Source organism: Nonomuraea sediminis (genome assembly GCF_018531495.1).
Taxonomy (GTDB): domain Bacteria; phylum Actinomycetota; class Actinomycetes; order Streptosporangiales; family Streptosporangiaceae; genus Nonomuraea; species Nonomuraea sediminis.
On the sequence record NZ_JAHDTI010000001.1, the window covers coordinates 678,764 to 733,031 of the forward strand.

The 54,268-nt window shown below is 68.4% G+C and carries 69 protein-coding genes (1 of these 69 only partly in view); 14 read left to right on the top strand and 55 right to left on the bottom strand.

What is annotated here, in order from left to right; all coding sequences use genetic code 11:
• Positions 1-64 precede the first annotated feature (64 nt).
• The 23 genes from KIK09_RS03110 to KIK09_RS03220 form a co-directional block, all read right to left on the bottom strand.
• Positions 65-721 (bottom strand): hypothetical protein, encoded by a 657-nt coding sequence (locus tag KIK09_RS03110; protein ID WP_214317071.1) that lies wholly within the window; start codon positions 719-721, stop codon positions 65-67.
• A 57-nt stretch (positions 722-778) separates the two neighbouring features.
• The gene (locus KIK09_RS03115) at positions 779-1,030 is read right to left on the bottom strand and encodes a hypothetical protein (protein ID WP_214317072.1); all 252 of its coding nucleotides are present in this window, start codon (positions 1,028-1,030) and stop codon (positions 779-781) included.
• Between the two features lie 1,243 nt (positions 1,031-2,273).
• The gene (locus KIK09_RS03120) at positions 2,274-3,227 is read right to left on the bottom strand and encodes a hypothetical protein (RefSeq protein WP_214317073.1); all 954 of its coding nucleotides are present in this window, start codon (positions 3,225-3,227) and stop codon (positions 2,274-2,276) included.
• Between the two features lie 86 nt (positions 3,228-3,313).
• Positions 3,314-3,808 carry a DnaJ domain-containing protein gene (locus KIK09_RS60505; RefSeq protein ID WP_372455494.1) on the bottom strand — a complete coding sequence of 165 codons (495 nt, stop codon included), beginning with the start codon at positions 3,806-3,808 and terminating at the stop codon, positions 3,314-3,316.
• 66 nt (positions 3,809-3,874) lie between these two features.
• Positions 3,875-5,005, bottom strand: coding sequence for a hypothetical protein (locus KIK09_RS03130; protein ID WP_214317074.1), 1,131 nt, complete (start codon positions 5,003-5,005; stop codon positions 3,875-3,877).
• 46 nt (positions 5,006-5,051) lie between these two features.
• Complete coding sequence (locus KIK09_RS03135; protein ID WP_214317075.1) at positions 5,052-5,567, bottom strand: hypothetical protein; 516 nt, start codon at positions 5,565-5,567, stop codon at positions 5,052-5,054.
• Positions 5,560-5,925: a hypothetical protein gene (locus KIK09_RS03140; protein ID WP_214317076.1), complete on the bottom strand. Its 366-nt coding sequence runs from the start codon at positions 5,923-5,925 to the stop codon at positions 5,560-5,562. Before KIK09_RS03140 ends, KIK09_RS03135 begins: the two co-directional genes overlap by 8 nt.
• Entirely contained in the window at positions 5,915-6,178 is a 264-nt protein-coding gene (locus KIK09_RS03145; protein ID WP_214317077.1) for a hypothetical protein, read from the bottom strand. Before KIK09_RS03145 ends, KIK09_RS03140 begins: the two co-directional genes overlap by 11 nt.
• A complete protein-coding gene (locus tag KIK09_RS03150) occupies positions 6,175-6,468 on the bottom strand; it encodes a WhiB family transcriptional regulator (protein ID WP_214317078.1) in 294 nt (97 codons plus the stop codon). The genes KIK09_RS03145 and KIK09_RS03150 overlap by 4 nt, the downstream gene beginning before the upstream one ends.
• The gene (locus KIK09_RS03155; protein WP_214317079.1) at positions 6,468-6,788 is read right to left on the bottom strand and encodes a hypothetical protein; all 321 of its coding nucleotides are present in this window, start codon (positions 6,786-6,788) and stop codon (positions 6,468-6,470) included. The genes KIK09_RS03150 and KIK09_RS03155 overlap by 1 nt, the downstream gene beginning before the upstream one ends.
• Positions 6,785-7,711 carry a hypothetical protein gene (locus KIK09_RS03160; RefSeq protein ID WP_214317080.1) on the bottom strand — a complete coding sequence of 309 codons (927 nt, stop codon included), beginning with the start codon at positions 7,709-7,711 and terminating at the stop codon, positions 6,785-6,787. Before KIK09_RS03160 ends, KIK09_RS03155 begins: the two co-directional genes overlap by 4 nt.
• Positions 7,708-8,259, bottom strand: coding sequence for a hypothetical protein (locus tag KIK09_RS03165; RefSeq protein WP_214317081.1), 552 nt, complete (start codon positions 8,257-8,259; stop codon positions 7,708-7,710). The genes KIK09_RS03160 and KIK09_RS03165 overlap by 4 nt, the downstream gene beginning before the upstream one ends.
• Positions 8,256-8,498, bottom strand: a complete 243-nt coding sequence (locus KIK09_RS03170) for a hypothetical protein (protein WP_214317082.1) — start codon at positions 8,496-8,498, stop codon at positions 8,256-8,258. The genes KIK09_RS03165 and KIK09_RS03170 overlap by 4 nt, the downstream gene beginning before the upstream one ends.
• On the bottom strand, positions 8,495-8,890 hold the full coding sequence (locus tag KIK09_RS03175; protein ID WP_214317083.1) for a hypothetical protein: 396 nt from the start codon (positions 8,888-8,890) through the stop codon (positions 8,495-8,497). Before KIK09_RS03175 ends, KIK09_RS03170 begins: the two co-directional genes overlap by 4 nt.
• A complete protein-coding gene (locus KIK09_RS03180; RefSeq protein WP_214317084.1) occupies positions 8,887-9,276 on the bottom strand; it encodes a hypothetical protein in 390 nt (129 codons plus the stop codon). The genes KIK09_RS03175 and KIK09_RS03180 overlap by 4 nt, the downstream gene beginning before the upstream one ends.
• A gap of 13 nt (positions 9,277-9,289) precedes the next feature.
• A complete protein-coding gene (locus KIK09_RS03185; protein ID WP_214317085.1) occupies positions 9,290-9,562 on the bottom strand; it encodes a hypothetical protein in 273 nt (90 codons plus the stop codon).
• Positions 9,563-9,575: 13 nt separating this feature from the next.
• The gene (locus KIK09_RS03190) at positions 9,576-9,830 is read right to left on the bottom strand and encodes a hypothetical protein (protein WP_214317086.1); all 255 of its coding nucleotides are present in this window, start codon (positions 9,828-9,830) and stop codon (positions 9,576-9,578) included.
• A 60-nt stretch (positions 9,831-9,890) separates the two neighbouring features.
• Positions 9,891-10,310, bottom strand: coding sequence for a hypothetical protein (locus KIK09_RS03195; protein ID WP_214317087.1), 420 nt, complete (start codon positions 10,308-10,310; stop codon positions 9,891-9,893).
• On the bottom strand, positions 10,310-12,019 hold the full coding sequence (locus tag KIK09_RS03200) for a recombination directionality factor (RefSeq protein ID WP_214317088.1): 1,710 nt from the start codon (positions 12,017-12,019) through the stop codon (positions 10,310-10,312). The genes KIK09_RS03195 and KIK09_RS03200 overlap by 1 nt, the downstream gene beginning before the upstream one ends.
• Positions 12,019-12,993, bottom strand: coding sequence for a hypothetical protein (locus tag KIK09_RS03205; protein WP_214317089.1), 975 nt, complete (start codon positions 12,991-12,993; stop codon positions 12,019-12,021). The genes KIK09_RS03200 and KIK09_RS03205 overlap by 1 nt, the downstream gene beginning before the upstream one ends.
• On the bottom strand, positions 12,990-13,211 hold the full coding sequence (locus tag KIK09_RS03210; protein WP_214317090.1) for a hypothetical protein: 222 nt from the start codon (positions 13,209-13,211) through the stop codon (positions 12,990-12,992). Before KIK09_RS03210 ends, KIK09_RS03205 begins: the two co-directional genes overlap by 4 nt.
• Positions 13,208-13,411 (bottom strand): hypothetical protein, encoded by a 204-nt coding sequence (locus KIK09_RS03215; RefSeq protein ID WP_214317091.1) that lies wholly within the window; start codon positions 13,409-13,411, stop codon positions 13,208-13,210. The genes KIK09_RS03210 and KIK09_RS03215 overlap by 4 nt, the downstream gene beginning before the upstream one ends.
• A 16-nt stretch (positions 13,412-13,427) precedes the next feature.
• Positions 13,428-13,622 (bottom strand): hypothetical protein, encoded by a 195-nt coding sequence (locus tag KIK09_RS03220; RefSeq protein ID WP_214317092.1) that lies wholly within the window; start codon positions 13,620-13,622, stop codon positions 13,428-13,430.
• A 396-nt stretch (positions 13,623-14,018) separates the two neighbouring features.
• On the opposite strand from KIK09_RS03220, the gene KIK09_RS03225 reads away from it, so the two are divergent.
• Positions 14,019-14,543 (top strand): hypothetical protein, encoded by a 525-nt coding sequence (locus tag KIK09_RS03225; protein WP_214317093.1) that lies wholly within the window; start codon positions 14,019-14,021, stop codon positions 14,541-14,543.
• A 3-nt stretch (positions 14,544-14,546) separates the two neighbouring features.
• Here KIK09_RS03225 and KIK09_RS03230 read toward each other — a convergent pair whose 3' ends face one another.
• Entirely contained in the window at positions 14,547-15,497 is a 951-nt protein-coding gene (locus KIK09_RS03230) for a helix-turn-helix domain-containing protein (RefSeq protein WP_214317094.1), read from the bottom strand.
• 34 nt (positions 15,498-15,531) lie between these two features.
• The gene (locus KIK09_RS03235; RefSeq protein WP_214317095.1) at positions 15,532-15,822 is read right to left on the bottom strand and encodes a hypothetical protein; all 291 of its coding nucleotides are present in this window, start codon (positions 15,820-15,822) and stop codon (positions 15,532-15,534) included.
• 578 nt (positions 15,823-16,400) lie between these two features.
• Here KIK09_RS03235 and KIK09_RS03240 point away from each other — a divergent pair.
• From KIK09_RS03240 to KIK09_RS03260, 5 genes are all read left to right on the top strand, one after another.
• Positions 16,401-16,811, top strand: a complete 411-nt coding sequence (locus KIK09_RS03240) for a helix-turn-helix domain-containing protein (protein WP_214317096.1) — start codon at positions 16,401-16,403, stop codon at positions 16,809-16,811.
• A 63-nt stretch (positions 16,812-16,874) separates the two neighbouring features.
• Complete coding sequence (locus KIK09_RS03245) at positions 16,875-17,360, top strand: hypothetical protein (RefSeq protein WP_214317097.1); 486 nt, start codon at positions 16,875-16,877, stop codon at positions 17,358-17,360.
• Positions 17,357-18,445, top strand: coding sequence for an MAB_1171c family putative transporter (locus KIK09_RS03250; protein ID WP_214317098.1), 1,089 nt, complete (start codon positions 17,357-17,359; stop codon positions 18,443-18,445). Before KIK09_RS03245 ends, KIK09_RS03250 begins: the two co-directional genes overlap by 4 nt.
• A 17-nt stretch (positions 18,446-18,462) precedes the next feature.
• Positions 18,463-18,999, top strand: coding sequence for a hypothetical protein (locus KIK09_RS03255; RefSeq protein WP_250572497.1), 537 nt, complete (start codon positions 18,463-18,465; stop codon positions 18,997-18,999).
• A 399-nt stretch (positions 19,000-19,398) separates the two neighbouring features.
• Positions 19,399-19,644 carry a hypothetical protein gene (locus KIK09_RS03260; protein WP_214317100.1) on the top strand — a complete coding sequence of 82 codons (246 nt, stop codon included), beginning with the start codon at positions 19,399-19,401 and terminating at the stop codon, positions 19,642-19,644.
• A 78-nt stretch (positions 19,645-19,722) separates the two neighbouring features.
• Here KIK09_RS03260 and KIK09_RS03265 read toward each other — a convergent pair whose 3' ends face one another.
• From KIK09_RS03265 to KIK09_RS03285, 5 genes are all read right to left on the bottom strand, one after another.
• Positions 19,723-20,208, bottom strand: coding sequence for a GntR family transcriptional regulator (locus KIK09_RS03265; RefSeq protein ID WP_214317101.1), 486 nt, complete (start codon positions 20,206-20,208; stop codon positions 19,723-19,725).
• Between the two features lie 143 nt (positions 20,209-20,351).
• Positions 20,352-20,702 (bottom strand): hypothetical protein, encoded by a 351-nt coding sequence (locus KIK09_RS03270; RefSeq protein ID WP_214317102.1) that lies wholly within the window; start codon positions 20,700-20,702, stop codon positions 20,352-20,354.
• Positions 20,703-20,730: 28 nt separating this feature from the next.
• Positions 20,731-21,456: a 3'-5' exonuclease family protein gene (locus tag KIK09_RS03275; protein WP_214317103.1), complete on the bottom strand. Its 726-nt coding sequence runs from the start codon at positions 21,454-21,456 to the stop codon at positions 20,731-20,733.
• 72 nt (positions 21,457-21,528) lie between these two features.
• Positions 21,529-21,900, bottom strand: a complete 372-nt coding sequence (locus KIK09_RS03280; RefSeq protein WP_214317104.1) for a ParB/RepB/Spo0J family partition protein — start codon at positions 21,898-21,900, stop codon at positions 21,529-21,531.
• 20 nt (positions 21,901-21,920) lie between these two features.
• Positions 21,921-22,232 (bottom strand): hypothetical protein, encoded by a 312-nt coding sequence (locus tag KIK09_RS03285; protein ID WP_214317105.1) that lies wholly within the window; start codon positions 22,230-22,232, stop codon positions 21,921-21,923.
• 265 nt (positions 22,233-22,497) lie between these two features.
• Here KIK09_RS03285 and KIK09_RS03290 point away from each other — a divergent pair, with 265 nt between their 5' ends.
• Positions 22,498-22,953, top strand: coding sequence for a hypothetical protein (locus KIK09_RS03290; protein WP_214317106.1), 456 nt, complete (start codon positions 22,498-22,500; stop codon positions 22,951-22,953).
• An 84-nt stretch (positions 22,954-23,037) separates the two neighbouring features.
• A complete protein-coding gene (locus tag KIK09_RS03295) occupies positions 23,038-23,328 on the top strand; it encodes a hypothetical protein (protein WP_214317107.1) in 291 nt (96 codons plus the stop codon).
• An 18-nt stretch (positions 23,329-23,346) separates the two neighbouring features.
• On the opposite strand, the gene KIK09_RS03300 is transcribed toward KIK09_RS03295, so the two are convergent.
• A protein-coding gene (locus KIK09_RS03300) for an IS5 family transposase (RefSeq protein WP_214317108.1) occupies positions 23,347-24,221 on the bottom strand; the annotation gives its coding sequence in 2 pieces (ribosomal slippage) (positions 23,347-23,874 and positions 23,877-24,221; 873 coding nt in all).
• Positions 24,222-24,287: 66 nt separating this feature from the next.
• Here KIK09_RS03300 and KIK09_RS03305 point away from each other — a divergent pair.
• On the top strand, positions 24,288-24,836 hold the full coding sequence (locus KIK09_RS03305; protein ID WP_250572498.1) for a GNAT family N-acetyltransferase: 549 nt from the start codon (positions 24,288-24,290) through the stop codon (positions 24,834-24,836).
• On the opposite strand, the gene KIK09_RS03310 is transcribed toward KIK09_RS03305, so the two are convergent.
• From KIK09_RS03310 to KIK09_RS03410, 21 genes are all read right to left on the bottom strand, one after another.
• Complete coding sequence (locus KIK09_RS03310; RefSeq protein ID WP_308163901.1) at positions 24,787-25,233, bottom strand: transposase; 447 nt, start codon at positions 25,231-25,233, stop codon at positions 24,787-24,789. The genes KIK09_RS03305 and KIK09_RS03310 overlap by 50 nt on opposite strands.
• Before the next feature lie 127 nt (positions 25,234-25,360).
• On the bottom strand, positions 25,361-25,639 hold the full coding sequence (locus KIK09_RS03315; RefSeq protein WP_214317109.1) for an HU family DNA-binding protein: 279 nt from the start codon (positions 25,637-25,639) through the stop codon (positions 25,361-25,363).
• A 78-nt stretch (positions 25,640-25,717) separates the two neighbouring features.
• Entirely contained in the window at positions 25,718-26,305 is a 588-nt protein-coding gene (locus tag KIK09_RS03320) for a hypothetical protein (protein ID WP_214317110.1), read from the bottom strand.
• The gene (locus tag KIK09_RS03325) at positions 26,298-26,573 is read right to left on the bottom strand and encodes a hypothetical protein (RefSeq protein WP_214317111.1); all 276 of its coding nucleotides are present in this window, start codon (positions 26,571-26,573) and stop codon (positions 26,298-26,300) included. The genes KIK09_RS03320 and KIK09_RS03325 overlap by 8 nt, the downstream gene beginning before the upstream one ends.
• Before the next feature lie 11 nt (positions 26,574-26,584).
• Positions 26,585-27,352: a hypothetical protein gene (locus KIK09_RS03330; protein WP_214317112.1), complete on the bottom strand. Its 768-nt coding sequence runs from the start codon at positions 27,350-27,352 to the stop codon at positions 26,585-26,587.
• Positions 27,343-28,131, bottom strand: a complete 789-nt coding sequence (locus KIK09_RS03335) for a hypothetical protein (protein WP_214317113.1) — start codon at positions 28,129-28,131, stop codon at positions 27,343-27,345. The genes KIK09_RS03330 and KIK09_RS03335 overlap by 10 nt, the downstream gene beginning before the upstream one ends.
• 68 nt (positions 28,132-28,199) lie before the next feature.
• Positions 28,200-30,119, bottom strand: coding sequence for a DNA cytosine methyltransferase (locus tag KIK09_RS03340; protein ID WP_214317114.1), 1,920 nt, complete (start codon positions 30,117-30,119; stop codon positions 28,200-28,202).
• The gene (locus tag KIK09_RS03345; RefSeq protein ID WP_214317115.1) at positions 30,113-30,307 is read right to left on the bottom strand and encodes a hypothetical protein; all 195 of its coding nucleotides are present in this window, start codon (positions 30,305-30,307) and stop codon (positions 30,113-30,115) included. The genes KIK09_RS03340 and KIK09_RS03345 overlap by 7 nt, the downstream gene beginning before the upstream one ends.
• A 112-nt stretch (positions 30,308-30,419) precedes the next feature.
• Entirely contained in the window at positions 30,420-31,592 is a 1,173-nt protein-coding gene (locus KIK09_RS03350; protein ID WP_214317116.1) for a hypothetical protein, read from the bottom strand.
• 61 nt (positions 31,593-31,653) lie between these two features.
• Entirely contained in the window at positions 31,654-33,261 is a 1,608-nt protein-coding gene (locus tag KIK09_RS03355) for a DUF3560 domain-containing protein (protein ID WP_214317117.1), read from the bottom strand.
• A gap of 57 nt (positions 33,262-33,318) precedes the next feature.
• Entirely contained in the window at positions 33,319-33,972 is a 654-nt protein-coding gene (locus KIK09_RS03360) for a hypothetical protein (RefSeq protein ID WP_214317118.1), read from the bottom strand.
• 50 nt (positions 33,973-34,022) lie between these two features.
• Entirely contained in the window at positions 34,023-34,391 is a 369-nt protein-coding gene (locus tag KIK09_RS03365) for a hypothetical protein (RefSeq protein WP_214317119.1), read from the bottom strand.
• Positions 34,388-34,837, bottom strand: coding sequence for a hypothetical protein (locus KIK09_RS03370; protein WP_214317120.1), 450 nt, complete (start codon positions 34,835-34,837; stop codon positions 34,388-34,390). Before KIK09_RS03370 ends, KIK09_RS03365 begins: the two co-directional genes overlap by 4 nt.
• A complete protein-coding gene (locus KIK09_RS03375) occupies positions 34,834-35,244 on the bottom strand; it encodes a hypothetical protein (protein ID WP_214317121.1) in 411 nt (136 codons plus the stop codon). Before KIK09_RS03375 ends, KIK09_RS03370 begins: the two co-directional genes overlap by 4 nt.
• Positions 35,241-35,969 (bottom strand): protein phosphatase 2C domain-containing protein, encoded by a 729-nt coding sequence (locus KIK09_RS03380; RefSeq protein WP_214317122.1) that lies wholly within the window; start codon positions 35,967-35,969, stop codon positions 35,241-35,243. The genes KIK09_RS03375 and KIK09_RS03380 overlap by 4 nt, the downstream gene beginning before the upstream one ends.
• 11 nt (positions 35,970-35,980) lie before the next feature.
• Entirely contained in the window at positions 35,981-36,259 is a 279-nt protein-coding gene (locus KIK09_RS03385; protein ID WP_214317123.1) for a hypothetical protein, read from the bottom strand.
• Positions 36,260-36,333: 74 nt separating this feature from the next.
• Positions 36,334-36,501, bottom strand: coding sequence for a hypothetical protein (locus KIK09_RS03390; RefSeq protein WP_214317124.1), 168 nt, complete (start codon positions 36,499-36,501; stop codon positions 36,334-36,336).
• Between the two features lie 148 nt (positions 36,502-36,649).
• The gene (locus tag KIK09_RS03395; protein WP_214317125.1) at positions 36,650-37,216 is read right to left on the bottom strand and encodes a hypothetical protein; all 567 of its coding nucleotides are present in this window, start codon (positions 37,214-37,216) and stop codon (positions 36,650-36,652) included.
• Between the two features lie 19 nt (positions 37,217-37,235).
• On the bottom strand, positions 37,236-38,291 hold the full coding sequence (locus tag KIK09_RS03400) for a hypothetical protein (RefSeq protein WP_214317126.1): 1,056 nt from the start codon (positions 38,289-38,291) through the stop codon (positions 37,236-37,238).
• A gap of 410 nt (positions 38,292-38,701) precedes the next feature.
• Positions 38,702-39,022, bottom strand: coding sequence for a hypothetical protein (locus tag KIK09_RS03405; protein WP_214317127.1), 321 nt, complete (start codon positions 39,020-39,022; stop codon positions 38,702-38,704).
• Positions 39,019-39,990 carry a hypothetical protein gene (locus KIK09_RS03410; RefSeq protein ID WP_214317128.1) on the bottom strand — a complete coding sequence of 324 codons (972 nt, stop codon included), beginning with the start codon at positions 39,988-39,990 and terminating at the stop codon, positions 39,019-39,021. The genes KIK09_RS03405 and KIK09_RS03410 overlap by 4 nt, the downstream gene beginning before the upstream one ends.
• A gap of 706 nt (positions 39,991-40,696) precedes the next feature.
• Here KIK09_RS03410 and KIK09_RS03415 point away from each other — a divergent pair.
• Complete coding sequence (locus KIK09_RS03415; RefSeq protein ID WP_214317129.1) at positions 40,697-41,947, top strand: tyrosine-type recombinase/integrase; 1,251 nt, start codon at positions 40,697-40,699, stop codon at positions 41,945-41,947.
• 119 nt (positions 41,948-42,066) lie between these two features.
• Here the strand turns inward: KIK09_RS03415 and KIK09_RS03420 are convergent, their stop codons facing one another.
• Positions 42,067-43,275: an acyl-CoA dehydrogenase family protein gene (locus KIK09_RS03420; RefSeq protein WP_214317130.1), complete on the bottom strand. Its 1,209-nt coding sequence runs from the start codon at positions 43,273-43,275 to the stop codon at positions 42,067-42,069.
• Between the two features lie 146 nt (positions 43,276-43,421).
• Here KIK09_RS03420 and KIK09_RS03425 point away from each other — a divergent pair, with 146 nt between their 5' ends.
• Entirely contained in the window at positions 43,422-44,540 is a 1,119-nt protein-coding gene (locus KIK09_RS03425) for an MCE family protein (RefSeq protein ID WP_214317131.1), read from the top strand.
• Positions 44,541-45,307: 767 nt separating this feature from the next.
• Here the strand turns inward: KIK09_RS03425 and KIK09_RS03430 are convergent.
• A complete protein-coding gene (locus KIK09_RS03430) occupies positions 45,308-46,432 on the bottom strand; it encodes an MFS transporter (protein WP_214317132.1) in 1,125 nt (374 codons plus the stop codon).
• Positions 46,433-46,831: 399 nt separating this feature from the next.
• Between KIK09_RS03430 and KIK09_RS03435 the strand changes: the two genes are divergently transcribed.
• Positions 46,832-47,428 carry a TetR/AcrR family transcriptional regulator gene (locus KIK09_RS03435; protein WP_214317133.1) on the top strand — a complete coding sequence of 199 codons (597 nt, stop codon included), beginning with the start codon at positions 46,832-46,834 and terminating at the stop codon, positions 47,426-47,428.
• Between the two features lie 640 nt (positions 47,429-48,068).
• On the opposite strand, the gene KIK09_RS58950 is transcribed toward KIK09_RS03435, so the two are convergent.
• Positions 48,069-51,779 (bottom strand): BTAD domain-containing putative transcriptional regulator, encoded by a 3,711-nt coding sequence (locus KIK09_RS58950; RefSeq protein WP_214317134.1) that lies wholly within the window; start codon positions 51,777-51,779, stop codon positions 48,069-48,071.
• Positions 51,780-52,509: 730 nt separating this feature from the next.
• On the opposite strand from KIK09_RS58950, the gene KIK09_RS03445 reads away from it, so the two are divergent.
• Both KIK09_RS03445 and KIK09_RS03450 read left to right on the top strand, forming a co-directional pair.
• Positions 52,510-53,868, top strand: coding sequence for an FAD-binding oxidoreductase (locus tag KIK09_RS03445; RefSeq protein WP_214318011.1), 1,359 nt, complete (start codon positions 52,510-52,512; stop codon positions 53,866-53,868).
• Positions 53,865-54,268, top strand: the 5' portion of a protein-coding gene (locus KIK09_RS03450) for a hypothetical protein (RefSeq protein ID WP_214317135.1). Its footprint extends 16 nt past the window's final position; 404 of the gene's 420 nt are visible here — the first part of the coding sequence; its start codon is at positions 53,865-53,867; its stop codon lies beyond the right edge, outside the window. Before KIK09_RS03445 ends, KIK09_RS03450 begins: the two co-directional genes overlap by 4 nt.

The window sequence follows — 54,268 nt, forward strand, 5'->3', positions numbered from 1 at the left end:
TGTTGGTCGGTGCGGGGGTGGGGCGGGCGCGCCCGTGGTGGCGTCACGGGCGCGCCCGGTGCTGCTAGGCGTCGGCCTTGGCCTCGTCGGCGGCCTGCTCGGCGGCCTTCACGTCCGACTCGGTGGTGAGGGCGGCGATGATCTCCGAGACCTGCTCGAAGCTGAGCCCGCGCTCCTCCATCACCTCGGCATAGGTGTCCTCGGTGTGCGGGGCCTTGAACTTCTCGGCGAACCGCCACACCAGGCGGACGGCGGCGACGTCGGCGGCGCGCTTGGCGGCGGCCTTGCGGCGGGCCTCGATCTCCTTGCGGTACTCCGCCATGCTCGGCAGCTCGGCCAAGAGCTTCTGAACCTGCGTGGCAGACGTGCCGGGGACCTTCCCAAGCTCCTTTAGGGTCGCGTCACCGAAACCCACCTGAGCGGCCACATGCATACCGATCAGCGCGAACGTCGAGAACTTGATCGCGTTCTTGCCGGTGCCACGGGTGGCGATGCACTCGGCGGGCAGGTCGCCCAGCTCGTCACCGATCAGGAAGCGGTCAGCGGTGCTCCCCTCGTTCTCGCTGGCGGCCAGCTCGTCAAGGCGGCCGGTTGCGGCCAGCCCGAGGACAACGAACCCGATCGGGCGAGAGATGCCGAGTCGGGCGAAGGTCTTGGAGTGAACGACGGTCACGGACTCGATCGCGTCGAACAGAGCGGCCGGGTTGGTGTTGACCTGCATTGAACTTGCCTTTCGTGGTGGTGGGTGCCCGCCCGGACAGTCCGGGCGGGCGAGTGGTTAGAGCTGCTGCGTGTCGCCGATAGCGGTAGAGCTATCTGCTTCGCTGACAGCGGTTCCGCTATCGGCTTGCGCGACTCGGCGGCGGCGTCGCTTGATCGCGATGCCGACCGCTACGGCTACGGCGACTGCTGCGGCTGTCCAGGCGAGCCACCACACCAGGGCGGGGGCGTCGCTGGACACGTTGGCCGCGTCGATCTGGCCGGGCTCTGGGCTGTCGGACGGTCCGGGCTCGCCCTTGTCGCCCTTCACTCCTGGCTGTCCGGTCGCTCCGGGCTTGCCGGACGGTCCGGCGTTGCCCTGAGGTCCGGGGGGTCCGGCGGGTCCGGTAGGGCCGGGTTCGCTTGTACCGGCGGGGCCGGTTGGTCCGGGACTCCCATCGGTGCCGGGCTTGCCTGACGGTCCGGGCTCGCCCTTCTCGCCCTTCTCACCTTGAGGGCCGGTCGCTCCGTCCTTGCCGGGTTGGCCGTCTTTGCCGGGGTCACCCTGCGGTCCGGGGTCGCCCTTCGGTCCGGCGGGTCCGGTAACCGTGATGGCCGTGGGGGTCGGGCCGGGGTCGCCCTTGTCACCCCTCGGGCCGGGGTCGCCCTTGTCGCCCTTCGGGCCAGGGCTTCCCTGGATGCCGGGGGGTCCGGCGGGTCCGGTAGGTCCAGGGTCACCGGGGTCACCCTTAGGACCTTGCGGTCCGGCGGGTCCGGTCGGTCCGGGGGGACCGCTGACCGTCACCGTCGCTGTGGGGGCAGGGTCGTCGGTGGCGACCAGTGCCATGGTCGCACCTCCTGCCAGCGTGTTAGCGAGTAGGAGAGCGGCGAGGGCACCAACGGCTGCCCACGCTGCCCGCTCGCTTCGTCGTATCTGCACATGACAAACCGTAGACCGATGTGGACATTGAGGAGACCGATTTGCATAACGGATTTACGACGACTTGATCACGAACAGATCACGGATTACACGCCTGGTCGGGGCATATCCCCAAGCGGAATCGCCCGCATTTTCGAGCGTCCGTTCGCATCAGAAGGCAGCCAGCCAAACCAGAAGACGAACGCGCGTTCGAGCCATTGTCGAGGCGGCTAATCGTCTGCGTTGGCACCAAACCGGCCATTTTGCCGCCCAGCGACCAATCGCCCAGCCCCTGTCCCTTGTTGATCTTTCCAAGTTGACCTAGAACGCTCTGAAATCGACGTAGAGCGTTTCCAATCGTGTGGGGTACTCCGTTGTACCGGATCGCACCTGTTCGCGTCTCTCCGTGGAGCTCAGCGCTTCCTGTGGGGTGCGTCGTGTTACTGGTGGTGCGTCAGATGCGTCTGATCGCGTCTCCGGGCATGCGAAAACCCATCAGCGACGAGGTGGTGGGCTTGGCTCGTTCTGATGGGTTTCCGGCTTGTTTTGGCTGCTCTTGGAGGGGTTTCCGCGTGGTTCCGGCGGTCGGCCTCGCGGAGGTCTGCCGTGTTTGTACTGGTCACGGGCCTGCGGGATGTCGCCTGGTGTGCCAACGTCAGACCGGTAGGGCTTTGGCGTCTGCGGCGCAGCCGATGCAGGGCAGGTCTTGGAAGTGGATGGGGCACCGGCCGGCCACGCGTGCGGGTCTCGCCGTGGTGGTCTGGGTTTGCTGTCGTGTGGTCTGCTGCCAGGCGCGCAGGTCGGCGGCTCCGATGCCTGCGACGTAGATGTGCAGGGGCTTGCGGACGCGGTTTTCGCGGGCGATGACCTGGGAGATGCGTTCGGCTTCGTCCAGGGGGCATCCGATCCGCTTGGTGATCACCCGTGCGGCGCGGCTGGCGGGGTTGTGGTCTTCCTCCTTGTGGATCTTGTCTTCTTCTTCCGGGTGGTGGTCGGCGGTCGCGCTGCGCGCTTCCTCCTCAGCCACGCGCGAAGAAGAAGAGGATTGAAGTTGAGGAGTGGAATGAGGATTGGGGGGAAGTCCAGACTTCCCCCTTTTGGCCCCAAACTTCCCCCTTTCCGGTCCAGATTTCCCCCTTTCACCCTCCGAAAGGGGGAAGCCCTGACTTCCCCCTTTCCGGTCGTCCACAGCGTTGTCCACACCCGAAAAGGGGAAGTCCAGACTTCCTCCTTTCCGGTCGTCGGCAGTTCCCTCCGACCCCGAAAGGGGGAAGTCTGAGGTTCCCGCTTCCAGCTCCAAGTCGAGCGGCCGCGGCGGCTCCCCCGGCAGGTATCCAGGCATCGGCGGGATGTAGAACTCGGTCGCCCGGCGGCGACCACCCCCGACCTTGAGCACGACGAGGAGCCCCGCCTCGACCAGGCGCTCCCGCAGCGCCTTCACCGACCGCACGTCGATCCGCGCCCAGCGCGCGATCTCGTCGCGGGTCAGCCACCCAGTGCGGGTGTGGTCGTTGATCCTGCGGGCGATGGCCATCAACCCCAGCAGATCCCTCGGCGGCGTCTTCTTCGGCGCGTTGATCGCCACCTCGTCGGCCAGCTTGTAACCCATCAGGCCCCTTCACGTGCTGGATTCTTCAGTTGGAGCCACCGAGGGAAGAGGCGCCCCGCCACCGTAAGCGGTACCGCTATCGGCCGTCATCTTGCTCTCGGCGCCCGCCCCGTCGCGTCATAGGTGACCCGCCGGCCGGGATCGGACAGGACGTGGTACGCCTCCCCGATCTCCTGGAACCTCTCCGCCACCGCCGGGTCGGGGTTGACGTCTGGATGCAGCTGCCGGGCCAGCCTCCGGTACGCCCTCTTGATGTCGTCCTGGCTCGCGGTCCTCACGACGCCGAGCAGGTCGTACAGGTGTCCGGCTGGCGGCGTCGCAGGCCTCTGTGGTGGCGGGGGCTGGGTTTGGACGCGTGGCCTGCCAGTGCAGGTGGCGGCGTGCGGCTTCATCCGCTTCGCTGGGGGGACGAGCGGACGGTCCTTGGTGATGCGGTGGGACCGCAGAACCCCGTGGACGTCCTTCCACACGGCGGTGTTGCCTTCCGGATGCGGGTCCGGGTCCACCGCGAGGTCTGCGCTGTTCTCGGTTCGGGTCCACCGGACATACTTGCCGCACGGCAGCTTGTCCTTCGTCCCCATGCATGGCTTGAGGTCAGCTCGGGAGAACACGCTGCCCCTCCGTGTCCGGATCGGGCAGGGTCGCGGTCATGAAGAGGCTCCGCCGTACCGGGCGAACACGGCGTTGATGGCGGCGAGCTCGGCCCGCGCCTGCTCCCCCTCGACCTCGGCCGTGCCGAGCCTGATCTGCAGGTCGTCGCGCTCGGTGCGCACCTTATCCAGCTCGCGCTTCGTCTCGTCCCGTTCGAGGATCGCCTGGTCTCGCTCGGCCTCAGTCCGCTGGATGGCCTGCTCGAACCCGATGAGCGCCCGCAGCGCCGGACCAGCGGGCGCTGGCGGCGCGACAGCGGCGGGGGCCGATGTGACCGTCTTGACGGGCGCGGCCGCGACAGTCCGGGGGCCGGGTTTGGGCGTGGTCTTGGTGACGGTCAGGCCGCCGTTGTTCCACTCGAGCGCGACCCACCACACGGGCGGGGTGGCGCGAGGCCGGTGGCAGCGGGTGTGCTCAGTCCGGTTCAGGTACTGCCGGACTTCCTTCTCATGCAGGGCGTCCCAGTCGGAGCAGGCGGCCTTGATGATGTCGGCGAGGGCACCGCACCACTGGACGCCGACAACGCCGCCGTTGGTCAGCTGCTTGTCTCCCTGCTCGCGGGCCGCCTCGCGCAGCAGCCCCCACAGGGCTTCGGCGTCGGCCGCGATGTCGCGGGGCTTGATCCTGGTGACGTTGGCGGACTCGCCGATCGTCGGCACAGCGGTGTCTCCTTCGGTGGTGGCGGTGACGGGGGTGGTGTTGGTGAGGTAGGCGATCACCTCGGCCTCGCGGGCGTGCAGCATGTCCGCGTACGGCTTGGCCTCGACCGGTCCGGGGGTGTGGAGGAGGCCGCCCGACACGTATGGCTTGATGCCGTTCGCGCGGGCCGCGGACAGGAGCGCTTCGACGCTCCACCAGGTGTCACGGGGCATGGTGTCGGCTTTCTCAGTGGCGAGGTCGGTGGCGGCGACCATGGGTGAAGGCTTCGTAGGGTGGTCGTGCAGCAGGGAGCGAATCTTCGTCCGGTAGTTGTCCAGGCCCCGGCCCATGGCCTGCAGCGGGATCTCGCCTGTGCGGCCGTTGTCGGGGTTGGTGATCAGCCAGCGGCCGTTAGCGAGCTGCATCGTGAAGCCCAGACGTTCCGTCTCGGCCTCAACGAGCTTGCGTACATCGGACTTGCTGGTCATTACGGGTTGCCCCGCCAGTCGGTGAGCGTCATCGGCTGCTGGTCGGTCATCGGCTGTCTCCCTTGTGGGTGCAGGTGGCGACGGTCTCGCCGTGCAGGGCGAGGTGTTCCGCGCAGGGCCAGGTGGGGCAGGCATCGTTCGTGCAGTGGGTCACGGGCCGGGGCGCGCACATCGGACACATACTCAGGACCCCCTTGAGCCACTGCTTGTCGTGAGCGGGGCACGTAATCCACGTCTCGGTCGTGGTCGGCTGGTGGCGGGCGTCGATACGGTCGAACGCGGCGCGAAGATCGGTGCCGTCCCGCTTGTCGAGAGGGGCGTCGCTGACGGACATTTCGGTCCTTCCGATGGCGGCCCAGTTCACGGCCTCGTCGATGATCACGAGAGAGGCGCGCTGCCCCTGCCAGGCTCGGCGCGCCTTCATGCGTTCCTTGATCTGGTCTTGAGTCGGCGGGGTCCAGCCGTGCCAGCCGGCCAAGCGGGTCCACCGCTGGAAGTGGCCGAGCTGCGCGATGCCGCACCAGCGGCACCCGCTCGGCTGCGCGACCACCCGCTCAGCCATGGCTGCGGCGCACCCTGCGCCGATCCCGCCGCGACATGTACAGCTGGATGCCGTAGGAGCCGCCACGGCGGTGGGCGATCCACTCGGCTTCGGTGTAGCCGCCGACCTCGACGCCGACCGTCCGCACGGTCTCGACCAGCTCGGTCATTGACATGGGGAACATGTGGCTCTCCGCGTCGAGCCACATGACGAACCCGGCGGCACGGCCGCGGGCGAACTGGGAGAGTTGCAGGCGCGCGGTGAACGGCTCCGGAGCGCGCCACACCACCTCCCCCTCAGGCACCCACGGCTTGCGCAGGAGGTTGCCGAACTCGTCGAACGGCACCATCGCCTTGTCGTCGTCCAGGTCAGCGGACATCGGTCTTGTCTCCCTTGTTGAGCTGGGCCAGGGCGTGGCGGGCGATGTCCGCGCCATGCAGCCCGGTCGGCGGTGCGGGCGGAGCGGGTGGAGCCGCCGGCGGGGTGTGGGTCCACCTGTTTGCGCGGAGCCACGTGATGAACTCGAATGCGAAGTCGGTCGTGCTGGCCCGGTCTTCGGGTTCGGCGTGGTCGCGGTCGTAGACGCGGTGGGCGAGCGCCCGTATCGCGCTCTCTGTGGCGTCGCTCGTCACGATGCCTGCCTTCCTTCTCGTTTCCTGCGGAGTTGGCGGCGCCGGTAGGAGGTGCGTTCGTCCTCGTCGAGGCCTCCGGAGACGCCGTGCTGGGTCGCGCTGACCTGCACGTGCCACTGCAGGCACTCGTCCGTGACAGGGCACTGGCGGCAGATCGCCTTGGCCTTGTTGACCCGGGTCTCCTTCTGTTTGGTCGTCTCCCGGGTTTCTCCTTCACCTGGCCCGTAGAACAGGGCCAGGTCCTTGCCCTTGCAGGCGGCTCGGCCCTGCCACGCGAGCGGGCCGGCCATCAGCGCCTCCGCTCGGTCAGTCCCAACCTGCGGGCGGCCGCGCTGTACCGTTCGGCTTGGCGGGTCGACACCCGCATGGCGTCGGCGACCTCGTGCAGTGTCTTGCCGTCGTTAAGCAGGTCTGCGCATGTGTGGACCTTCGCGAGGCTCCGCGCCGTGACCGGCATCCAGGCCGGGCCCTGCTCGGGCCGGATGACCCGGTATCCAGCGTTGCCGAGCGCGTCGAGGATGTCGGTGGCGGTGGGCGTGGCCGCCGACAGGACGTCGGAGATGACGTCGGTGGCGGCGATAGCGGTTCCGCTTTCAGCATGCGCGTTCACGCGGACTCCCGCAGCTTGTCTAGGTGGATCTTCGCCCGGAGTAGGGCCCGCTCCAGCGCTTCCCAACTCGTGCCGAGCCGCTCCGCGAGGCGGTCCCGGTCGATCTCCTCGGTGTCGGGGTCGATGGGCGGGTCAGTAGCGAGGATGAATCGGGCGTCTTCGATCAGGGCCTTGCGGTTCCGCATGTTCCGCATTCCGTCGAGGGTGCCCCGCTCCTTGAGTCGGCCGAGGTGGTTGTCGCACAACAGCCGCTCGTCCTTCGACCCGTGGACGCAGGTCGGGTGAGAGCAGCGAACCATCTGCCACGGCTTGGCCTCGGGGTCGTCGATGGCGTCGGCCCACGCCTCCGCCGGGAACCACTCGTTGGTGACCGCCTCCTTACGGCAGCTGCTGACGGCGGACGCTCGCATGTGCTCATACGGGTTGAGCTGGATCAACTCTTCGTACGTCTCCCGGATCAGGCGGGCAGTCCGCAGGAGAACCGTGGTCCTCTCACCGCGCCGGAGGATTTTGAGCCCCACCCAGGCGGCTCCCGCGCGGTCGGACACCTGCCGCACAGACCATCCGGCGACGGCGAGGGCACGCAGCCGCCGCATGGACCCCACTGCGTTCACCATGCAGTTGTCAGGCAGGTCGTCCACGCTCACGGTGAGGAGCGCATCGGAGATTCGCGCCGTGATCCGGCGGGGCGGGGGAAGCTGACGGGACGGGGTACCTTCGGCGATGTGCTGGACGTTCGTGCCGTACACGCCAGCGAGGTCGCCGATGGCGTCGTAGCTGACGAGCCAGATGCGGTGTAGCGCGAGCACGTGCTGGCGTGCCTCGTCGGCATCGACGAGGCCCCGCCAGGTGCCTGCTTTCATCTGCTGGTAGCGAGCTTGCCCGTAGCGGCGCCGGGCTTCGGCGACTGCGCTGCGGGTCACCGGGTCACCTCTGGCCACGTCAGCTTGTCCAGCGCGGCCCGGTGTGTCTTCGGCATGTCGGCCAGCGGGTGGCCGAGGTGGTCGGCGCCCATCGCGGCCAGGGTGGCGGCGTCGGCCATGTCGTGGTTGCCGCGGGTGACGAACATCGGCAGGCGGCGGGCGATCGAATCGACGATCTCGCCCTTGCTGCCGGAGCCCTTGCCGAGCGCGTACGTCTTCAGCGTGGCCTGCGGCACCTCGACGATGGGCACTCCGGCGTCCGCGATGGTGCCCATCACTCGGTAGTACAGGTAGGACCGCTCACCGGCGCCGCCGCGGCCGCCGTCCTGCCGGTTGAACACGAGCTTCTCGACCAGGACGAGGTCGGCCTTCTCGGCGTTGGTGAGCACGATGATTGTGCTGGCCAGGTCGTTGAGGGTTCGGTAGCGCATGCGCAGGGGCAGCTTGGTGATGCCGTCGCGTCCGACCTTTTCGCACCAGCCGAGTCCGGTGGCCATGCCGGTGCTGGTGATGGAAAGGTCGAGGCCGACGATGTGGGGGGAAGTCACGGTCTCCACTCCTTGGGGGTTCTGAGGATCTTGTGCAGGTCGTGGTCAAGGAAGTAGTCGGACCACATGGCGGGGTCCTTTGCGACCTGCTCGGCTGGTCGGGCGGCCCGGTGGTTGCGATTGCTGCGGAGGCGTCGCCGTTCAGCACGCCAGCTGAGTAGGGACAGTGCGACCAACCCGGCGGTGGCCAGCACGCAGAGCCCGCCGATCACCGCCAGGATGTCCTTCACGACGGTCACGCGTCGCCGTCCGTGTGGAGTGCGTCGAGCTGGGCGCGCAGCGACGTCTTCTCGGCTACCGTCGTCATCAGGTCACGTTCGGCCGACTCGGCGCGCTCCTCCTGGATGGTGCGCTCCTCGCTCAGCTTGTACACCAGCTCCGAGGCGGCTTCGTACTGGGCGCGCAGCGCAGTCATCTCGTCCGCCAGGTCGCGCCGGGCAAGTTCGATGCCGACGACCAGGCCGAGCATGATGCCGACGACGAGGCAGACCACGGCGATGACGAGCGCCCACACGCCGCCGAAGATCACCAGGCCGCCGAAGAACGCGGCGGCCACGCCGAACACGAGGTACTTCTGATATGGCTCGGCCTTCGCGGCGAAGATCTCGACCTTCACTTCGCTGCGGCTCATCCCACGCCGCCCTCGAGGGCTGCGTCGATGCGGGCCTGCTGGTCGGCGGGAACGTGCGGCCGTACCGCCGCCGCGATGACACTGGTCGCGGGCCGGCCTGCAAATCCCTGGCCTTCGACCTTCGCCTCCACGGCGAGCAGTCTCTTGATGTCCCCCGGGAGCTCCACGTGGTGCTCAGCCAGGGTGTGCGCGAGGGCCTCGACGGTGGGGATCTCGCATGGTGTCGCGCCGATCCAGAACACCTCGATCTCGTTATCGAACTCGTCGCCGGGCGCGGGCGGGTCGAACGACATCGCGAAGAACGTCGCGAGCGGCCGGTCCCAGCCGACCGAGGTAACGCGGCGGAGCGGTGACCCGGGCGGGTTGGGAATGATGTGACGGCTCATGATGGGGCCTTCCTCAGTGGTTGTCGTCGGCGCGGACCTGGAGGAGGGCCACGCCGTCGTTGGTGTTCTTGGCCAGCTCGAGCGCGGCGTCGTAGCCGGGGAACGCTGTGGAGAGCTGGAGTCGGTTGTGCGCGTCGGCGGCGTCGAACGCGGCGAGCAGCTTCTGGACGAAGGTGCTGCCGGGTGAACCGCCCTGGCCGAGGTGGAACAGGATGTGTGCGGCAATCTCCGGGGTGATGTGCGGGTCGCTGATCACGCGAACTCCCGTGGCGGTGGTGTCAGGCATGGAGGACGAGGAGTCAGGCGGTGGCGTTCTCGCGGGCGTACTGGTCGGCGTCGAGCTTCTGCAGCGCGGCCACGATGTCGCCGCGCCAGCCGACGACAGCGCCGGACAGCTTGTCGGCGATCTGCAGGGCTTCCAGCAGGGCGGCCCGGTCGTTCAGCGCGGCGGGGTAGCGGCGGTTCCCCATCGCGAGGACGGTCTCCTGAGCGGCCAGCTGGTGCTCGATCGTGGCGGGGGTGACGTCGTTGTACTCGACGGTGATGGACTTCATGGGGCACTCCTTGAGGGGCGAACCCGGCGTCGGCAGTGCGTGACGCCGGGCCGAGGTTGGTCAGGCGAAGTAGTCGGGCTTGATCGGGGCGTACGGGTCCTCGACCTCCTCGCCGTGCCAGGCGTTGGCGAGGCGGACGAGGACGACCCACGCGGCGTCGTGGACCGTGCGGGCCAGCGGCGTTCCGAGGCGGGCGGCTTCGGACAGGCTCTGGTGCACGTCGCGGATCCGCTCCAGGCGCTCCCGTAGCTCGTCGAGCTGGTGGCGGGCGTGCTCGTAGTCCTCGCGGACCGTGGGCTCGGGCACGTACTCGACGAGCAGCCCAAACGCCTTGCAGAGCAGGCAGTTGCGGCGGCTCTCACACGCTCCCGCGTGCCGCGCGATCTCCGCGAAGAGGGCGGTGCGCCGCTCGCGCTCGCGCTTGAGCCGCGCGAGTCGGTCAGCGCAGAGCGCCGCCCGCTGATCGTTGGTCAGCGTCATCACTGGCCGCCGTCCGGGGTGATCTCACTGTTGGTGAGCTTCTGGAGGAAGGCGGCGAGGTCGGCGTTGGTGGCCTCGGCGACCGGCTTCTTCATGTGCTGCTCGAACACGGCGGAGAGCTGCTGGTTGTTGCCGCCGAGGTCGGACCAAACATTGACGATGCGTTGCTGCAGGTCCTTGCGGCGGGCGGCGGCCTGCTGCATCAGCAGCTTGACCCCGGCGGCCACCCGCTCGGCGCTGAGCTCCTTCGTCGAGGTGACGGTGACGCCCAGGTGCTCGGTGATCCAGGCGAACCGGGCCTCGTCGTTGCCCTTGGTCGCGCCCTTGCCGGTGTGGATGGTGACGCCGGCCTCGCCGAACCAGACACCGAGGTCGCGCAGCGCCTTGGCGGTGGGCTTCGGCTGGTCCTCGTCTTCGACGATCACCGCGTCCACGATGTCCGTGTCGTCCGCCGCCGCGGTGCTCTGCTCGCGGGGGGCCTCGAGGAGCGCGTCGGCGCGTTCGGACGCCTTGCGCGGTCCGTCCGCGATCGGGCCCGCCGCGGGCTGGCCAAGGTGGTCGGCGAACTCTTGGAGCTGCTGCAGGGTTGCGGCCTTCATGGTCGTGCCCGCGCGGTCGCGGAACGCGGTGTGGAGCTGGCTCGTCGTGCCCGCCCACGCGGTCATGATGTGCTGGCGGATCCGATCCGCTTCGGGGTCGCTCGGCGCCGGCGGCGTGTCCGATCCCTGCTGCGCGTATCCGCCTGGCGGCGGATTCTCGGGAGGTTCCTCCTCGTGCGTGGGTTCGTCAGCCGGGGCAGGCTGACCCAGGGGTGCACCGTCGCCCTGCGGCTGAGTGAAAGTGGCGACGCGGGCCTTGGCCGCGGCCTCGACCTCATCCGCCCGGCCTGCCCAGGCGGGGTCCAGCTTGGCCGTCTTCCAGATGGCCACGACGGCATCGCGGCTCGAGGCCGCCTTGATCATCGCGAGGTAGTCGGTTGCGGGCGCGGCCTCGATCGCCCGCTGTGCACCGCCGCCCCGGGACAGCTCGGCGCGGCGAGCGACCTCGCCCGACATGAGCTCGTCGAACCCGATGCCCTCGATCGTCAGGCCGGGCACCATGTACGTAGTCGGCTTGGGCCGCCTGGTCCGTTCGTCGATGATCGTGCCGTTGCGCTTGGCGATGTAGAGCCAGGCGTCCACGTACGTGCCCGCGTGGGCCAGGAACTCGGCGGCGTTCGGGAGTTCCGCCGCGGCGTTCTTGCCCTTGCTGTCGAGCCGCCATAGGCCGAGGGACGGGACCTCCTTTAGGAAGACGCCGAGTCGCGTGTACGGCTTGCAGGGACGGCTGTCAAAGTCGCTTGTAGCGCCACACAGGCAGGGGCCGACGAACGGCGGCTGCATGGTCACGCCGGTGCAGCGGCGGACACAGACCTTGCTCTCCCACAGCTCCATGTTCTGCGACAGCCCGTTGGGCGGGACGACGACGGGGATGCGGGTCGCGTTAGTGATGACCTCGAACTGCGGACCCTCGGGTGACTGCCACGGCCTGGCCTGACCGCCGTACAACTCGGCCACACCCCGGATCATCTCCTCGGACGGCGACGTGAACCGGAACGTCTCGATCTTGCTCGGGTACTGGCTGCCACTCTGGCTGGTCTTCTTCACGCCGAGACGGATACGGCCGTCCTGCCAATGGCGGCGCTGCAGTACGGAGGGGTCGATGGGCATCAGGCGGCGTCCTTCCTGGTGTTGTTGATGGGCGGCTGCACCGGCTTGCACCCGCGCAGCTCTAGGCCGTGCATGTAGCGGGCCAGCGGCAGCAACCCGCAGAACGCGTCGAACGCGTCCCGGTCAGCGGGCAGCGGGACGAAGCCGTACGTTGTCTCGCGGAGGTTGAGGATCGCCGTGCCGACGAACTCGGGGACCTTGAACTCGTGGCTGGAGTCGTGGAACTCGGTCTCGCCGTACCGGCATTCCGGCGGGCATACCAGGGCGACTTCCGCGTGCCGCAGCGCGGCGAGCTGCATCACGTAGTCGTCGTAGATGGCGCTGGCCGGCTTGGTGAGGCTCGTCTTCAGGTCGATGAGCCACAGCCCGGACGGGGTGGGGATCGGGTCGGCCGGGACTGCGCGGGGCTTGAACTTCGGGATGATCGGCGACGTCGGGCTGTCGAATCGGAGGTTGGCCCAGATGTCGCTTGTTCCGCCGTAGCCGAGGGTGCGGTTCAGCACGGTGCACTCGGCTGCCTTGATGTCGCGGCGGATGTCGAGGCCGAAGTCCGCGAGGAACTGCCGGTAGGAGTTGACGAACGGTTCAGCTTCTTCGTCGGGGATGTACGGGGCGCCGAGGTTGATCGCTTCAGCGATGGCGTGGACGCGGGAGCCGAGGTCGGCCTTCTTGTCCCACTGGAGGCGGTACTGGCTCTTGGCCTCCTTGATGAACTTCTCCATGTCGTAGGGGTCGGCGGCCGCGCGGTTCGCGGCGGGGAGGTTGTCCATCAGCCAGATCGCGGTGTCCCTCGCCGCGGCGGGGGCCAGGGCCTCGATCATGTGCTGGTCGATGGCGTTGGTGACCGAGATCTTCATTCGGTTGGGGTCGTCCGGGTCGCATGCCGGGTCGCAGTAGTAGCGGCCCTTGTTGGTGGGGACGGCGTGGCTTGGGTCGTACTCGTCGCGCTCGTCCTCGCGGATGGTGATGCTCACGCACCACCGCCGATGTGCCCGTCGTAGTCGGCTTGGCCGAACCAGCCGAAGCGGTACTCGTCCTCGATCGTCGGGTCGAGCACCGGACCGCCGAGGTAGCTCGGCTGGCGCCGGGCGGGGAAGGCCTCGTACGGGTGCTGCTGTTCGTCGGTCTTGAGAGCGCCGATGAAGTCGGTCAGCTCCGTCTCGGTAGGGGGTGTGGTGGTCGGTGGGGTCACTGGAGGTCCTCTTCGTATTCGGCGGCCAGGAGCTTTCGGCCGGTCTCCTCGATGCGCTGATAGGCGGCGTCGTAGTCGCCGAGGACGTCGGCGAGCAGAGCGGTCAACGCGCTCTTGGCCGTGTAGTCCCAGTGCTGTGCGGCTCTTGTGGCGATGAGCTGCACCAGGTCGTCGAGAGTCGGCGTTGTGGTGTTGGGCATGCTGATTGCGGTTCCGCTATTGGCGGTCGGCGATGAACTGGGCGTGTACCCGGATGACCTTGGAGCCTGGGCCGGTGGCGACGGTCCTGGTGGTGGCCTTGTAGGCGCCGCCCTCGACGCGACGGAAGCCCCTGTAGCCGTTCTTGACGGCGCTGTACAGGCGTGCTGAGGCGCGCCTGCCCTCCAGGATGTCCGGGTATTCGGCGATCACGGCCCACTTGCCCGGGTGGTCCCGGAGTTCCGCGGCGATGGGGGCGTATTCGTCTTCGCTCTTTACGGGTGTTCTTGGGGCTGGGTCTTCCCAGCGGAGGATGCCTACGGGCATGGCGCTCCGTTCGTTGCAGGCTGCGATTGAGGTTTGGCGGCATGTCAGCGCGGTCCGATTTCGGTCACTCACGCAACTACCGACATAACCGACACTATCGTCTCTTGACGCACCTTGCAACGCTTGACGCGTCAAATGCGTCTGTGCAGCTACCCCACTTCGATCACGCAGAGTAATCACGTATGTTGAGATTTCATAAGTACGTCCTGACGCACTTGTTGATACCGTGTGCGCCAATAGCCATACGACGCTTCAACCGCCACGAAGGGACACGGACGCACCGTGGCCGACATCAGCCAGCCCTCAGCAGCTGTTCAACTCATCAGCGAACGCCGAGAACAGCCAGGACCTCTACGCCGCCGCATCTCCATCCGCGCCGCCGCCAAGCGCGCCACCGAACTGTCCGGCGAGATGTTCTCCGAACCCAACTGGCGCCGCATCGAATCAGGCGAAAAGAACCCGGAGGAGCGCGAGATCGTCTTCATGGCGGCCGCCATCAACGACCTTGCCAACGACGTTGCCATCAGCCCCGACGACCTAGACCAGGCGGGCCGCCCAACGGCGGCCGAGCTCTTTCGCGAATGGATCCGCGAGCGAACCAAGGCCGACCCAGCGCTGGCTGGCATTGACCCGGATCTCACGCCCGACTCCCTGCAGCAGAGGCTCCAGTCGATGCTCGGCGAGATCCGCGCGCTGGCAGGCGTCTCCTCAGCAGAGAAGGCACAGATGGAAAAGGTCCTGCTCGAGCATCTCGACTCCACCCTCAAGGCCTACAGCGCCCAAATGCGCATCTTGCGGCCGAGGTAGCGGTCAGTTCATCCAGTGGCGCGACGCATAGGCGCCGAGCTGGAACAGCGTCGTAACGCCGGCTTTGCGCTTCAACTCGTCGAGGCGGCGATTCACCGTACGTGAGTGGACTTTCAACGCGCTGGCAATGCGATCGACATGTGCGCCTCCCACCAGCAGTTCCACGATGACCATCTCGTCGGCGTCCAAGACGCCGAGGCTGGCGAACCGGCCTGGGTCGGGCTGGATCGGAAGCGCCCGTTCCCATTCGGTCTCGAAGATCTGGACAAGGAAGTCCAGCAGGGTGCCCGAGTGGACGAGGAGCATGTGGCTGACGTCGTGGTCCCGCGGGTAGCTGGGCGTCATTGCCATGCGCCTGTCTCCGATGAGGAGCTTGTGCGGCAGCCGGTCAGCGAGCCGGATCTCGCACCCCTGGTCGAGGGAGTGGTGCAGGCCGTTGATCGCGGACTGGTTTTGGAATACTCGCCACTCACATATGACGCGGCATTTGGCCGGGTGGTTTACAAGATCCGGGCTGGCGCTCGCGCCGGTCTGCTCGGGCGGGTTGAGCACGAGGAACGGGTGGGTGACGAGCTGCATGATCTCGTGCTCGGCCGTGGCGTTCAGTGTCTCGTACCACTGTTGGACCAGCTCGCGGCTGGTCAGCACGGTCACGGGCGCGGCATCGGTGGGCTGGTGGCCGTTGCCATAGAGCTGGTCGAGCTCCTCCACATACGTCTGGACACGTTGGAGTTCCGCCTCCTGCGCGGTGAGGACGCCTTTCATGGCGATCGAGGGTCGCCGGGCCATCAAGGGATTGCCGTGCACGAGGCCCCGCACCGTCAGTTCGTACAGGTCCTCGTGGACCTGGTCGCCGAACTGCTCCTGCAGCAATGGGATGCTACTGGGGCCCGTCGTGAGCAGGTGCCGGTAGAGGCGTTCCTGTTCCGGCGTCAGCCCGGAGATCCGTTGCACGCCTACTTCCTCCTCGGTGGCCCGGCGATGATCATCACCGGAGGCTAGCGGTGATCTTCCCCGACATATTCTCGAACAAACGTGCGTGTTTTTGGCCGAGTGCAAATGCTCGGCGGACAGCGCGTACGCGCTGCCAGCCCGAGATGGCGTGGAACGTGACAGGAGTAGATACGGCCAGGATCCACACCAGCAGTAGCGCCGCTGCGTAGCCATTCAGGCTGTCCTCGCCGATCAGGATGAGAAGAGAAGACGCCGTCGCCACCCAGCTCACGATCGACATGATCGCCATGCTGAGCAGCCACGCGCGCACCTCGCGGCTGATCATGGATTGGTTCCTTGTCCTTTCAGCCGTCGGCGCTACATACCGCCCATGTGTGCGGAATAGTCCGCCGGCACCGGCGCCTTCTGGCATTCCGCGTCGGACTCCGACTCGAAAGACGGAGGAGTGGCGGCAGCGGGGACGATAGGGCTTGCCACGTCTGCGACCTGGCAGACGGGAGCGGGCACATCGTCGGCGTTGGCCGCAGGCGCTCCCGCGCCCACAGCTAGCACCGCCGCGACGATGAGCGCGGCGGCGGACCTGGGCCAGCCCGAGAAGGAGCTCACGTGCATACATCTCCTTATAGAGGGTGCGAACGACGGTTTAGGGGCGTAGTGCGCTGGACAGCAGCACCTGTCCGCCCTACCACTTAGTCGGCGCTCACTGCGGGCATCAACTCTGGACGCACACTCAGGCAGCGAGCGTTTTGTCGTGGTTTACAGCCGAGCGATGATCTTTCCGGCGGACGCGAGCTTTGTCAACTGCGGAATAACACCCTTCACAAGATGTGTACTGTTGGCACACAACAGATAGGGTGAACCGGTGCCCGACCAGGGCAGACCGGGCGTAAGGAGCGGGTAGAAGTGGCATTCTCGGCCGAGCGGCTGGCCATCGCGTTGGACCGCAAGGGCATGTCCGCCCGCAAAGCCGCTCGCGAGCTGGGCCACATCCGGCCAGACCTGCGCATCACGAACGCCTACATCAGCGCCCTCGCGAAGGGGACGCGCACGAACCCATCCTCCGACGTCGCGTCGGCACTGGCTCAGCTGCTCGGCGTGACGGTTGACTGGCTTCTCGGTCAAGACCATCCCCCGCAGATGAGCGAAGAGGACCAGCGGCAACAACAGAAGGTCCGCGAAGGTCTGGCCGAGCTCGGCGTGCAGAACATCGCCGAGCGCATGGTCGGACTCTCGCCCCTGTCGCTGGAGGCCATCGACAAGATGGTCGAGGCAATGCGAGCGGCCGAACACCTCGACAACGATCCAGAGGGGTAGAAGATCCATTCGGTCACCGGGCGCGGGTAGTCTGTTCCGCGCCTGGCCGAAAGGGTTGTGACATTGCCGTCCTCCACGCTGCTGGCTGCTTTATCAGCGGCGCCCATCCCCCAGCCGTTCACCCTGGACGCGTTCATCGCCCAGATGCGTGCCGTACGCCAGCGTCCGCTGCACATGCACGACCTGCCTGCCGAGGCAGCCAGCGCCGTGTCCGGGCTGTGGATCGCGACCCGCAAGGCGGACCACATCTTCATCGCCCCCGGCGCGTCGGGGCTGCTGCGCGTCAACATCGTCTTGCATGAGTTCTCGCACATGCTGCTGGGGCACGGCCGGGTCGGCGGCGATGTGGAGGAGGTCTTGCGCAGACTCCTCGGGCCCTCGGTGATGGGGATGGCGGCTCGTGGCCGCTACGAGACCGTCGAGGAGCGCGACGCCGAAAAGCTGGCGACCCTCATCTTGACGCGCGCTCATACACCGCTCGAGGACGGCGACGAGGGTCTGCGCAAGCTCAAGAGGACATTCGGATACGACTTAGGGAGCCGCGAGTGAGCGTTGTGGACTGGTTAGCTCTGATCCTTCTGTGGGGAGCGTCGATCTCACGCATCCGGCCAGCTCTGCACAGCCATGAGCAACGTATGCTCTGGGGCGCTTTCACGGCCCTGGCATTGTCCCGCGTGTTCTCGGCGGCGCCTTTGGTGGCGTGGATGGACGCCGCCACCTCGACGGAGCTGGCAACGCTGCTGCGGCACCTGACCGGTCTGGCGTCGGCGTCCTGCCTGCTGGCCTACGTGGAGGCGATCACCCGGCACGGCCGACCGTCTCGAGCCCGCTGGATCTGGCCAACTGCTGCGCTGGTGGTCACGGTCCTCACCGCCATGTTCCTGCTGCGGGGCGGCCGCATCTACTGGATGGACGGCGCGTACGCACCCGGCGAAACCGCGATCCAGGGGCGCAGCTACCTCACCGTGTTCGACGGCTGGTTGATGACCTGCTTGGCCGCGGCCGGAGTGCTTTTCGCGGGCTACGCGAGGATGGCGCCGCCGCTGCTGCGAGTTGGGTTGCTGCTGTCCACGGTCGGCATGGCGGCCGGCGTGCTCAACCGGGCGCACGTCATGGTCGTCAACGTGGCCACCCTGATCAACCCGGCAACGAGCTGGCGGGAAATCCCGATCCTGGGCAAGACGACGTTCCTGATCTGCATCGTCGGCATCACGGCAGGTACGTCCATTCCGGCCTGGCGAGCGGGCATGGCGCGACTGCGGGACATGGCCGCGCTGCGCGAGCTGCGGCCGCTGTGGGAAGGGCTCACCGGCCAGTACCCGGATGTGGCGCTCCCCATGGAGGCCACGCTGAAGGAGCGGCTGGTGCGGCGGGTGTTGGAAATTCGCGATTGCATGCTCAACCTGACCTCGGTCGTGGCACCACCCGAAAGTGATGACCCCGGCGAGGTGGCCCAGTGGGTCGCCGACGCGCTGGGAGTTGCCCGCGCTGGGCGCGGGTCTGGAGTACCGTCCGGGACGATCCCGGGCCCTGATTTTGCTGGCGACATGGAGAGGGAGATTCAGTGGTTGCGTCAGGTAGCGACACGGTTCAGGCAACTGAAGGGCGAAAGAAGCGTGTCGCTCGGCTCTTGACGGACTTGTTCGCCCCGATGTGGATCGTGATGAGCCTCCCGCTTGTGGTGGGTGCGGTCACGTCGGGGTGGGCCGGGTTCGGCTGGGGTGTTCTCGCTGCGGCGTTGTGCGGTGGTGTTCCTGCGGTCGTCATCTTCGGCGGCGTGCGTCGGGGCTGGTTCGGCGATTGGCACATCGGAGAGCGTCGCCAGCGGCCCAAGCTGGTGGCCGTCATTGTGGCCCTGGTGGTGTTCGCCCTCACGCTGCTGGTGCTCCTGGGCGCTCCTCGGGTGATGGTGGCGTGCGTGGCCATCATGCTGGCCACGCTCGCCGTGGTGGGACCGATCACCCTCGCGTGGAAGATCTCGTTTCACACCGCCGTGGCTGCGGGGAGCGTGGTAATGCTCGCATGGGTGCTCCCCGGGCCGCCGATCGTGCTCGCGGCTGGCGGGGTGCTGGTGGCGGGGATTGGGTGGGCGCGAGTCGTGATCCGTGACCACACGCCCGCCCAGACGTTTGCAGGCGCCATGGCTGGGGCGGCCGCCACGGCGGTCACGCTGGCCGCATTACTGTGACCTGTCACGAGTCCACACAAATAGCCCATTCGCATAGAACATCAGATTTGTCCGATTCGGCGTCAGCATGCCGGAATACGACAAGCAGCAAACCCGAGCGCGCTTCAAGTCGCACGGCCGGGCCGACTGAACCCAATCGCTGTCAGGAATACGACATGTCACCAAGACGCTGTCCCAAAGAGTAGACAGGACGACCGAAAACGACTTTTATGGACACCCTGGCTTTGGGCACGACATCCCGTACTGACAGATATGCCGCCCTGTCGCAGGCCATCCGAAACGCCAACGGTTGCCGCGCGGGCAGGGCGCCGACGTCGAGCTCTGGCAGAAGTTCCAGGCCGACTCCGGGCTGTGCTTGACCGCGCCAACAGGACCGCTCAAGACAATGGGGGCTAGATCATGACACGGGCGATGGTGGCTATCACGCTGGTCTTCGTCGCAGGAACGGCGGCGTTTGCGGCGTCTCTGGTCCACCTCATCGCTTTCCACAAATTCAACGGCCTCGATGTCGTCTTCATGTCATCGGCCGGGCTGCTTGTCGCCGCCAGCGCGCTCGCAGCTGTACGGCGGCGCCCGGCCATGGGGCCAGCGTCAATCACCGATGCCTATGCGATGGGTTGCGGGTCCAAACGTGTCGAGCACTGAGGAAGCCATGGAGCCGGACAGGTCATAGCCTGGCCGGCTCCATGGCTGTGATTGCTGACGCGAACACAATTCCGCGGGTCACGGAGTATTGGGCCATTTATCGCGAGCCGCGACAAACGTCCCGATCGCGGGCACGGTGTACACCCAGCCCTGCTCGCGCAACAGAGCGACGGCTGCGCGGACCGTCTTTTTCGCCACGCCGTGCTGCTCCATCATCTCCGTCTCGGATGGCAGCACCTCGTCCGTCTCGTAGTTGCCTTTCTTGATGCCCTCGGCGATGGAGGCCGCGACCTGCTCGAACGGCCATGCCTTACGGATCTTTGGGGCGTCCTCGGGTCCGACGTAGGAGCCTTCGGGGCGGACGGTGTAGATGACGCTTTCCTCACGCAGGGCAGCTAGCGCCCTGCGCACCGTCAGCCGTGACGCGCCATGGGTCTCGCCGAGCTCGGCCTCCGTTGGCAGCGCCTGGCCAGGCTTGAGCCGACCGGAGGCGATGTCGTCCTTGATGGCCTTGATGATCGTCTGGTAGATCGGCACCGGGCCGCGGGGGCCTCGTTTGGTCATGGCCGAAGCATACATCTCGGGTACCTTCGTATACGTCCGGGAAATCAATCAGTCATGGCGGGGACTGGCGATCCCCGGAAAATGAAGAAGCCCCGGCGACCACCGGGGCTTCCTCGCGCATTGTGCAGATACGCACGGCAAGGTTACGCCGTGCCGCCTTCGACCGGCGTTGGCCTGTCCAGCGGGGCGCTGCAGTCCGCATGCAGTCGGTATTCGTCGTGGAAGTCGGTCCGAGAGAGGGGCTCGACCGTGGCGGGATCACATCCCGCGAACAGGTCGTAGGTCTTGAAAGCCTCACTGCACTTCAGACAGCACGGGCGGCCGCGATAGACCACGACCGGAGGCGCGAAGCATCCGCCGTGGTCGCATTCGTTGGCGTACTTGACGCAGGTGGCACAGTCGGCCAAGCCGACCCCGTGCAGCTCACAGGTCTGGCGTAGTTCGGCACGGCGAATGCTCGACCAGCGATTGGCGTAAACGACTTCGATCCGCATGATCTTACCTCGCGTCAAGGACGGCGGGTTATACGCAGGGCCGTTGCCTGCCGCTGCGGATCGCGTCGTACACGTCGCGGACGACGCGGGCGTCTCCTGGCCCGGTGTGCTTGGTCGCCGGGTCCTGCTTGACGCCGACGATCTCCCATGAGGGGCTGTCGGTGGCACCCTGCAGCCAGTCCTCAACGTACGGCGCGGCCTCGAGCTCGAATGCCTCCTCCACCTGGCCGTCGTAGGCGGCGAGCCGACCATAGATGTAGCCGATCAGCATGTCCCGGACGTTCAGCATGCGGTGGTGGGCGGTGAGGATCTGCCCGTTGGCCCGCAGGAACTTGGCCAGGAACTTCTGATCGAACGCCGGGTTGTTGGCGATGATCGTGGCGCCGTCCAGGCGACGGGCGAGTTGCGCCGCGATGGCCTCGGCGGTCTCCTTCATGTAGAAGTCGCCCTCGGCTGCGGGGTTGCCGGTGTAGGCCTTGGTCCACCCGCCGCTCTGGGGCTGGTTGGTGGTGGGGGCGAGCCTCTTGCCCATGCCGATGCGCGCGGTCGTGACGCGGGACCGCTCGTAGTACCGGCCGACCTTCAGGGAGTTTGGGTCGGCGAGGCTGAGGTCTGGGCGGACCTGCCACCAGAATTCCTGGTCGGGGGCGGCGGGCTGCTGCAGGTCGCGGGTGATCAGTCCGATCTCCCACAGGTCGCCGCGGCGTTCGTCGAGGGAGGTCGTTTCGAGGTCAAGGATGGCGAGCTTCTGCACTGGTCTCTCTGTTCGTCGGGGGTGGTGCTGCCCCGCCCAGAGTGGGCGGGGCAGTGGATTGCGTTTCCGCTATCAGCGGTAGTAGCCGAGGCCCTTGTCGCCGCCGTGTATGCGGACCTGGTACTCCTCTTCGGGCGTGAGGAGGTGGGCGGGCAGGGTTTCGACGCCGGTCTTGCGGGCCTTCCAGATGCGGTGCCAGCCGTCGATGATGAGGTTCCCGGCGTCGGGGATGGGGGCGACAATCAGGGGCTTGGAGAGGTCCACGGTGGCGGCGTAGTCCTCGTTGATGTGGACCAGGAACAGCGGTCCGGTTTCGTCGGCGCGGACGTAGTCGGGATCGCGGCCCTGGACGATGTCCTCGGCGAGGTTGATGTTCCAGGCATAGGTCCCGAAGTGGAACACCTCGCGCATGCGCTGGCTCTGCTCGACGGGCTGGGTAGTCAACGGATTCCCTTCGAGCCGAGCTAGCGAGTAGCGGAGGGCGTGGGCAAGAGCACCCAGCCTTCGGCGTCGAGTTCCTGGTAGAGGGCCGCCAGGAACTGGGACAGCGGTCCATCGATCCAGGGGATGTAACAGGTGTCGCCGATCTCCAGCGAGTCAACGTCCTGGTAGTCGTCGCCGGGGGCGAAAAAGTCGGCCGGCGCTTCATCCCCGTAGAAGTGGGTCATCCAGACGGGGCCGGGCTCGTCGGGCTGCACGTCGGGAGTGATCTCGTAGTGTTTGATCTCGATCTGCCCGTTGTCAGGGTTGGTGCGGGTGTAGAGCTGGATCTCCATGGCTTTCCCTTCCGGGGTGTGTGGTGTTGCCCGCCTGGCGCGGGTGCTGACGGCGGTACCGCTATCAGCGTGGCGAAGTCAGAAGTTGATCTTGAACTCTGATCAACTCCCCTAAATATAACATACTGTAGACGTCTATATACCTATGAGAGCTGAGCAATAACATTTGATGTACCGATCATCTATGCTGTACGGTCCTACGCGACAAGACGACGGAAACGCCGTACCGTTGGAACCCACGCCACCACAGGAAGCCCACACCGCCATGACACGTAGGTCACCAGAGCAGCCGACAGCGGAACCGCAATCGGCCCGCACAGGCCCCCGCCGGACCCGCAAGCCCCAGTGGACAAGCCTCCATCCCACCATTGCTCATCTGTACACCGACATCGACCAACGCCTCACCGACGGCCTCGAAACCACTGGCATGGGGCTGCAAGAGACGTTCGAGGCGGCCATCAACACCTACTGCGACGCGCTTGAGCCGCCCATCCCGGCCGAGATGCCGGAAGACGCCGATCTCAAGATGCCGCGCGATCCCAACGAGCCGCTGCCCGGCACACCGATCGATCGGCCAACCGCGCCGCCGGCCGTCGTACGGCTTCAGCGCAACACCCGAGCCCGGCTCGTGGCCGCGTGCAAACAGAAGCAGATGGGCGGCAAGGCCGTCATCAACGACGCCATCGAGGCGTACCTCGACGAGCTGGACCTGGAGCAGTAGCCGGGGCTAGTGCTTTGACCGGAGACGTTCACCGTGGTCCACACGTGTCTGGCAGAGTTCTCATAGGGCAAGGCGGGAGTCCACATGAGTGGCTGGGATGATGTGTTAAGTGTCATCGAGGAGAGCGCCAGCCGGCAGCGCCGGGAGGGACGCACCGTATTCTCCTCGATCGTGCCAATTGCCGGCTTCGTCCCGTACGACAAACCTGACGTTGCGGTTCAGGACCTAGTGTCAGAAGCCGTCCACCGGGTTGAAAGGCGCGGCTGGAAGCTGGACCAGGTGAGCGCCTACTCGGTCGCCCCGGCAAGAAACGCATCCCCCTCCAGCGAGGGTTTCTCCCACGCACTTCTGATCTTCCGGGCGGCGGACCACTAGGGTGTGTTTCAAATGTGGTCACAGCCACTCGTTGATGGCGGCGATGGTTACGGTGGCTTCGTAGCGGACGGCGAGCTTGTCGTACCTGGTCGTGACGGCGCGGTGGCGTTTGAGCCGGTTGATGCCGCATTCCACGGCGTGGCGCTCACGGTAGTCGATCTTGCAGAACTTGGGCGGCCTCCCGCCTCGGCTGCCCCGGTTGTTGCGGTGGCGGACCTGATCGGCCTTCTCCGGGATCGTGCACGCGATGCCGCGCCTGCGCAAGTAGTCGCGGTTGGCGCGCGAGCCGTACGCCTTGTCGGCACGGACCCTGTTTGGACGCTTGCGCGGGCGTCCCGGCCCCAGCCGGGGCACACTGATCCGCTCCAGCACGGACTGGAACTGAGGAGAATCCCCGCGTTGACCAGCAGTGATGATCAGCGATAACAGCTTCTGGCCCTGCTCGACAGCCAGATGCAGCTTGGTGGTCAGCCCACCCCGAGAGCGGCCCAGCCCGTGGTCGGCGGGCTCGACATCGACGCCGCCGGGTGGCTCTACCTGCAGATCCCCCTTTTACGCGCACCAGCGGCGTGCTGGTGCGCGCGGGTGATCGTGGAGTCCACGCTCACCTCCCAGGTGATCAGGCCCTTGGCGTCGGCTCTGGCCTGCAGTTCTTTCAAGATCCGCGCCCACGTGCCGTCTCGCTGCCACCGCCGAAACAGCCCGTACACCGTCTCCCACTCGCCGTACCGCTCGGGCACATCCCGCCAAGGCGCCCCGGTCCGGGTCCGCCATCGGATCCCATCGATAAGCTGCCGCTTCGTCCACTTCGGCGGCCGACCCGACTTCTTCCCCACCGGCAGCAACGGCTCCAGGACCGCCCACTGAGCGGCAGTCAAATCACCACGACCCACACCAAGATCATCCCAGATGGATCACTCGGGCGATCCACTGCTCACAACAGGCCCTAACGTTGGTCCATGTCCGAAATGCCATCACGGGTCGAACTGCGCCCGCTCACCCTCTCCGACCAGGACGAGTTCTGCTCGCTCGTGCAGGCCAGCACCGAGCTGCACCTGCCATGGATGCAGCTGCCCGCGACCGCGGAGGAGTTCCAGGTCTGGATGCGCCGCTTCGACGACGGCACCAACCTGGGCTTTCTTATCCGTGTCCGGGAGACCGGCGCAGCCGCCGGCACGGTCAACATCAACTCGATCATCCGGGGCCGCTACCAGGGCGCCTCCCTCGGCTATGCAGCCTTCGGCCCGTCCGCAGGGCAGGGTTACATGACCGACGGGCTCACCGTCACCCTGCAGCACGCCTTCACCGACCTGCGGCTCCACCGACTGGAGGCCAACATTCAGCCAGCGAACAAAGCTTCCCTGGCCCTGGCCCAGCGCCTGGGCTTCCGTTACGAAGGGCTGTCGCCCGCCTACCTCTACATCGACGGGGCCTGGCGCGACCATGAACGCTGGTCCATCACCGCACCAAACCCCTGGAAACCCGATCCCTCCCTTCCAGAGGTATGAGCCACACGGCGCCGCTTATGAAACACGTCCTAGTGCGGCGTTCGCCTGCCAAACCACCGAACCGAGTTGGGAAGGCCGTGAGCTCGTCGTAGGCCCGGCCGGTCTGCAGGCAGCGGAACAGGCAGCCGAGCAGCCGATTGAAAGCGTCGCGCAGTGCGCTGGAGTGCCTGTCACCGTCGTCCCGGCGGCGGTCATAGTGCGCACGAGGGGCGGGTGCTTTCAGGGAGGCAAAGGCCCAGACGTAGCCGGCGGCGGCCAGGCGCTGGTTCTTCACCTTGCGGTAGTGGATGACCAGGCTTTTGCCCGAGGCACAGGTGAAGGGTGCCGATCCGGCGTAGGCCTTGAGCGCGCGGGCGTCGGCGAAGCGGGTGCGGTCGTCGCCGAGCGCGGCGAGCACCCGGGCGCCGGTCAGGTCAGCCAGGCCAGGGAAGCTGGTGATGAGGCGGCGTCAGGGTGCTGCCCGAAGGCTTCGCTGGTGGCGTCGGCGGCCCGCGCCCCCGCAGCGGACCGCCGACGAGCTGGTGTTATTTGTTGACAGCGTCCTTGGCTTCCTTGGCCGGACGGAACCGCATGACCCACTTGCCGGGGACGTTGATCTCATCTCCGGTGTTCGGGTCACGGGCCACGCGGCCCTTGCGGTAGACGCGCTCGAAGACACCGAGCCCTCCGATACGGATCTCTTCACCCGTAGCGACGGTGCCCCTGATGACCTCGATGAACGCCTCAACGCCCCGCTTCGCGGCGGCCTTGGACGGGGCGTCGGCCCGCTTGCCCCACTCCTCGGCCAGGTCTGCCTTGTTCATGCCGTACCCCCGATATGACGGTTTCGCCAATACAGAACGGTAGAGCATGCGACAGACGCAAATGACACGCCAGGCGCGTCAATCGTTCTCGTCCACGCCTTCACCTCCGAGCGGGGTGTCATGCGCGGCCTTGCGCCGTCTGGCCTCATGCGAGGACTCAGCGACCTCGACCAGCCCGCACGGGCAGCGCAGCCACCAGGTGTGCCGGTGACGGACCCGCAGGTGGGCGCCGTTCGACGAAAACGCCTCGTACCGCTCGGTGTGCTTGGTGACCGACACCCGATGCACCGGCTCCACGCCCACCACCCGGTGCGGGATCATGTCCGGCCGCAGCCTGGCCAACATCTTGTACGCCTCAGTCCACTCCATCCGGAGCTGGGCGAGTCGCGCGTCATCCAGCAGAGCGACGTACCCGCACCCCAAAAGGTCCTCCTGCCAGCGGCAGTACTCCTCCAACAGCGGCCGCGGCGGGTCCTCCACATCGGTCCCCGCGAACTCCCGCCGGTGTTCACCGAAGTCCACGAGGTAGCCGAAGAACGCGGGCTTGCTCCGCCGGATCACCTCCACGACGCGGCCAATCACGCCGTACGCGCGCCGCACCTGCACGCGGTCCCCCGGCTCGTACGTCTTCGGCCTCGGCTGCCGGGCCGGCTTGCGGCTAGGCACGGGCCTTCTCCTCGATGAGCTCGCGGGCACGCGCGTACGCGTCGTCGATGGGGATGCCGTAGTCCTGCGCCACGATGAGGTCCACCAGGTCGTTGACGGCGCGGGCGGCGTCCCACGCGGACACGACCTGGACGGCCTGGTCCTCGTCGGACTCGGCGACGAGCGCAGCGAAGCCGATCTCCTTGACCGCCTTGTCGGTGGCGTCCTGGAGCAGGGCGCGCCTGCATTGGTCCAGCGGTTCGCGGCAGTGGAAGCACATGACAGACATCAAGATCCCTTTCAGAGCAGGGTGAGTTGTACAGAGTCGTAAAAGGCAGCGGGGATGCGCGGTGCGGTCGTGACTGTGCGCCCGGACGCGAGGCTGTAGCGACCGTCGTACGGGTCGTGCACCAACCGGCACGCGTCGATCAGTGACGGCGCTTCCTCGAGCAGAAGTTGCCACGTCCAACGCAGGACGGACGGCAGGTGCTTGTCTGGGCCGTTGGCGAGGAGCGTTCCGTCCGCCGAGTCGGCGTCCATCGCCGCCGCGGCGTACCGCAGCCGTTTGAACGAGTTGACCCGCCCGACGTGGACCCACAGCCCGGCCGCGCACGCAGCCCGCGCGAGCACGGCGGCCGCCGGCGATAGCTTCCACGCCGTCGATCCGCCGATGAACAGGCAGTCGAAGTCCTCCCAGCGCCACCAGTCGCAGAACTCGAGGTGGTCCTGGGCGACCAGCGCGACCGGGTATCCCAATCGCCGGATGCGGTCGAGGTACGGGTATGAGTGGCTGATGGTGGCGAACGCGTTGAAGGGGACGTCGGGCGCCGTCGCGAACAGGCATCGGTCGGCGAACTCCACGCGTTCCTCCAGCCAGTCCATGTAAGCCTCGTCGCCGACGTACGAGTTGCCGAAGATGCCGCTGTCGGCGGCCCAGTAGCCCTCTTCAGGGACTCGGTTGCCCGAGGAGGGGGTGAGGATGGCGCCGAGCCGGCGCGCGTGGATGTGCTCTCGGATCCGGTTGGTGCTCGGCGGCGCCAGGTACAGCGGGGCGTGTATCAACAGCAAGCCGCCGCAGGGTCGAACAGGCTGGCCTGCCGAATCCTCTTGCGGCGACGGACTAGACCTGCCTCATACCGGCGGCGCAGTTCCGCGAGCGTGAGCGGGTACTTCACCCCGGCGACGGTCTCGGTGAGGATCGCCACGTCCTTGTCGTGTGTGGCGCGGAACTTCTCTTCCAACTCTTCGGCGTAGGCGTACCGAGCTGGGAAGGTGTCCAGCGTGAGCAGCCACTGCTCGCGCCCGGCCCGGACGCACAGACCGCCGCAGTTGTTGTGCTCGTAGCCCAGCTCGTACAGCCGGGGCACGACGATGCCGAGCGCCCTGCACTCGTCGAGCATCCGGTCCTTGGACCAGTACGGCTCGTCGCACATCGGGAACTCGACTCGCCACGGCGACCAGCCATTCACGGTGCCAGGCAAACGCCGAGTCTCTGCATGATCGAACCCGACGTAGGCGATGGTGTCGGCCGGGTCGCAATGGTCGGTCATCCACTTCCGGCAGGGCACCTGCTTAAGGTGCTTGCTGCACGGCGCGAGCCGGGAGTTGCCGAGCCATTTGACGTCGAAGAACACCTCGAACGGCGTGCGGCCGTCCTGGACGATGGTCGGCGCGACGCCCAGGTGGGCGCTGGCGTCGTCCATGAACCGGTAGAGATCTTCGTCCTCGGTTAGGGTGTCGGCGAACAGCAGCACCAGGTTGTCGGTGCCGTGCTGTGCTGCGACGCGCTTAGCGGCCCAGAACGATCCGATGCCGCCGCTCATCTGGACTACATGGCGGGTGGCCATGACGGTCTCCTTCGATGGTGGGGGTACGGCCCCGCCGCGGCACGGCGGGGTCGATTGCGGAACCGCTATCAGGCGGCAAGGTCGTAGTCGAACCTGGACAGCTCGATGTTGAGAATCGCCTCGATGATGGCGCAGGTCAGGATCTCGGCCATGGGCGGCGGGACCGCGTTGCCGATGAGCTTGACCTTGTCGCGCGCCGTGTCGGCGACGAACTCGTAGTTGTCGGGGAACGACTGCGCCCGCCGGAGCTCATGGATCCGCAGCATCCGGAACAGGATGGACGACACATCGATCTGGCCATCTGAGGTGAGCAGAGCCCACCGGTCGCGGGTCGGCAGGGTCCCCACCGGCTCGTTCACATCCTGCGTACGACCGTTGCCGTAGTACGCCATGAGCAGCGTCTCGGGCACGGGCAGGCCGGGAGGGGCTGTGACCAGCGACTGGTGCCCGGTCGTGGTAACCGTGCGCATGTGCTCGCTCGTCGGGGTGACGTGCTCGCGCCCGTCGCCCTTGCTGCCGTTGTTGCGCATGAGCAGCGACGGCGGCGGCTCCCAGCCGGGAGGGACTCCGAGCCCGTGATGGAAGCCGCCGGCCGTGACCGCGTGTGCGGGGTCCTCGAACGCGGGCCTCGACTTGAACTCGTCACCCCCGCCTCGGAACGGGAACATCAGCGGCAGCATCCCGTCCTGGAAGGCTGGGTCGCTGGCCAGCGCGTGGTTGGAGCCGTCCGAGACGAGGGTCGCCAGCGGGTCCGTGGTCGGGTTGGTGTTCCGAGCGCGGTCCGACCGCATCAGGGACAGGAACGCCGGGAACGCCCCGGGCGGGGCGTCGGGGTCGATCGCGATGGCGTCTTCCAGGCGGGTTGTGCTGGTCCGCTTCGGCAGGCTGGTCGGCCGCGCCTTCTTGCCGTCGCGGCCTTCGCACGGTACGACGAGCGCGTTCGCCTCGCGCGTGGTGAGTGCGGGGATGGGCTCGTCCACTCCCCGCGGCCCGTCGTTCCAGGTGCCGCCCGCGGGGACGGTGAAGGGCTTGATCCAGTGCTCCTGGACTCCGGCGCGGACGCGCGCCATCGTCTTCGGTGCCAAGCCCTCCGGTTTCTTCTTCGTCTTCTTCCTGCTGCCGATCGGCGTCCCGAGGTCGGTCCAGTCGATCGCGTACGCGGCGGGAAGCACCGGCGGTTCGATGATCTGTCCCTGGCACGCCAGTTCGGGGCAGACGTACACGTACTGGCCGTTCTTGATGCCGTAGACGCCCATGTCCACGCCGGGGCGCTTCCACGCCTTGACGGCCTGCACCCATCCGCCGTGGCGGTGGCAGAAGGCGTGCGGGTTGAACCACTTGTCGTAGTTCGGCGTGCGGCCCACGGACTCGTGGATGCCGGACACGAGCATCCGGTCGCGGGACTGCGGGGTGGGCAGCGTGGTGCGTCCCTGCACGTGCGCGGCGTTCACGGCGTGGATCTGGATGATGTAGCCGAGCTTCCGCAGCTCGCGGATCCACCGGTCCCAGTGCGCCCACAGCCGGGCCTGCACGACGTTCTCGACACCGAAGCCCAGCACCGGCTTGCCGTATTTCTCCTGGCAGTGGCGCAGGTAGGTGACTACCTCCTCCATCAGGGCGCGGCTTCTGATGCGGGTCTTCTGGTGCTCGGTCAGGTTGTCCAGGTCGTCGGCCCACAGGGCCATCTGGTTTTCCTTGTCGAAGTACCGCGTCTCACCCGATGCGGTGCTGAACGCGGGGCAAGCCGGGCTCGCCCAGAAGAACGAGGCGTACGGGAACTTCTCGATAGCGTCGGCCGCCTGGACGTCGCCGAGCCAGAAGTCCACGTCGGGGTGGTTCTCGACGTACGTCCACTTCGCGGGCTTCGCGTGGTTGGCTGCGAACTTTAGCTTCGTGCCGGGGACGGCAGCGATTCCGGTTCCGGAGCCGCCACCGCCTGCGAACATCTCGACAACGTCGAGGTCGTCGGGGAACAGCCGGTTCAGCACCCGGACTCCCCGCGGGACGATTCCTCGGCGGCGGCCTGCGCTGCGCAGACCTGCCTGACCGCCTTGGCCAGCTCGCCCTCCGAGGGGAACGGGATGCGGATCATCTCCGGGATCTGGCGGTAGAAGATGAAGCCGGAGGCCATCAGGACCGCCTCGTAGCGGCCGGGTGACGTCCAGAGCACGGACACGGCCCCATGGCTCGAAGCCCGGGGTCGAGCGCCAACGCCGAGTGATTCGGGGCAGGAGGTACTGCAGAGTGGCGGTTCATCAGTGGTGTTGCCTTTCGCAGATAGCGAGGGGTTAGAACGAGAGCGAGAGCTGGGCGGGCCCGTTCAGGCCAGCCAGCCAAGACCGCTCGAAGGACTTGAAGGTCTTGTCGTGCGCCAGCGCAGGCGCGACGACCAGGGCGTGCTCGACGCACGGGTAGTAGAGGTTCCGGGTGCGCAGCCACAGCCGGTGGTGGCGGCCGTCCGTCTCGACCTCGCGGCCGAGCAGGTGGGCGGCCCGGTCAAGGCGGGCCAGCACGTCGGCGCGCGTGCCCTCGACCAGCAGCTCCAGCGACCGGTAGGTCTGGCCGCGCGCCATGGCGTCGCCGGGCTTGGCACCCATGGCGCGGCGTACGTCGTAGACGGCCCACGGCAGCCGGTCGAGACGCCGCTCGAACAGCTCCAGCAGCGGCCCGCTGTCTGGGTTCGAGGCGATCAGGTCGTACAGCTGCTCGCCCGCGAGGAGCCCCTGCCGCGGGTTGATCGCGACGGCGAGGTGCTCCATCGTCAGCCCAAGCAGCGCCTCGTGCGGGTTGGCCAGGTAGCGCGGGATAGTCCGGTCACGGCCCTCTGCCAGGGAAAACGCGAACGGACACTGCACGCACGCCGACTTCGGCCATTTCACGCCGAGCTTGCCGAGGATGTACTGCTCCGCGGCGGCCCGATCCCAGCCCCACTCGATCAGCGGGTAGGACGGGATCCGGGTCGGCAGGCCGAGCGGCATGTCCTGCAGCATCCGGCGAGCCTCGTTCGCCTCGAACCCGACGACGTGCACGAACTCGTCGTCGCCGACGATCTGGGCGATGACCTGGTCGAGGACCCAGCCCTTAAATTTCAGCGAGCATTTGCGCACACCTCCGGACTGGGGGACGGTCGCCACCGACAGCAGCTCGTCCGACAGCCGGTAGGCGCCCGGGGCCGACGTCAGGCACAGGATGGGGTTGGTGGTGTCGTCGAGAGTGACGATGCCGTCCTTCTGGCGCGGGCCGGCACGTGACACCTGCACGGTGCGTACGCCGTGGCGGGCGAGCAGCGGGTAGATGTGCTGCTCGACGAGGTAGGCGGTCTCCACCCACTCATCGCCGGTCTGCGCCGTGACGACGACGAGGTCACGCAGGTCGAACCAGCGCGTGCCGGGCTCGGTGAGCCAGCGCAGCAGGATCGCCGTCGAGTCCACGCCGAGCCCGTACGAAAGGATGATCTTCACGGACGCTCCGGGGATGCCCCGCCCGCCGGGGCGGGGCATTACGTTGGTGGCGGTTCCGCTATCAGGCGGCGATGACCACGACGACCGTGTTGATGCCGGTCGCCGGGGCGAACGAGCCGGCGGGAAGCGGCTCGAACTCGCCACCGCGCTCCTCGACCAGGACGCGGAACTTCTCGGCTGTCCTGGACTGGTGGAAGATGATCCCGGCGCCCATGACGGCGACGAGCCGGCCGCCGGGCTTGAGGAACCGCAGGGCGTGGGTGACGTGCGCGATGTCCTTGCCGCCAGAGAACGGCGGGTTCATCACGATCCGGTCGCATGTCGGCTCGTCCGGCTCCTCCAAGTCGAGGAAGTCCCGGATGTGGATGGAGTTCGCCCCGGGGACGCGCTCGGCCAGAACCTTCGCCAAGCCCTGATCAATCTCGACGCAGTCCACGACCGCGCCACGCTCGACGGCTGCCGCCGCGATGTTGCCGGTTCCCGCCGATGGTTCGAGGACAGTCATGCCGGGCTGGATGTCGGCCAGCTCCATGAGCTTGTCCACCACGGCGGGCGGGGACACGAACGCTTCCCGCCCGGCGCCCACCTGCATGTTGCTGACGGTTTGCGAGGCCGCCTGCAGCTGCTCGGTGTCGACCTTCGGCACCTCGACCTTCGGCCGGTTCGGCGCCTGCTTGACGCGTCGCTTCGGCGCGATGACCGCGGGCCCGTCCTCGCCGTGCGGGCACTCGATGGCGAGGATGTCGGTGAAGGGCACCTTGTCGGGCCAGGAGTAGCCGGAATCGGCGCTCACGGTCTTTCGGTTGACCTTCAGCACGACGCTCCTGCGCCAGTAGACGACCGTGTCGCCCACGTGCACGTTGTGCGGCCCCCACTTGACGTACTCGCCCGCCTCCACCGCGGCGGCGAGCTGCGCCCGGTCGTATTCGAGCTGGTTCTCCAGCTGCGCCTTGCGGGCGAGCTGCATCTCCCGGTAGTCGCCCTGGGCGGGCTCGTGGCTCTCGATGTAGCACGGGTTGCCAGCGTGGTCGAGGTGCCTGCGCTCGTAGCCGTCCAGCGACTTCTGGATCTTGCGCAGCTCGGCCTCAGCCGTCTTGATCCGGCGCGCGGTCACGGCCGGAGTCGCGGAGCGCCGCAGCTGCCTGCCGACCGCGTTCGCGCGCTCGGCCGCGCTCTGCGCCGCGTCGTTCTCGGCGATGCTGGTCCGCATCGCCTGGTCCATCCGCTTCCGGTCGCGTCGCGCGCCCCGCTCGGAGTGGTGACCGACCAGGATGGGCTGGCCAGCCGCGAACCGCTCGCTGATCTGGTGAGCCCGCTCGTGCGCGGCCGACGCCGCACCGGCGTGACGGTCGGCCTTCCGCTCCAGCGCGTCGCGGCGGTCTTCGAGCCGGTCGGCCTTATCTTCCAGGACTTGGGCGCGGTCGCGGAAGTTGTCGTCGATCTCGACCTCGACCTCGAACCCCGCCTTGCGCAGGGCCTCGGCCGCGGCGTTGATCGCCCACCGGTCGGCGACCCGGTCACGCGAGTTGCGGAGCCCGATCATGCGGAGGGAGGGGAAGAACTTGAAGCCGCCGTTCTCGTACTTGCGGATGATGTCGTACACGCCGTCGCCCTTGCGGGTGCCGTAGACGAGCGTGCCGTCCTCGTGGGTGTGCTTGATCCTGATCAAAATTCCTCGCTCAAGGGAGAGCGCAGGGCAGCCACCCGCCGCCCTGCGCGCGGGTAGCTACTGCTGGGGGCCGTGCTCCTCGTCGGCGTCCTTGAGCTGGGCCTGCATCAGCTCCAGGACGAGCTCGCGGGGAGGCTTGCCGCCGGGCCGGGGCGCGAACACCGCGCAGTCCGGCGGGCACAGCGTGGTGCGGTCCTCGGGGCCGGTCGGGGTGGTGCCGCAGCGCGGGCACTTCACGATGGGCCGGGTCTGGGTCACGTCCCACGTGCCGCGCTTCACGTAGTAGCGAGGCCCGCGCTTGGACGACTGCCAGCCCTCCTCGGCCAGCTTCTTCTCCTCGGCCTTCTGCTCCTCGGTCTGCTTGCGGCCGATGTGACGGAACGTGCCGAGTGCCTTCTCCCCCTCGGCGACGCAGCGACCCTGCTCCAGCCAGTAGTCGAAGCCGCCGCAGTGGACGAGCGGCCGCCGCTGCGCGGCCAGCAGCGCGGCGTTTTGCAGCGAATAGCCGCCGTCGTCGCTGGCCGGGTCGAACTTCCACCCGATGCTCGCGGCGATCGAGCGGAACTCCTCCAGCTCAGCCGGGTCGGACAGGCACAGCACGGCGTAGTTGTGCAGCGCGTCGTTCGCGGCGGCCCTGCTCGCCTGCGACTGGGCCTTCATCTCGTCGGTGACGGGACGGCGCTTGCGGCGCTTCTCCGTGGCGGTCGCCATCGTGGCGTTTCTCCTTGTCGTGATGTTGATTGCGGTATTGCTATCAGCGTCTAGGGATAGTTGAGCTCGTAGCCGTCCGGCAGCGACACGCGCCGGGTGCACTGCTGGCACTCGAAGCCGTCGCCCTCGAAGTAGCCGTCGCCAAGGCTCACGCTGATGACGCCCGGCTCGGTAATGGTCATCTCGTTGGACCGCGTGGCCACGTCCAGCTCAACGATGTCGTCGGCGGCGCCGCAGTCGCCGAAGGGGCAGACGAGTTTGCCGTCCTCGACGAGCGCGGTCGGCGCGTCGTTCAGGTCGGGGATCACGGCCTCGCAGCACGCGGAGACGATCGTGCCGTCCGAGTCGCCGCGGGTGATGATGCGCGAGCGCTCACCGCACGTCGGGCACATCCGAGTCTCGGGAAGAAAGGTGATCACACCGTCACCTCTTCCTCGGCCCTGACGTGCGTGGTGTATGGCTCGCCGACGCGACCTCGGTCGTAGTGGACGACCAGCCGGACCTTCGTCTCGTCGTCGGGGATGATGTCCTTCACCGTCCCCGCCTGGTCGCCGACGATGACGCGCTGGCCACGACGGAAGGCCGACATCTCCTCCCGGTTGCCCCGCAGGTAACGGGCCATCAGGCCGAGCGACAGCACCCCAGCCGGGTGGGTCTGGCCGGGGTACTTGACGGCGGCAGCGAACGCCGTGTGCCCCTTGAAGCCGACGTAGATGACCCAGTCGTCGCGGGTCAGGGTCAGCTCGGTGACGCCTTCCTCATAGGTCGGGCTGGTGGCGATGGCCCACCCGCCCAGGTCCGCCTTCGTGGTGATCGCCGGGCGGTAGGTGTTCGGGTTGACGGCAGGCCGGACTCTTCTGGTCATCGTGTTCCCCTCGGTACGGAGTCGGACACGGCACGCGCTGTGTCGTAGATGGGGTCAGGCAGGTCCGCGGGGGCGCCGCAGTGGCACAGGCCGGTGAGGACGACGCCGCCGCGCAGGTCGAGCCACCATCGGTCGGCGGCGGCCGTGAAGTACTGGTCGAGCAGCATCCCGGCGATCGGGTTGCGCGCCCGGCCGCCCGGGTGGGCCAGTCGGGCGACGAGGAGATGCAGGTGCGGGTACTCCTCGACCTCGCAGATCTCGGTGTCGGTGTCGCCCTCGCCGAGGGTGAGCGCGCCGGACAGGTACGGGTGGTCGAGGCGGTCACCCTCGTCGGACAGCAGCAGCGCCAGCCGGTCGCCCTGGTTGAGGTCGGTGGTGAGCAGCAGCCCCATCACGGTGTTCGTCACGCGGGCTCCCCCTCGTGCGGGACGAGGTCAATAACGGCGACCGTCGTGTTGTCGTGGCCGCGGCCCCGCTTGGCCAGGCCGAGCAACTCCGCTGCGACGTACTCGCCGTCAAGATCGGGCGCGGCCAGCTGCGTGAGGTCGTCGAGCATGGCGTTCATGTGGTCGAGCCGACCGGCGAGCGGCAGGTGCGCGGTCAGCCCGTCCGAGGCGAGGATGATCCGGGCATAGTCGTCTGTGTAGGTGTAGAGGTGGTGCGGCCAGCCGCCGTCCGCTTCGTGCGACTCCTCGACGTTGCACGGCGTCATGCAGGGGTGGCACGACGGGGTGGTCAGCGGGACGACCTTGCCGTCCAGCTGCACCGCCCACGCCGGCGAGTCGCCGACCCAGGCGAGGTCCAGCCCGCCGCAGGTGATCGACGCGACGACCGCCGTGGTGATGCCCTCCTGGCCGGGCGGCGCCCCCTCGTTGCGCTGCTGCAGGTAGGTGCGGGCCGCGTGCAGGCCCTCGGCGCCGCTGTTGGTGGAGCCTGCGACGGCGGCCGCGATCTGCGCGCTGATCTGCGCGGCGTCGGCCGCGTCGGAGTCGTCGTCCGCGCCGTCGCACACCGCGACGGCCAGCGCCCAGGAGCCATCGACTACGGCGACGTAGTCGGCTTGGGTGTCGCGGCCGTTCTGGATGCTGTCGTAGAAGACGCGGGCGACGCCCGGCACGTACATGAGGGGCATATGGTTCCCTTTCAGTTGTCCCAGCCCTGCTCGGGCAGGCAGTTGAGGAGGCCGATGATGTGGGTGGCGCCGCTGCATTTCCGGGTGCTGTGGTTCAGCTGCCAGGTGAGGGTGATCCGCAGGGCGCGGCCCTTGTCGGCGGAGACGTCGAGAGTGCCGAAGTACAGGCCACGACTGAGCCGAAGCTGGTAGATGCGGCGGTATGGCTCCTCGGGGATGTTCACGGTGAACCCGTCATCGCGGAGCCGCCGGATGATTCCGGACGCACTGCGGTTGGGCTGCATGGGCATGTGCTGGTCCTTTCTTGCGAGCAGCGCAGGGCCCGCCCCGGGGGCGGCAGCGAGGCGGGGCCGGGCGTGATCGGCTAGTTCCAGTTGATGGAGCAGGAGACGTGGTGCTCCTGTGGGGGCGCGTCCCATCGGGCCGGGCAGTCGCCGCACTGGTCATGGATCTCGAAAGGGAAGACGTCGGTGATGTTCACCGGCTCTTGCTCGGTGTCGTCGTCGTGGCTGTCGGCGGTGGCGCGGTTCACGAATGCTCCCCTTCTGAGCGGTCTGTCTTGGGTGGGTGCGTTACGCTGGGACGCACTGGGTCTTCGTTGTGGCGACGAGGGTCCGGGGCTTTCTGTGGTGTTGGGATGGCCGGGCCTGTGGCGGGCCCGGCCATCGCCGTTCCCGGGGCTACTCGCGCGGCAGGACGCGCAGGGCGCAGTGGTTGACCGCCTCGACCCAAACGCCCACAGGCAGCCGAACCGGCTCGTACTCCACAGGCGAGTAGTCCGACCGGCCGCCGTGGCGGACCAAGAACGTCCAGTCGTCCACGCCGTGCTCCCAGACGATGACGCGGCCGCCCCCTTCGTCCCAATCGGCGTCCATGACCTGCGGCCAGTAATTGCGGTCACCGCTGAAGTGCTCGCCGATCGCGTCGGCGATCTGCTGCGCCAGCTCGTCGCTGATCTCGGTAGGAGTACCGTTCGTCGAGTTCAGCACGTGGATTGCGGTATCGCTTTCACCAACACGGGTGACGAGCATCGCGTCGAACAGCGTCGAGCCTTCCTGCATCGCGTGCTGGATGGCCTCGCTGGCGTGCGCGGGGCCCCAGTCTGCCGACTCCATGATCGCGATGAGCGCCCGCTGGGCGTGCCCGTACGGGCCAGGGTCGCAGGCAAGCTTCTGGTCATCGGCCTGGTTGAGGCGGCGCAGGACGAGCAGCAGGTCTTCGGCGATGCCGCGGGTCGTGGTGTCCATCGTGTGCTCCGTTGCGCTCTCAGTGGCCGGTGTTGGCGCAGACGGGCTTGCCGTCCGTCGTGCGGGAGACGGCAGGGCTGTCACAGGTGCGACAGGTGGCGCGTTCGCGGATCACGTCGAGCGCGGTGTCGATCGCCGCGCACGCGGCCATGAATAGGCGCCGCTTGCAGTCGAGGCCGGCGTTGCCCCGGACGATCTGCTCGAACGCGAGCCGGTCGTCCACGGCGGCGCGGGAGGCGCTGATCAGCAGCAGTTCGACGCCGACGAGGTCGAGGTCGTACTTGGCGGGGTTGGTGGCCTGGGCGGCGGTGAACGTTGCGACGAGCATCGCGTCGAGCAGCGAGCCTCGCTCGTCGAGCTTCTTGCGGCCGGCGAGGTAGTACGGCATCGGGCGGCCGTCGTGGTATTCGATGCCCGGCGGCGTCGTCTCCGGGTGGGCTGGGGCAACCTCGTGCACAGCGTTGTCGGGGTAGCCGTCGCTCTCGCCGATCAGCTTCCAGGCGTGAACGTTGAGCAGGTCGCCCAGCGCGGGGGCGTCGTCGTCGAGGGGGACGCCGGAGTCGAGGATGGCGACGACCTTGGGCAGGGGGAACAGCATTGTCTCGCCGTCCTCGGTGTACTCCTCGGCCTCGGCGATGGCTACCAGGTGGTGTGCCGGGAGGGAAGCCCCGTCGAGGCCGAGCTCGAAGGTGTGGGGTTCGTCGATCGCGACGGCCAGGTAGCGAGTGGTCGCGACTGTCGCGAGCGGCCGGGCGGGCGTCTCGGCTGCGTCGTCTCGCTCTCCGAACTCGAAGACCACGCTCCGGATGACGACCATTTGGCCTTCGGGGGTGAGGTCGTCGTACGTGGCGTCGTCCGGGTACGGCGTGGCGCCGGTGTCCTTCTCGTAGGCGAAGTGAAAGGCCGCGGCCTGGGTGACGGCGGCCAGGTTCTCCTCGAACTCCTCCGGGGCGGAGGGGTTGGTCAGCATCCGGGCGATCGTCGCGAGCATCTGACTGGTGGTTCCGCCCTCGTTGCGGACTTCCTTCACAGCGGCCAGCAGTTCGGTGCGGGTCCGAACGGTGATCGTGTCCATGCTGTTCTCCTCGTGACATGCCGCGGCCCCGCGACCGTGGCGGTCGCGGGGCCAGAGCCGGTTAACTGATTGCGGCACCGCTATCAGCATGTGTCGTTGGATCCATCCAGCCGGGTGGGGCGCCGGTTACGGCGCTCCTTCCGGTGTTTCGGCTGGTCAGCGGCGCTTTTCGTGTGTTACGTCTTCGACGCTAACACATGTGGGGGGTGTACCTATACATATAGGAGACCGATCATCGTTTCTCTCCATAACGATACGATCAACGCGTCAGATGCGTTCTGCGCTCTCTAGAGTGCTTGACGAGTCAGACGCACCAGACCCAAGCGATAGCGCGTCTCCGTCGATCTGACGCGCGTACAGCGCTGCTCTTGGACGTTCACCGCACCCGGCTCCCGCCTTTACCATGTAGATCAGGATTTGTCGTTTTGTCGGGCCGCGCGTTCGGCGCGGCCACGCATCCTCGCCCGCGCCAGCGACACCCGGCGCCGCTCTGCTACCTCATCCACCACCTCTGCCCCCGGCTCCGGAACCCAGGTCTCAACAAGAGACGGCGGCGCCTCGGCAACCTCCTGCGCGACCTTGTCGATCCACTCCCATCTCCATGGATCCACCACCCGCCTCGGCCGCGCCGCCTCCACTTCACGAGCACGCATCGCCCTGGCGGCCGCCGACGACGAGCGCGCCAGCAGTTCCCGCGCCTGCTGGGCCCGGTCGGCGTACGACCCGCTCACGACTTCGACTCCAACCACCGAAGGCGCGCAGCCTCCTGCACCAGCCTCCTGGCGTCCAGCGCAGCTCGAGCCGCACGGTAGGCCGCGGTCGGGCCGCACGCCTCGGCATGGGTGACGGGAGGCAACGGCGCGAGAGCTTCAGCCCGGCTCGGGCGGGCCGCAAGCTGCAGCGGACCGCCAACGCGCTGCGCGTTCGCCGCCTCCCGTCCCGCCCGCCACACGTCCTGCTCTGCGCGCAGCCGAGCGGCCGCGGCCTCGAGCCGCTGCGACTTGCCGGGCAAGGGTCGGCCGTGCTCGTCCAGCCAGGCGTCGAGCCGGTACCGCATCCAGCCGGGCACGTTGCGGATCTCGTCGCGGCTGGTCCACGTGTAGCTCCAGGCCGAGCCGTCCGGTTGGTGGTCGAGGGCGTGTAGCACGTCGTCGGCTTTCCACCCAGCGGCGACGAATGCCCGGGTCAGGTGCCGGATGTACCACGGCGACAGCCGCCGCAGCGTGGTGCTCTCGTCGTGGATCTGCTGCGCGATCTGGAGCGCGTGCTTGCGGGTCCCCGGCGTTGCGGTGGGCTCTTGCGTCGTCGAGGTTCGGTTCCGGCGACGCGAAGGTGATCTTTCCTCGCGCGCGTGCGTAGGACCTTCCTGTACTCCCCTACGGGAAGTACAGGAAGGGGGTTCAGTTGTCGTTTTGTCGGTGTGCGGGCCGGTCTCCTCCAGCTCAGGAGCCGGAACGCACAGCACCCACACCGCCGCCCGGTTCCCTAGGCCGTCGTCGTCGAGCCCGCACCGGTTCCCTCTGCGGTACCGGTTGGTCGTGCCCTCCTCCACGACGCCGAGGAAGCCTCGCTCACGCAGCCACCGAACCCAGCGCTTCACGGTGGACAGCGCCAGGTCGAGATCGTCAGCGATGCGCTGCTCGGTGGGGCGGGTGGTCATCGTTGTCCAGTCGGCCCAGTCGGCCAGCTTGGCCGTCACCGCCGTCAGGTTCCGGTAGGCGTGGCACCGTAACGCGAGCGCGTCGGCGTGCTCCTTGACGGCGCGAAGGAAAGCCTGTTGCGAGGTGGCACAGCGCATCCTCTCGGGGACGGCCGACAGGACCGCCACACGAGATGGGGTTAACGAGGGTTGAGAGACGTTCGGACGCGGCGGGGCCCAGGTGTCGGGGCGCGCCGGGGCGAACGCTTGGCGAGGTGATATCTTCGGCTCCAAGCATTTCGAGCACCCGCCCGATCGGCTCGCCTGGCGACCAACCTTGGAGCCGGTCAGGGGATGCGGTGTCGTTGCTGATGTGGGATAGGCGCTCTTCGCTCTGCGGGGGGCGCCTTTCTTGTTGTCTGGCCGGGCGGCTCCTGAGGGACAGGCGGCTCGGATACGGGCATGGTGGTGCTCCCCCCGGCCCCCGCTGAGGGACCCGCCCCACTGAGGGATAGGGCGGTTGGGCGGTCGCCCGTTCCGGCGGTCTCGTGTGATACAAACAGCAGAATTCGACGCTTCAGACGCGTCAGACACACCATAGCGCGACGGGTGCGTATGCACGAGACGTGTTCACGAAGATCACCAAGCTCGTCATACGGACTCCGGAGAGGGCGGAATCGCCACGGACCCGCTGGCCCGACACCCGGCGAACACCCAAACGGAGTAGCCCGACGCGCGCCCGCCACGACCCCTCAGGAGAAGCACGATGGCCCGCGTCAGAGATCTGTGGTTCACGACGGTCAAGGGACCTGACGGCAAACCCATGCGCAAGAAGACCGCCAAACATCCCGACAACGGCGGGAACCCGAAAGCCAAGCGGTGGCAGGCCGTATGGATCGGGCCCGATGGCAACGAGAAGACAGCGACCAGGCGCGTCAAGGACGAGGCCAAGAAGTACGCACGGAAGATGGAGGAGGACCTGGCGCGGGGCGAGTACATCGACCCGGCAGCCGGCAACGCGACATTCGACACGTACGGACAGCGGTGGATGGCCTCTCGGGCCGGCATCGACCCAGCCTCCCTTATCCGCTACGAGTCGATATACCGGCTCCATATCCAGCCGAAGTTCGGCAAGCGCAAGGTGGGGTCGATCAAGCCGTCAGAGGTGCAAGCATTCCTTGCCGAGCTCTCTGAGCGGTACGAGGCCTCCACTCCGATCACGGCGCTTCTCGTCCTCCAAGGCATCCTCGATCTCGCCGTTGCCGACGAGAAGATCAAGAAGAACCCGGCCAAGGCCGAGATCGTAAAGGCACCAGCGCACGCATACAAGAAGGTGGTCCCGTGGACCGACCTGGCGGTTCTTTCCATCATCGCCGCCCATCCTGAGCACCTGCGAGCCATGCCCGTCCTCGGGGCTGGATGCGGCATGCGGGCAGGCGAGTGGTTCGGCCTGGCGCTCGAAGACGTGGACTTCGATGAGATGACCATCCATGTGCGGCGGCAGATCAAGAAGCTGAACAGCGACTTCGTCTTCGCCCTGCCGAAGAGGGACAAAGAGCGCACGATCCCCCTGTCTCAATGGGTGGCCGACTTTCTGCGCACGCACATCAAGGCTCATGAGCCGCGGCCGTACACCTTGCCCTGGGAGAAGCCCAGCGGGAAGCCGCGTACTCACAACCTGTTGTTTCGCTGGGCCACCGACGACTTACACATCCGGCACCGCAACTACGACGAGACCGTCTGGAAGCCCGCGCTCGTCGCGGCCAGGGTCATCCCCGAGCCAACCAAGGACACACGAGGTCGGCGACGGTACCTCACCACACGGCAGCAGGGCACGCACCAGCTTCGCCACTACTTCGCCAGCGTCACCCTGGCGGGTGGCGTGACGATCAAGGATCTCTCCGAGTACTTGGGACACGTAGACCCGGCGCTTACGCTCCGTGTCTACGCTCACATGCTGCCTTCGTCGCACGACCGGGTCCGCGAGGCCATCGATCGGCAGTTCCGGCACCCCTAAAGCCGCCGAGGCAGAACTGAGACAGAACTGACGTCCGCGCCCCGGCGAGGGGCCAGTCAGGGGTGGTGTGTCGCGACGACGGCCCTGCGGTCACGCCACCCCACTGACGTGCGAATCTCTCACCGCACCGGCAGCCCTGTGACGGCCCGGCCAATGATCAGGCGTTGGATCTCCGAGGTGCCTTCAAAGATGGTGTAGATCTTGGCGTCGCGATGGAAGCGCTCGACCGGGTGCTCGCGTGTGTACCCGGCGCCGCCGAGGATCTGGATGGCCTGCTCGCTGACCCACACCGCCGTCTCGCCCGCGACGAGCTTGGACATCGAGCCCTCCGCCTGCTGGAACTGGCGGCCGTTGCGGGCCATCCAGGCCGCCCGCCAGGTCAGCAGGCGGGCCATGTCCACCCGGGTGGCCATCTCGGCCAGCAGGAACGCGATCGCCTGGTTCTCGCCGATCTTGCGGCCGAACTGCTCGCGCTCGCGCGCGTAGTCCCGCGCGTACTCGTAGGAGGCGCGCGCGATCCCCACCGCCATGGCCGCCACGGACGGGCGGGTGGTCTCGAAGGTGCGCATCGCCGCCTGCTCACCTGTCCGCTCGCCGTTGCGGGTGCGCGCCAGGCGTGCCTCCAGTTTTTCCTTCCCGCCGAGCAGGCAGGATCCGGGTACGCGCACGTTGTCCAGGACGACCTCGGCCGTGTGGGACGCCCGGATGCCGTGCTTCTTGAACTTCTGCCCCATCGACAATCCTGGCGTCCCCGGCGGGATCACGAAGGAGGCCTGCCCGCGGGTGCCCAATGAGGGGTCGACGGAGGCCACCACGACGTGCACGTTGGCGATGCCCCCGTTGGTGGCCCAGGTCTTGACGCCGTTGATGATCCAGTCGTCGCCGTCGGGCACGGCACGGGTGCGGATGGAGCCGATGTCGGACCCGGCTTCCGGCTCGGAGGCGCAGAAGGCGCCCAGTTTGACGTCGTTCTCGGTGCCGAACATCTGCGGCAGCCACTCGCCCATCTGCTCGGGCGTACCGCTCGAGGACAGCGCGGCGGCCGCCAGCCCGGTGCCGACGATCGACAGCGCGATGCCCGCGTCGCCCCAGAACAGCTCCTCGAACGCGACCGGCAGCGCCAGCCCCGAGACCTCGAACCACTGGGTGGCGAAGAAGTCCAGCGAGTAGAGCCCGATCTTGGCGGCCTCCTGGATGACCGGCCAGGGAGTTTCCTCGCGTTCATCCCATTCGGCGCCGGCCGGGCGGATCACGTCGTGGGCGAACTCGTGCACCCAGTCGCGTACCTGCACCACGTCCTCGCCCAGCTCCGGACAGAACCCGCCCATGCTCGCCACACTCCCCGACGCGCCCGTTACCATTGGTAACACCCTACCGATCAGTAAGGTCCAAGCAAAGCCCTCTTCTGGTTCGCGCCAAACGACCACGCAGAGTAATATGACGGCCACCCACCGTTCCTCCCACGGAAGCCCCCATGAACCGCTGGCTCGTCGCACTGCTGGCCGCGCTCGCCGTCGCGGCCGGATTCCTGCTGCTCAAGCCCGCCTCCACCACCCGGGTCACCGCGTACTTCGACCGGGCGGTGGGCCTGTATCCCGGCTCGGACGTGCGGATCCTCGGCGTACGGGTGGGCAGCGTGGCCGGCGTCACGCCGATGGGCGACCGGGTGAAGGTGGAGCTCGCCTATGACGCCTCCAGACGGGTGCCCGCGGACGCCCAGGCGGTGATCGTGGCCCGATCCGTGGTGGCCGACCGGTATGTCCAGCTGGCCCCGCCGTACACCTCGGGCCCTGTTCTCCGCGACGGGGCGACGCTGACCAGCACGCGCTCGCCCGTCGAGATCGACGAGGCGCTGAGCGGCTTCGACGGCCTGACCAGGGCGCTCGGACCGCAGGGCGCGAACGCCGACGGCGCGCTGTCGCGGCTGCTGAAGGTGTCGGCCGGCACGTTCGGCGGCCAGGGCGAGTCGGTGGGCACCACGGTACGCGCCCTGTCCGACGCGACCTCCGCTCTGGCCGGCGACCGGGATGACTTCTCCCAGAACGTCCGGAACCTGGCGGCGATCACGTCCTTGATGGCCCGCGACGACGCCCGGATCCGCCGTTTCATGAAGGACCTGGCCGACGTCTCCGGTCAGCTCGACGACGAGCGCCAAGAGCTGCGCGCCGTACTCCAAGGCCTGTCGGGGACGCTCACGCAGGTGGCCGACTTCGTCGACGACAACCGCGGCGAGATCACCGCGAACACCCGCGACCTCGCCCACATCACCAAACTCCTCGTACGGCACCGCAAGTCCCTCGAAACGTTCCTCCAGACGGCCCCGCTCGGCGTCAACAACGCCAACAACGCCTACGACGCGACCAGCGGCTCGTTCCGCGCCCGCTTCGACCTCAACGGACAGACGGACGACCTGGCGATGTGGCTGTGCTCCCTCGCCTACTCCCTCGGCACACCCCCGTCACGCTGCGAGCCCCTCCTCCGCCCCCTCAACCCCCTCGGCAAATCCCTCAACACCCTCACCCTCGACCCGTCCCCCCTCATCCAGCCCCTCGACCCCACCCTCGGCGGCTTACTCCCCCGCCCCCACAACTGACCTCCTCTCCCCCACAAGCCCGCCGCCCCCACCGCACGAATCTTCCGCCCTCACGACAGGCCACCACCGCACGGGTCTTCCACCTATACGACAGGCCACCACCGCGCCCGGGCCTTCGCCTGTACGGCAAGCCACCCCACCGCCAGTCGCCGCACTTCGGCTGGGCTCTGTCCAGGGAGACGCCACGGCAAGCAGGACGGGGCCGCCCGCCGTTACGATCCTCCGTCACCCCGGACCGGGCACGCTCGCTCCCCAGCCTTCGTCACCCACCGCCCCTCGATCCCGCGAAACGAGACTCCTTCAAGGGAGCTCGCGGACCCACGCGGCAGAACCCTTGGGCTACGCGCGTCGAGACACCCGGCAGGCGATGTCCCGGGATGAAGCGTGGGGGTTGCGTCCACGGCACGTGTACGAGTTTGACCTGGTCACAAGCGTGGCGCGAGCTCATCCGTACGGGCCGTGGAGATCACCCATCAGAAAGCTCCCAGCGGAGACCACCGTGAGATCGCCCATGCCCATCGGGCAGTTCCCTGCGGGGCGTGGCATGCACTCGCTGTTCGGCATAGCAGATGGTGACGCGCAGGCCTACCAGGCGGCACTCGAAGGTTGGCAGGGACGGCGTCGCGAGGACTTGCCTCGTGAGGTGCGGCCGAGCACGCGGGGACGGGCGAGCCCGAAGCAGACGGGCCCGGGTGATCGGGACCGGCTGCCTCGGGCCGGGGAGGAATGGGTTCGGAGGGTGCGCGGGGAGGGACGCGGTCGGGAGGTTAGGGGTGGGAGGGGCGGGTGGAGGCTAGGACGGCTAGGGCGGCGGCGGTCATGGCTGCGGCCAGGCCGTACATCAGGGGGGTGAAGCCGCCGAAGGCGGCGGCGACCTGGGGGCCGGCGCTGCCGCCGACCGCGAGGGCGAAGGAGAAGAGGGCGAGGGCCGTGCCGCGGGCGGGGCCGGCCTGGGAGGAGATGGCCTCGTTGAGGCTCGGGAGGCCGCCGGTGATGCCGGCCACGTAGAGCGCGAGCAGGAGCGCCAGACCGAGCGCCGTCACGTGGGTGAAGCCGATCACGGCCAGGCCGAGGGCGCCGAGCGCGAGGAACGCGGCGGCGCGGGCGGTCGACGGGATGCGTCCGAGCCAGGGCATGAGGAGCGGCACCAGGACGATCGCGGGGAGTCCGGCGGCGCGCAGGCCGAGGAGCGCGCCGGAGGAGGTGGTCACGCCGTAGATCTGCATACCGGTGTAGACGGCGACGAATCCCACCATCAGCACGATCGTCGCGACATAGCGCAGCGCGAGCACGCGGTTGAACACCAGCCCGGGCACCGAACGGTAGACCGACAGCAGCGACCCTGCGCTCTGCCTGGGCAGGTCGGGCAGCATCACGGCGCGCAGCGCGAGGGCCGCGAGCGCGAACCCGGCCGCCGACAGCGCGAACAGCCCGCGCCACCCGATCGCACCCACCAGCAGCTGGGCGGCCACCTGCAGCAGTACGGCGGAGGCCAGGAACGCGCCGGTGATCGCGGAGATGGCGACGACGCGGCGGCGCGGCTCGATGCGCTCGGCCAGGTACGCCATGCCCGCAGGCGGGAACATCGCGACCGCGATGCCCTGGATCATCCGCAGGGCGTAGGCGACCTCCGGCGACGGGCTCAAAGCCACCAACGCGGACGTGATGGCGGCGAGCGGCAATCCGATCATCAACAGCCGCCTGCGCCCGAACCGGTCGGAAAGCGGGCCGAACACCAGGAACCCGATCCCGTATCCCACCCCGAACGCCGTCACCAGCCACGTCAACGCGCCCGCCGACGCGTGCCAGCCGTCGGCCATGTCGTGCAGGAGCGGGATCACGATGTAGAGCTGGCCGCTGACGAGGATCGCGGTGAGCGTGAAGGCCAACATGGTCCGCGCGAAAGGCGCCCGCAATCCCGCAGCCTTCGACGAGCTGGTCTCATCGCCGCGATCAGCCAAATCAGGCGCGACGGCAGCCGCTCGCGGGGTGCTCACCTCACGGCCCCGGGCCTTGCGGTCAGCCACGTTCACGCCGTCGGTCAAGGTGGCGGCATCGCGGCTGGCGCTATCCCTGGCATCACCCAGAACGCCGTTGACGGTCGTGGGTGGGGTGGCGCCGGGTTCGGGGATCGGGGGGTTGGGGGCCGCGGGGCCGCGGTGGGCGGCGTGGCGGGCCGTACGGCGAGAAAACGTAATAGCCATGGCCCGAGACAGTAGCCAACTAAACGGTTGGACGTCAACCAACTAGTTGGATTGCAACCAACCATTTGGTCGTGGCAGAATGTGCACATGGCACCGAAGGTCTCGACCACCGCCACCCGCACCGCGCTCCTGGAGGCGGCCCGCGAGGAGTTCGCCGCGTACGGCATCGCGGGCGCCCGCGTCGACCGCATCGCTGAGCGCGCCGGCGTGAACAAGGAGCGCATCTACGGCCATTTCGGGAGCAAGGAGAAGCTCTTCGACGCCGTGATCACGGAGGCGCTCGACGACCTGACGGCCCAGATCGCGCTCCCGGGCAAGGACCCGGTCGACTACATCACCCGCCTGACCGAGTACTACCAGGAGCACCCTGACACGGTCCGCCTGCTGATGTGGGAGGCGCTCAACTACCGCGGCCAGGACCTGCTGCCCGGCCAGGAGGCCCGGGTGGAGCGCTGCGGCCGCAAGACCGCCTCGCTCGCCGAGGGCCAGGGCGTCGAGCCGACCGTCGACACGGCACGCACGCTCTTCCTGCTCACGGGGCTGGCGCTGCTGCCGTCGATGCTGCCGCAACTCGCCCGCATCATCGTCGGCGACCCGGGCGACTCCCTCGAATTCCGCGCCGCGATGCGCGCCCACATCGCCGACTTCGTCGCCGCCGCGATGACCAGCCCGTCACAAGACTGAACATCTTGTACGGCAAGCCACACCACCCGCTCCCCGCCGACGCCCCACCCGCCCGTCACTCCCACGCCACCCGGGCGCACACCCGAAGACCGTAACGTCGCTTCCGGACCCACCTTCGTGGGTTCCCCGGCGACGTGAACCCACGAATCAGGCCGCACGCGGATGCCGTGGACCCTCACCGCCATGCGAAACCCGCAGCCACACGGATGCGGGAACGCACTCTCACCTCGACTACAACCTGAAGCCCCTACGGTCGATCCCCGCTCCGGGCCACATACAGGTGTGGCACATTCGTGGCCCCGAACAGGAACACGGATGCGAGGGCATGCCCGACGCCCGCAGCCCCGGACGGGGACAGTCGAGGTGTGACGTGCGTACAGGGAAACCGAGGTGAGAGCCCCCGCGCCCTCGGACGGGGGCAACGGATGTGAAAACGTGCGCGACGCCTGCGGGATAGCGGGGTGAGAACCCCGCGGATTGGGACAACGGATATGGGGACGTGATCGACGCCCCACGCGGGACACCGATCGGGCCGCACTCGAGCGCCGCCGCCCGTCCTTGACGTCTGCGACCCTGGGCAGGGGCTGGCTTGCCGTACCGGACTCGATGGCCTGGTTGAAGGCGAGCGGCGGGCCGGGGCTCAGGGCTTGGGGAGGGTGGTTTGGATGGTGGTGAGGCGGTTGGTGTAGTGGGGCCAGGCGAAGCCCGACGACGCGTACTCCAACGTGACCTCCTTGACGAGGGCCGACGCCCCGGTGAGGTCGCCTGAGGCCAGAGCGTGGCCGGCCAGGACGGCGCGGGCCGCGAGCCAGGGCGTGCTGCCCTCGGGCGCGTCAACGAAGATGGCGTCGAGCAGCGGGGTCGCCTCGTCGGGCCGCCCGCGCCGGACCAGGACGTCCGCCAGGTCGATGTGCGCCATCGTGATCCCGGTGCCGTCCGTCACCGCGTATCCGACCGCCGTCCGCAGGTGCGACTCCGCCGTCTCCAGGTCGTCGCCGAGGAGGGCCGCGTGCGCCCTGACGACCTCGTTGAGCGGGAGGATCTGCCGGTCGTCCAGCCGGGTGGCGTAATGGTCGGATTCATCCGCCATCGCCAGCGCCTCGGCCGCCAGCCCCAGCCCGATGAACGCCTGCCCCTGGTTGCTCAGCCCGCGCGCCAGCCCGTGCTCGTCGCCCGCCTCCCGGTCGAGCGTCAGCGCGGACACGTACAGCTCGAGCGCCGAACGGGGATTGCCCGAGTAGAGGTGCAGCGTGCCCAGCGCGTCGGCGAAGGCCGACTGCCGCTGCCCGTGGTCGAGGTCCCTGGCCAGCTTGAGCCCGGCAAGCAACGGCGTGAACGCCTCGCGCAACAGCCCGCGTTCGATGTCGACGATCCCGCGGTAGTAGAGCACGCTCATCGTCGCCGAGTCGTCGCCCACCTCGTCGACCAGCTCGGCCGCCCGGCTCAGCAGGTCGGCGGCCTCGTCGAACCGCCCCACCATCGTGGCGACGAACCCGTGGTCGCTCAGCGCGTTCAACCGCTCGAGCGGGGTGCTGCCAGGGGCGTCGCCCAGGGCCGCGAAGTGCCGTCTCGCCTCGCCGTACCAGCCGCGGATCAGCCACGGGGTGTGCAACGCGAGCGCCAGCCGCAGCCCGTCGGCCGCCCGCGCCGTGCCCGGTGCGCGCTCCAGCGCGTCGAGGAGGTTGGGCCACTCGGCGAACAGCACCGCCACGTCCTCCGCCGCGGCGAAGTCCCCCGGCTCGCCGGCCTGCCGTACGAACTCCAGACACCACGACAGATGGGCGGCTTGTACGGCATCGCCCTCGCCGGCCTCGTCCAACCTCGCCCGCGCGTAATCCCGTACGGTCTCCAGCAGCCGGAACCGCCGCCGCCCCGCACCGCTCTCCACGGTCACCAGACTCCGGTCCGCCAACTCGGCCAGCACCGGCGCCACATCTCCCCGCTCCACCACCACCCTCCCGGTACGGCCGGCCTCCACACCATCGCGCGCCCCATACCCCGACAAGCCCCTGTCCCCCGCAGCTCCGCCATACGCGGGCACGCCGGCATCGCGGGCCGTGAAGCGGCTACCAGCCCCGGGCGCGCCGGGATCGTGGATGGGGTGAGTGCCGTGACCTGGGGCGCCGGGATCGTGGATCACCGGGGCGGTGCTGTGACCTTGCGTGTCGCGATCGTGAGGCGCCACGGAAGCATCGCGGTCCGCCGCGGAGGGTGAAGGCGAGGCGTGCACTGGCGCTGCGGTATCCCCGGTGTCCGTGGCAGGCGTGCCTTGCCCGGGCACACCGCGATCGCGGGCGGGGATGACGTGTTCGGCGGCTTCGAGGGTGAAGCCGCCGGTGAAGACAGCGGTACGGCGGAGCACCGTGCGTTCGCGGTCGTCGAGGAGGTCGTGGCTCCAGTCGAGAGCCGCGCGGAGGCTGGAGTGGCGGCCGCCGCGGACTCGGGTCCCGCCTACCAGGAGGCGGAGGCGGTCGTTGACCCGTTCGGCTAGCTGGCGGACCGTGAGGGTGCGGGTGAGTCCGGCGGCCAGTTCGATGCCGAGCGGGAGGCGGTCGACCGCTTCGCACACGGATGCCACGTCGCGCGGGTCGGCTTCCGTCTGGTCGGGGGCGCAGCGCTGGGCGAACAGGCGGGCGGCGGCCTCGGGGCCGAGGGGGCCGACGTGCACCAGTTCCTCCGCCGGGACCAGCAGCGGACGTTGCGAGGTGACCAGCACGCTGAGCGACTGGGTGCGTCCCATCAGCGCCATCACGAGGTCGGCGACCTGCTCGACCAGGTGCTCGGCGTTGTCCAGCACCAGCAGCGAGCCCTCCAGCTGCTCCGCGACCTCGGGAACGGGATCGTCGCCCGCGCTCGCGCCGACTGCCGCCGCGACGGCCGCGCTCACGGCGCCGTCCCTGTGCAGCGGTGCCAGCTCGACCAGCGTCACCGACCTCCCGGTGTGCGCCACGGCCCTGGCCGCCTCGATCGCCAGCCGGGACTTCCCGCTCCCGGGACCGCCGGTCAGCGTGACGACTCCGGCCCGCGACAGTCGCGCCACGGTGGCGGCTACGTCTCCTTCACGCCCGACGAAGCTCGTCGCCGGAGCCGGCAACACCACTTTGCGTACGCCTGCGGAGGCCTCGGCTTGGGATGCGCCGGGAGCAAGGGTGGCTCCGGGTTCCGCAAGACCCGGGACGGAAGCGCCGAGACCAGCACCGTCGACCTCACCCGGAGCGGGAAGTCCGGGAGCGGAACCCGGCAGCGAGGGAACGGGAGCGCCGGAACCCGCAGGCCAGGAGGCGGGAGCGGGGGTGTCGGGACCTGTGGGCGTAGGGGTGGGAGCAGGTGCGCCGGGACCTGGGGACGACGAGGCAGGAGTCGGGGGCGAGGTGGCGGGAGCGCCTGGGACCGTGGTCGCAGGGGTGTGAGTGGAGGCGCCGGGCCATGGAGGCGAGGGGGCGGAGGCCGGGGACGACGGGGTCGGAGTCGGGGGCGAGGTAGCGGGAGCGCCCGGGGCCGAGATCGCGGAGGCGGGGCCGGAGGCGTCTGGGTTCGATGGTGGAGGGGTGGGAGCGGAGGCGCCGGGGTCCTGGGGTGAGGGGGCGGGGGTCGGGGACGCGGGAGGTGGGGTGACGGGATCCAGGGGCGAAGGGGCGCCGGGAACCGGGGATGGGTCCTGGGGCGAGGGGGCGCCGGGAACCGGGGACGGGTTCTGGGGCGAAGGGGTGGGTGCGCTGGGGCTCTGGGGCGAGGGGGTGGGGGTGGGTTTTGGGTGGGGGGTTAGGGCGGGTGTTGGGTGGGGGCTGAAAGGGGGTGGGGCGGGGGTGAGGAGGGTGGGGTCTTGGCGGAGGAGGCGGAGTTCTGTGGTGGCCGTTTCGGGGGACGGGTCCACGCCGAGTTCCTCCGCGAGCGTTCGGCGGAGGCGGGCCAGGCGGTCGAGGCTGTCGGCTTGGCGGCCTGAGCGGTAGAGGGCCAGGGCGAGCAGGGTGCACACGCGTTCGTGCAGGGGGTGGTCGGCGGACAGGCGTTCGAGTTCGTGGATCACCTCGGTGGCGGCGCCCAGGGCGAGGTCGGCGGTGAGGCGTTCTACCAGGAGGTCCAGGCGCCATGCGTCGAGGCGTTCGCCCTCGGCGGCCGCGTAGGGGATGGTGCGCAGGTCGCCGAGTGCGGGGCCGCGCCAGTGGGCCAGCGCTTCCCTGGCCGCGGCGGCTGCGGTCAGGTGGTCGCCGGAACGGGCGGCGGCGTGGGTGCGTTCCGCCGCGATGCGGGCCGCCTTGAGGTCGACGGGCTCGGCGGCCAGGGCGTATCCACCGGCCCGCCGTACCAGCAACGTGCCCAGACTCTCCCCACGCCTCTCGCTCCCACCCACCGCCCCAGAAGACCGCGTCGCACCAGAAGACCCAGCCGCCCCAGAAGGCCCCGCCGCATCAGAGGAGCCCACCGCGCCAGAAGGGCCAGACGCACCAGAAGACCCCGATGCACCAGAGCCAGCCGCGCCGGAAGAACCCGAAGCGCCAGAGGAGGCAGTCGTACCAGACGAACCCTCGGCGCCAGAAGGCTCGAGCGCACCAGAAGATCCGCCGGCACCAAAAGGCCCTCCGGCACCAGAGGGACCCTCCATACCAGAGGTGCTCTCGGGGCCAGGAGCCCTCGATCCATCAGAAGACCCTTCAGGACCAGAAGACCCCGCCGCACCAAAGAAGCCCGCCGTACCAGAAGACCCCTCTGCGCCAGGCGACCCCAACGCATCAGAAGACCCCGCGGCACCGAAGGAGCCCGCCGTACGGGCTGAAATGCCTGAAGCGGACAGAGTGGCGCGGAGGCGGGAGGACAGGACGCGGAGGCGTTCCGTGGGGCGGGCCAGGTCCGCCGGGCCCCAGAGGTCGGCGGCGAGGCGTTCGTCGGGCACAGGGGTGCCGGAGGCCAGGGCGAGACGCGCCAGCAGCGCCCGCTCCAGCAGGCGTTCGACACGGAGAGGAACCTCCCCGGCACTGACGGAAACCGGTCCGAGCACCAGGACGTCGAGGAGGGGCACCACCCCAGTATCTGTGAAACGCTGGTGAGATGGCGGTGCAAGGGCACCACGACACGCTTGAGACATGACAGTGGACATCGGGAGCCCGGCCGTACGTGGGCAGATTCTGCGCGCGGGCGATCCAGGATACGAGGACGCGCGCGCCCTCTTCAACGGCATGATCGACCGCAGGCCCGCCATGCTGGTGCGGGTCAGCGACGCGGCGGACGTGGCCGAGGCGCTGCGGTTCGCGCGCGAGCACGGGCTCGAGGTGAGCGTGCGCGGCGGCGGGCACGGCGTGGCGGGGCGGGCGCTGGGCGGCGACCTGGTCATCGACCTGTCGGCGCTGCGCGCGGTGACGGTCGACCCTGACAGCAGGACGGCCGTCGTACAGGGCGGCGCCACCTGGGGCGAGGTCGACCATGCCACTCAGGCGCACGGGCTGGCGGTGCCGGGCGGGCGCATCACGCACACGGGCGTCGCGGGGCTGACGCTCGGCGGCGGCGAGGGCTGGCTGTCGGTCAAGCACGGGCTGGCCTGCGACAACCTGCTGGCCGTCGAGCTGGTCACGGCCGACGGCCGCATCCTGCGGGTGGACGACGACATCGAGCCGGAGCTGATGTGGGCGCTGCGCGGCGGCGGGGGCAACTTCGGCGTCGTGGTCTCCTTCACCTTCCGGCTCCACCCGGTCGGGCCGATGGTCTACGGAGGCATGATCGGCTACCGGGTGTCGGACGCGCAGGCCGTACTGGAGCTGCTGGACAGGCTCTACGCGCAAGGGTCGGAGGACTTCGGCGCGGCGGCGGTGTCCATGCACGCGCCACCGGCGCCGTTCGTCCCGGCCGACCTGGTGGGGCAGCACATCCTGGCCGTCGTGCCCACCTGGTTCGGCGACGTGGAGGCGGGCGCGCAGGCCCTCGCGCCGCTGCGCGAGGAGGTGGAACCGCTCATCGACGGGGTCGGGCCGCTGCCGTACGTGGCGCTCCAGGCGATGCTGGACCCCGGCCAGCCGCCGGGGCTGCGGAACAGGTGGGGAGCGGGATTCGCAGAAAAGCTCACGCCCGAGCTGATCGCGGCCGCGCAGGAGCCGCTGCCGGGCCAACTGGCGCACCTCATCATCTTGCCGCTGCCCGAGGCGGTCAGGCGGCTGCCCGAGCTGCCGGGTGCCTTCCCGTCGCGAATGGGCGGCCGGTGGCTGGTGCATCCCGTCGCGACGTGGGCGGATCCCGCCGAGGACGAGCAGAACCGGGCCTGGGTGGCGCGGATGAACGCGGCCGTCAAGTCGACGGGGACCTACCTCAACGTGGAGGCGCCCGACGACGACCGCGTCCGGTGGGCGATGGGCGAGACGCGGTACAGGCGGCTGCAGAAGGTCAAGGCCACCTGGGACCCCGACGACGTCTTCCGCCACTGCGCCCACATCTCCCCCGGGGACGGGTCATGAGATTTCGCCACCTGGCGGTGGTGCTCGTCGCGGCGGTGTGTACGGCGTGCGGCGCGAGCCTGCCGAACGCCTCGCAGCGGGAGCCGCTGCCCGCCGCCGCGAGCGACCCCGCCCTGCCGCAGGCCACGGCGAAGGCCGGATCGGGCGAGCTGTGCAAGGCGATCGAGAAGCTGGACCCCCAGGCCGCGATGGAGCACGTCAAGCAGGGCCCGGCGGGTATGAAGAAGGCCGCGGACACCTTCGACGACCTGGCCACCGTCGCCCCCGCCGACGTCGGCGCCGACCTGCGCCAGATCGCCGACGTGTACCGGAAGCTGGCCGACGGGCAGATGGACCCCGCGGCGGCCGGGGAGAAGGTGGGCCCGCTCTGGCAGGAGTACCTCACCTACGTCACCAAGCA

Bases quoted from the DNA above. Each gene is read 5' to 3' on its own strand.
- KIK09_RS03150 (WP_214317078.1), bottom strand. From the start codon at position 6,468: ATGGCCGGCCCGCTCGCGTGGCAGGGCCGAGCCGCCTGCAAGGGCAAG.
- KIK09_RS03260 (WP_214317100.1), top strand. From the start codon at position 19,399: ATGACACGGGCGATGGTGGCTATCACGCTGGTCTTCGTCGCAGGAACG.
- KIK09_RS03400 (WP_214317126.1), bottom strand. From the start codon at position 38,291: ATGGACACGATCACCGTTCGGACCCGCACCGAACTGCTGGCCGCTGTG.
- KIK09_RS60505 (WP_372455494.1), bottom strand. From the start codon at position 3,808: ATGGGGACGAAGGACAAGCTGCCGTGCGGCAAGTATGTCCGGTGGACC.
- KIK09_RS03335 (WP_214317113.1), bottom strand. From the start codon at position 28,131: ATGGCCACCCGCCATGTAGTCCAGATGAGCGGCGGCATCGGATCGTTC.
- KIK09_RS03295 (WP_214317107.1), top strand. From the start codon at position 23,038: ATGAGTGGCTGGGATGATGTGTTAAGTGTCATCGAGGAGAGCGCCAGC.
- KIK09_RS03380 (WP_214317122.1), bottom strand. From the start codon at position 35,969: ATGCCCCTCATGTACGTGCCGGGCGTCGCCCGCGTCTTCTACGACAGC.
- KIK09_RS03395 (WP_214317125.1), bottom strand. From the start codon at position 37,216: ATGGACACCACGACCCGCGGCATCGCCGAAGACCTGCTGCTCGTCCTG.
- KIK09_RS03360 (WP_214317118.1), bottom strand. From the start codon at position 33,972: ATGGCGACCGCCACGGAGAAGCGCCGCAAGCGCCGTCCCGTCACCGAC.
- KIK09_RS03370 (WP_214317120.1), bottom strand. From the start codon at position 34,837: ATGACCAGAAGAGTCCGGCCTGCCGTCAACCCGAACACCTACCGCCCG.
- KIK09_RS03135 (WP_214317075.1), bottom strand. From the start codon at position 5,567: ATGGCTGAGCGGGTGGTCGCGCAGCCGAGCGGGTGCCGCTGGTGCGGC.
- KIK09_RS03200 (WP_214317088.1), bottom strand. From the start codon at position 12,019: ATGCCCATCGACCCCTCCGTACTGCAGCGCCGCCATTGGCAGGACGGC.
- KIK09_RS03425 (WP_214317131.1), top strand. From the start codon at position 43,422: ATGAACCGCTGGCTCGTCGCACTGCTGGCCGCGCTCGCCGTCGCGGCC.
- KIK09_RS03110 (WP_214317071.1), bottom strand. From the start codon at position 721: ATGCAGGTCAACACCAACCCGGCCGCTCTGTTCGACGCGATCGAGTCC.
- KIK09_RS03325 (WP_214317111.1), bottom strand. From the start codon at position 26,573: ATGTCTGTCATGTGCTTCCACTGCCGCGAACCGCTGGACCAATGCAGG.
- KIK09_RS03120 (WP_214317073.1), bottom strand. From the start codon at position 3,227: ATGGGTTACAAGCTGGCCGACGAGGTGGCGATCAACGCGCCGAAGAAG.
- KIK09_RS03420 (WP_214317130.1), bottom strand. From the start codon at position 43,275: ATGGGCGGGTTCTGTCCGGAGCTGGGCGAGGACGTGGTGCAGGTACGC.
- KIK09_RS03265 (WP_214317101.1), bottom strand. From the start codon at position 20,208: ATGACCAAACGAGGCCCCCGCGGCCCGGTGCCGATCTACCAGACGATC.
- KIK09_RS03140 (WP_214317076.1), bottom strand. From the start codon at position 5,925: ATGTCCGCTGACCTGGACGACGACAAGGCGATGGTGCCGTTCGACGAG.
- KIK09_RS03130 (WP_214317074.1), bottom strand. From the start codon at position 5,005: ATGACCAGCAAGTCCGATGTACGCAAGCTCGTTGAGGCCGAGACGGAA.
- KIK09_RS03180 (WP_214317084.1), bottom strand. From the start codon at position 9,276: ATGAGCCGTCACATCATTCCCAACCCGCCCGGGTCACCGCTCCGCCGC.
- KIK09_RS03195 (WP_214317087.1), bottom strand. From the start codon at position 10,310: ATGACGCTGACCAACGATCAGCGGGCGGCGCTCTGCGCTGACCGACTC.
- KIK09_RS03270 (WP_214317102.1), bottom strand. From the start codon at position 20,702: ATGCGGATCGAAGTCGTTTACGCCAATCGCTGGTCGAGCATTCGCCGT.
- KIK09_RS03290 (WP_214317106.1), top strand. From the start codon at position 22,498: ATGACACGTAGGTCACCAGAGCAGCCGACAGCGGAACCGCAATCGGCC.
- KIK09_RS03215 (WP_214317091.1), bottom strand. From the start codon at position 13,411: ATGCCCAACACCACAACGCCGACTCTCGACGACCTGGTGCAGCTCATC.
- KIK09_RS03185 (WP_214317085.1), bottom strand. From the start codon at position 9,562: ATGCCTGACACCACCGCCACGGGAGTTCGCGTGATCAGCGACCCGCAC.
- KIK09_RS03305 (WP_250572498.1), top strand. From the start codon at position 24,288: ATGTCCGAAATGCCATCACGGGTCGAACTGCGCCCGCTCACCCTCTCC.
- KIK09_RS03175 (WP_214317083.1), bottom strand. From the start codon at position 8,890: ATGAGCCGCAGCGAAGTGAAGGTCGAGATCTTCGCCGCGAAGGCCGAG.
- KIK09_RS03255 (WP_250572497.1), top strand. From the start codon at position 18,463: ATGTGGATCGTGATGAGCCTCCCGCTTGTGGTGGGTGCGGTCACGTCG.
- KIK09_RS03190 (WP_214317086.1), bottom strand. From the start codon at position 9,830: ATGAAGTCCATCACCGTCGAGTACAACGACGTCACCCCCGCCACGATC.
- KIK09_RS03235 (WP_214317095.1), bottom strand. From the start codon at position 15,822: ATGATCAGCCGCGAGGTGCGCGCGTGGCTGCTCAGCATGGCGATCATG.
- KIK09_RS03430 (WP_214317132.1), bottom strand. From the start codon at position 46,432: ATGTTGGCCTTCACGCTCACCGCGATCCTCGTCAGCGGCCAGCTCTAC.
- KIK09_RS03285 (WP_214317105.1), bottom strand. From the start codon at position 22,232: ATGGAGATCCAGCTCTACACCCGCACCAACCCTGACAACGGGCAGATC.
- KIK09_RS03315 (WP_214317109.1), bottom strand. From the start codon at position 25,639: ATGAACAAGGCAGACCTGGCCGAGGAGTGGGGCAAGCGGGCCGACGCC.
- KIK09_RS03385 (WP_214317123.1), bottom strand. From the start codon at position 36,259: ATGCCCATGCAGCCCAACCGCAGTGCGTCCGGAATCATCCGGCGGCTC.
- KIK09_RS03435 (WP_214317133.1), top strand. From the start codon at position 46,832: ATGGCACCGAAGGTCTCGACCACCGCCACCCGCACCGCGCTCCTGGAG.
- KIK09_RS03445 (WP_214318011.1), top strand. From the start codon at position 52,510: ATGACAGTGGACATCGGGAGCCCGGCCGTACGTGGGCAGATTCTGCGC.
- KIK09_RS03415 (WP_214317129.1), top strand. From the start codon at position 40,697: ATGGCCCGCGTCAGAGATCTGTGGTTCACGACGGTCAAGGGACCTGAC.